The sequence below is a fragment of the Rhodococcus sp. ACPA4 genome, from assembly GCF_002300185.1.
Taxonomy (GTDB): Bacteria; Actinomycetota; Actinomycetes; order Mycobacteriales; family Mycobacteriaceae; genus Rhodococcus_F; species Rhodococcus_F globerula.
Genome location: NZ_NSDY01000001.1, coordinates 3,803,232 through 3,860,902, shown reverse-complemented (window position 1 = coordinate 3,860,902; position 57,671 = coordinate 3,803,232). Strand labels below are relative to the sequence as shown.

At 60.1% G+C, this 57,671-nt stretch carries 50 protein-coding genes and 3 pseudogenes (2 of these 53 cut by a window edge); 35 read left to right on the top strand and 18 right to left on the bottom strand.

Features of this window, described 5'->3' with window-relative positions:
* The 3 genes and pseudogenes from CJ178_RS17505 to CJ178_RS17495 form a co-directional block, all read right to left on the bottom strand.
* Window positions 1-785 (bottom strand): annotated as a pseudogene (locus CJ178_RS17505) (IS256 family transposase); its annotated part reaches 490 nt to the left of the window's first position; the annotation flags it as partial.
* Window positions 786-1,413: 628 nt separating this feature from the next.
* Window positions 1,414-2,166, bottom strand: a complete 753-nt coding sequence (locus CJ178_RS17500; RefSeq protein ID WP_095887230.1) for a TetR/AcrR family transcriptional regulator — start codon at window positions 2,164-2,166, stop codon at window positions 1,414-1,416.
* Window positions 2,167-2,335: 169 nt separating this feature from the next.
* On the bottom strand, window positions 2,336-5,545 hold the full coding sequence (locus CJ178_RS17495; RefSeq protein ID WP_095887229.1) for a protein kinase domain-containing protein: 3,210 nt from the start codon (window positions 5,543-5,545) through the stop codon (window positions 2,336-2,338).
* Between the two features lie 498 nt (window positions 5,546-6,043).
* Between CJ178_RS17495 and CJ178_RS17490 the strand changes: the two genes are divergently transcribed.
* The 4 genes and pseudogenes from CJ178_RS17490 (at window position 6,044) to CJ178_RS17475 (ending at window position 9,110) form a co-directional block, all read left to right on the top strand.
* Window positions 6,044-7,003 carry an alpha/beta hydrolase gene (locus CJ178_RS17490; RefSeq protein ID WP_095887228.1) on the top strand — a complete coding sequence of 320 codons (960 nt, stop codon included), beginning with the start codon at window positions 6,044-6,046 and terminating at the stop codon, window positions 7,001-7,003.
* 118 nt (window positions 7,004-7,121) lie between these two features.
* Window positions 7,122-7,411 (top strand): annotated as a pseudogene (locus CJ178_RS17485) (hypothetical protein); the annotation flags it as partial.
* A gap of 257 nt (window positions 7,412-7,668) precedes the next feature.
* Complete coding sequence (locus CJ178_RS17480) at window positions 7,669-8,469, top strand: enoyl-CoA hydratase/isomerase family protein (protein WP_095887227.1); 801 nt, start codon at window positions 7,669-7,671, stop codon at window positions 8,467-8,469.
* Window positions 8,470-8,642: 173 nt separating this feature from the next.
* On the top strand, window positions 8,643-9,110 hold the full coding sequence (locus tag CJ178_RS17475) for an ArsR/SmtB family transcription factor (RefSeq protein ID WP_179300771.1): 468 nt from the start codon (window positions 8,643-8,645) through the stop codon (window positions 9,108-9,110).
* 188 nt (window positions 9,111-9,298) lie between these two features.
* On the opposite strand, the gene CJ178_RS17470 is transcribed toward CJ178_RS17475, so the two are convergent.
* The gene (locus tag CJ178_RS17470; protein WP_095887225.1) at window positions 9,299-10,135 is read right to left on the bottom strand and encodes a mycofactocin-coupled SDR family oxidoreductase; all 837 of its coding nucleotides are present in this window, start codon (window positions 10,133-10,135) and stop codon (window positions 9,299-9,301) included.
* A gap of 543 nt (window positions 10,136-10,678) precedes the next feature.
* Between CJ178_RS17470 and CJ178_RS17465 the strand changes: the two genes are divergently transcribed.
* Entirely contained in the window at window positions 10,679-11,278 is a 600-nt protein-coding gene (locus CJ178_RS17465) for a TetR/AcrR family transcriptional regulator (RefSeq protein WP_179300770.1), read from the top strand.
* 250 nt (window positions 11,279-11,528) lie between these two features.
* Here the strand turns inward: CJ178_RS17465 and CJ178_RS17460 are convergent, their stop codons facing one another.
* The gene (locus tag CJ178_RS17460) at window positions 11,529-12,320 is read right to left on the bottom strand and encodes an enoyl-CoA hydratase/isomerase family protein (RefSeq protein WP_095887223.1); all 792 of its coding nucleotides are present in this window, start codon (window positions 12,318-12,320) and stop codon (window positions 11,529-11,531) included.
* A gap of 418 nt (window positions 12,321-12,738) precedes the next feature.
* Here CJ178_RS17460 and CJ178_RS17455 point away from each other — a divergent pair, with 418 nt between their 5' ends.
* The 10 genes from CJ178_RS17455 to CJ178_RS17410 all read left to right on the top strand — a co-directional run bounded on the left by CJ178_RS17455 (window position 12,739) and on the right by CJ178_RS17410 (window position 26,076).
* Complete coding sequence (locus CJ178_RS17455) at window positions 12,739-13,479, top strand: SDR family NAD(P)-dependent oxidoreductase (RefSeq protein WP_095887222.1); 741 nt, start codon at window positions 12,739-12,741, stop codon at window positions 13,477-13,479.
* 86 nt (window positions 13,480-13,565) lie between these two features.
* A complete protein-coding gene (locus CJ178_RS17450; RefSeq protein ID WP_095887221.1) occupies window positions 13,566-14,735 on the top strand; it encodes an LLM class flavin-dependent oxidoreductase in 1,170 nt (389 codons plus the stop codon).
* A 483-nt stretch (window positions 14,736-15,218) separates the two neighbouring features.
* The gene (locus tag CJ178_RS17445; protein WP_095887220.1) at window positions 15,219-15,692 is read left to right on the top strand and encodes a flavin reductase family protein; all 474 of its coding nucleotides are present in this window, start codon (window positions 15,219-15,221) and stop codon (window positions 15,690-15,692) included.
* On the top strand, window positions 15,692-16,816 hold the full coding sequence (locus CJ178_RS17440; RefSeq protein WP_095887219.1) for a 3,4-dihydroxy-2-butanone-4-phosphate synthase: 1,125 nt from the start codon (window positions 15,692-15,694) through the stop codon (window positions 16,814-16,816). The genes CJ178_RS17445 and CJ178_RS17440 overlap by 1 nt, the downstream gene beginning before the upstream one ends.
* 331 nt (window positions 16,817-17,147) lie before the next feature.
* Entirely contained in the window at window positions 17,148-18,476 is a 1,329-nt protein-coding gene (locus CJ178_RS17435) for an MFS transporter (RefSeq protein ID WP_095887218.1), read from the top strand.
* Between the two features lie 228 nt (window positions 18,477-18,704).
* The gene (locus CJ178_RS17430; RefSeq protein WP_095887217.1) at window positions 18,705-20,228 is read left to right on the top strand and encodes a carboxyl transferase domain-containing protein; all 1,524 of its coding nucleotides are present in this window, start codon (window positions 18,705-18,707) and stop codon (window positions 20,226-20,228) included.
* 414 nt (window positions 20,229-20,642) lie between these two features.
* Window positions 20,643-22,139 carry an NAD-dependent succinate-semialdehyde dehydrogenase gene (locus CJ178_RS17425; protein WP_245005845.1) on the top strand — a complete coding sequence of 499 codons (1,497 nt, stop codon included), beginning with the start codon at window positions 20,643-20,645 and terminating at the stop codon, window positions 22,137-22,139.
* 72 nt (window positions 22,140-22,211) lie between these two features.
* Entirely contained in the window at window positions 22,212-24,332 is a 2,121-nt protein-coding gene (locus CJ178_RS17420) for an acetate--CoA ligase family protein (protein ID WP_179300769.1), read from the top strand.
* 200 nt (window positions 24,333-24,532) lie between these two features.
* Window positions 24,533-25,660, top strand: a complete 1,128-nt coding sequence (locus CJ178_RS17415) for a thiolase C-terminal domain-containing protein (RefSeq protein ID WP_143547524.1) — start codon at window positions 24,533-24,535, stop codon at window positions 25,658-25,660.
* Window positions 25,661-25,665: 5 nt separating this feature from the next.
* Window positions 25,666-26,076: a Zn-ribbon domain-containing OB-fold protein gene (locus CJ178_RS17410; RefSeq protein ID WP_095887213.1), complete on the top strand. Its 411-nt coding sequence runs from the start codon at window positions 25,666-25,668 to the stop codon at window positions 26,074-26,076.
* 86 nt (window positions 26,077-26,162) lie between these two features.
* On the opposite strand, the gene CJ178_RS17405 is transcribed toward CJ178_RS17410, so the two are convergent.
* Together CJ178_RS17405 and CJ178_RS17400 are read right to left on the bottom strand one after the other, a co-directional pair.
* Complete coding sequence (locus tag CJ178_RS17405; RefSeq protein ID WP_095887212.1) at window positions 26,163-26,462, bottom strand: hypothetical protein; 300 nt, start codon at window positions 26,460-26,462, stop codon at window positions 26,163-26,165.
* Between the two features lie 82 nt (window positions 26,463-26,544).
* On the bottom strand, window positions 26,545-27,906 hold the full coding sequence (locus CJ178_RS17400; protein ID WP_095887211.1) for a VWA domain-containing protein: 1,362 nt from the start codon (window positions 27,904-27,906) through the stop codon (window positions 26,545-26,547).
* A 41-nt stretch (window positions 27,907-27,947) separates the two neighbouring features.
* Between CJ178_RS17400 and CJ178_RS17395 the strand changes: the two genes are divergently transcribed.
* Window positions 27,948-28,619 (top strand): alpha/beta fold hydrolase, encoded by a 672-nt coding sequence (locus CJ178_RS17395; RefSeq protein WP_095887210.1) that lies wholly within the window; start codon window positions 27,948-27,950, stop codon window positions 28,617-28,619.
* Between the two features lie 14 nt (window positions 28,620-28,633).
* Here CJ178_RS17395 and CJ178_RS17390 read toward each other — a convergent pair whose 3' ends face one another.
* A complete protein-coding gene (locus CJ178_RS17390; RefSeq protein WP_095887209.1) occupies window positions 28,634-29,533 on the bottom strand; it encodes an AAA family ATPase in 900 nt (299 codons plus the stop codon).
* Window positions 29,534-29,890: 357 nt separating this feature from the next.
* Between CJ178_RS17390 and CJ178_RS17385 the strand changes: the two genes are divergently transcribed.
* The 6 genes from CJ178_RS17385 to CJ178_RS17360 all read left to right on the top strand — a co-directional run bounded on the left by CJ178_RS17385 (window position 29,891) and on the right by CJ178_RS17360 (window position 35,947).
* Entirely contained in the window at window positions 29,891-31,018 is a 1,128-nt protein-coding gene (locus CJ178_RS17385) for an acyl-CoA dehydrogenase family protein (RefSeq protein WP_095887208.1), read from the top strand.
* 17 nt (window positions 31,019-31,035) lie between these two features.
* Complete coding sequence (locus CJ178_RS17380; RefSeq protein WP_095887207.1) at window positions 31,036-32,298, top strand: acyl-CoA dehydrogenase family protein; 1,263 nt, start codon at window positions 31,036-31,038, stop codon at window positions 32,296-32,298.
* A 200-nt stretch (window positions 32,299-32,498) separates the two neighbouring features.
* Window positions 32,499-32,885, top strand: a complete 387-nt coding sequence (locus tag CJ178_RS17375; RefSeq protein ID WP_095887206.1) for a nuclear transport factor 2 family protein — start codon at window positions 32,499-32,501, stop codon at window positions 32,883-32,885.
* Between the two features lie 380 nt (window positions 32,886-33,265).
* The gene (locus tag CJ178_RS17370; protein WP_179300768.1) at window positions 33,266-34,687 is read left to right on the top strand and encodes an MFS transporter; all 1,422 of its coding nucleotides are present in this window, start codon (window positions 33,266-33,268) and stop codon (window positions 34,685-34,687) included.
* A 143-nt stretch (window positions 34,688-34,830) separates the two neighbouring features.
* Window positions 34,831-35,364 (top strand): riboflavin kinase, encoded by a 534-nt coding sequence (locus tag CJ178_RS17365; protein WP_245005844.1) that lies wholly within the window; start codon window positions 34,831-34,833, stop codon window positions 35,362-35,364.
* A gap of 124 nt (window positions 35,365-35,488) precedes the next feature.
* Window positions 35,489-35,947: a 6,7-dimethyl-8-ribityllumazine synthase gene (locus CJ178_RS17360; RefSeq protein WP_095887203.1), complete on the top strand. Its 459-nt coding sequence runs from the start codon at window positions 35,489-35,491 to the stop codon at window positions 35,945-35,947.
* Window positions 35,948-36,221: 274 nt separating this feature from the next.
* Here CJ178_RS17360 and CJ178_RS17355 read toward each other — a convergent pair whose 3' ends face one another.
* On the bottom strand, window positions 36,222-36,995 hold the full coding sequence (locus CJ178_RS17355; protein ID WP_095887202.1) for an SDR family oxidoreductase: 774 nt from the start codon (window positions 36,993-36,995) through the stop codon (window positions 36,222-36,224).
* Between the two features lie 433 nt (window positions 36,996-37,428).
* On the opposite strand from CJ178_RS17355, the gene CJ178_RS17345 reads away from it, so the two are divergent.
* Window positions 37,429-38,391, top strand: coding sequence for an alpha/beta hydrolase (locus tag CJ178_RS17345; protein WP_245005843.1), 963 nt, complete (start codon window positions 37,429-37,431; stop codon window positions 38,389-38,391).
* 326 nt (window positions 38,392-38,717) lie between these two features.
* Here the strand turns inward: CJ178_RS17345 and CJ178_RS17340 are convergent, their stop codons facing one another.
* Both CJ178_RS17340 and CJ178_RS17335 read right to left on the bottom strand, forming a co-directional pair.
* Window positions 38,718-39,551, bottom strand: a complete 834-nt coding sequence (locus CJ178_RS17340; protein WP_095887200.1) for a mycofactocin-coupled SDR family oxidoreductase — start codon at window positions 39,549-39,551, stop codon at window positions 38,718-38,720.
* Between the two features lie 13 nt (window positions 39,552-39,564).
* Window positions 39,565-40,419 (bottom strand): amidohydrolase family protein, encoded by an 855-nt coding sequence (locus CJ178_RS17335; RefSeq protein WP_095887199.1) that lies wholly within the window; start codon window positions 40,417-40,419, stop codon window positions 39,565-39,567.
* A 150-nt stretch (window positions 40,420-40,569) separates the two neighbouring features.
* Between CJ178_RS17335 and CJ178_RS17330 the strand changes: the two genes are divergently transcribed.
* Window positions 40,570-41,442, top strand: a complete 873-nt coding sequence (locus CJ178_RS17330) for a LysR family transcriptional regulator (RefSeq protein ID WP_095887198.1) — start codon at window positions 40,570-40,572, stop codon at window positions 41,440-41,442.
* On the opposite strand, the gene CJ178_RS17325 is transcribed toward CJ178_RS17330, so the two are convergent.
* From CJ178_RS17325 to CJ178_RS17305, 5 genes are read right to left on the bottom strand one after another with little or no spacing between them, the layout of a single operon-like run.
* Window positions 41,400-42,326, bottom strand: coding sequence for a biotin-dependent carboxyltransferase family protein (locus CJ178_RS17325; protein WP_095887197.1), 927 nt, complete (start codon window positions 42,324-42,326; stop codon window positions 41,400-41,402). The two genes, CJ178_RS17330 and CJ178_RS17325, sit on opposite strands and share 43 nt — an antisense overlap.
* Window positions 42,323-42,961: a 5-oxoprolinase subunit B family protein gene (locus tag CJ178_RS17320; RefSeq protein ID WP_045065054.1), complete on the bottom strand. Its 639-nt coding sequence runs from the start codon at window positions 42,959-42,961 to the stop codon at window positions 42,323-42,325. Before CJ178_RS17320 ends, CJ178_RS17325 begins: the two co-directional genes overlap by 4 nt.
* Window positions 42,958-43,713: a LamB/YcsF family protein gene (locus tag CJ178_RS17315; RefSeq protein WP_095887196.1), complete on the bottom strand. Its 756-nt coding sequence runs from the start codon at window positions 43,711-43,713 to the stop codon at window positions 42,958-42,960. Before CJ178_RS17315 ends, CJ178_RS17320 begins: the two co-directional genes overlap by 4 nt.
* Window positions 43,710-44,504, bottom strand: coding sequence for a putative hydro-lyase (locus tag CJ178_RS17310; RefSeq protein ID WP_033233830.1), 795 nt, complete (start codon window positions 44,502-44,504; stop codon window positions 43,710-43,712). The genes CJ178_RS17315 and CJ178_RS17310 overlap by 4 nt, the downstream gene beginning before the upstream one ends.
* Before the next feature lie 34 nt (window positions 44,505-44,538).
* Window positions 44,539-45,804 (bottom strand): MFS transporter, encoded by a 1,266-nt coding sequence (locus CJ178_RS17305; RefSeq protein WP_033233390.1) that lies wholly within the window; start codon window positions 45,802-45,804, stop codon window positions 44,539-44,541.
* A gap of 170 nt (window positions 45,805-45,974) precedes the next feature.
* On the opposite strand from CJ178_RS17305, the gene CJ178_RS17300 reads away from it, so the two are divergent.
* The gene (locus tag CJ178_RS17300; RefSeq protein ID WP_045065048.1) at window positions 45,975-46,706 is read left to right on the top strand and encodes a GntR family transcriptional regulator; all 732 of its coding nucleotides are present in this window, start codon (window positions 45,975-45,977) and stop codon (window positions 46,704-46,706) included.
* Between the two features lie 5 nt (window positions 46,707-46,711).
* Here the strand turns inward: CJ178_RS17300 and CJ178_RS17295 are convergent, their stop codons facing one another.
* Window positions 46,712-48,088 carry an NAD-dependent succinate-semialdehyde dehydrogenase gene (locus CJ178_RS17295; protein WP_033233389.1) on the bottom strand — a complete coding sequence of 459 codons (1,377 nt, stop codon included), beginning with the start codon at window positions 48,086-48,088 and terminating at the stop codon, window positions 46,712-46,714.
* A 224-nt stretch (window positions 48,089-48,312) separates the two neighbouring features.
* Between CJ178_RS17295 and CJ178_RS17290 the strand changes: the two genes are divergently transcribed.
* The 10 genes and pseudogenes from CJ178_RS17290 (at window position 48,313) to CJ178_RS17250 (ending at window position 57,010) form a co-directional block, all read left to right on the top strand.
* Window positions 48,313-48,903, top strand: a complete 591-nt coding sequence (locus tag CJ178_RS17290) for a DUF4178 domain-containing protein (protein ID WP_033233388.1) — start codon at window positions 48,313-48,315, stop codon at window positions 48,901-48,903.
* Complete coding sequence (locus tag CJ178_RS17285; protein ID WP_092804161.1) at window positions 48,900-49,400, top strand: DUF2617 family protein; 501 nt, start codon at window positions 48,900-48,902, stop codon at window positions 49,398-49,400. Before CJ178_RS17290 ends, CJ178_RS17285 begins: the two co-directional genes overlap by 4 nt.
* Before the next feature lie 35 nt (window positions 49,401-49,435).
* Window positions 49,436-49,801, top strand: coding sequence for a DUF4247 domain-containing protein (locus CJ178_RS17280; protein ID WP_371851334.1), 366 nt, complete (start codon window positions 49,436-49,438; stop codon window positions 49,799-49,801).
* 40 nt (window positions 49,802-49,841) lie between these two features.
* Window positions 49,842-50,312, top strand: a complete 471-nt coding sequence (locus tag CJ178_RS17275; RefSeq protein ID WP_033233385.1) for a DUF350 domain-containing protein — start codon at window positions 49,842-49,844, stop codon at window positions 50,310-50,312.
* Window positions 50,312-51,865: a polyamine aminopropyltransferase gene (locus CJ178_RS17270; protein ID WP_095887195.1), complete on the top strand. Its 1,554-nt coding sequence runs from the start codon at window positions 50,312-50,314 to the stop codon at window positions 51,863-51,865. Before CJ178_RS17275 ends, CJ178_RS17270 begins: the two co-directional genes overlap by 1 nt.
* A gap of 18 nt (window positions 51,866-51,883) precedes the next feature.
* Entirely contained in the window at window positions 51,884-52,549 is a 666-nt protein-coding gene (locus tag CJ178_RS17265) for a GAP family protein (protein ID WP_033233383.1), read from the top strand.
* A 44-nt stretch (window positions 52,550-52,593) separates the two neighbouring features.
* On the top strand, window positions 52,594-54,438 hold the full coding sequence (locus CJ178_RS17260; protein ID WP_095888021.1) for an SEC-C metal-binding domain-containing protein: 1,845 nt from the start codon (window positions 52,594-52,596) through the stop codon (window positions 54,436-54,438).
* 62 nt (window positions 54,439-54,500) lie between these two features.
* Entirely contained in the window at window positions 54,501-56,429 is a 1,929-nt protein-coding gene (locus CJ178_RS17255) for an SEC-C domain-containing protein (protein ID WP_245005841.1), read from the top strand.
* A gap of 58 nt (window positions 56,430-56,487) precedes the next feature.
* Window positions 56,488-56,622 (top strand): hypothetical protein, encoded by a 135-nt coding sequence (locus CJ178_RS33310; RefSeq protein ID WP_257013245.1) that lies wholly within the window; start codon window positions 56,488-56,490, stop codon window positions 56,620-56,622.
* A pseudogene (locus CJ178_RS17250) lies at window positions 56,619-57,010 on the top strand (type II toxin-antitoxin system death-on-curing family toxin). The gene CJ178_RS33310 and the pseudogene CJ178_RS17250 overlap by 4 nt, the downstream one beginning before the upstream one ends.
* Before the next feature lie 26 nt (window positions 57,011-57,036).
* Here the strand turns inward: CJ178_RS17250 and CJ178_RS17245 are convergent.
* Window positions 57,037-57,671 carry the 3' portion of an aldehyde dehydrogenase family protein gene (locus tag CJ178_RS17245; protein WP_095887193.1) on the bottom strand. It continues 796 nt past the right edge of the window, so only the last 635 of its 1,431 coding nucleotides appear in the window; the start codon falls outside the window, past its right edge; its stop codon occupies window positions 57,037-57,039.

Genomic DNA, 57,671 nt, shown 5'->3' with positions numbered 1-57,671 from the left:
TCCGGGAGTCCCTTGAGGCTGTCACAGACAATGAAGAACACGTCCTCGATGCAGCGGTTCTTCAGTTCGGTCAGAACCTGCATCCAGAACTGCGCTGATTCCCCAGCTCCGGTACCCGCCCACAGGCCGAGGACGTCTTTGTGTCCGGCCAGGTCGACACCGATCGCAGCATAGAAGGGCTGGTTGGTGACCTGCCCATCGCGGACTTTGACGTAGACCGCATCGATGAACACCGCGGCGTAGACCTTCTCGAGGGGACGGGCGGCCCAGTCGGCCATCTCGATAAGGCCCCGGTCGGTAATCTTGGAGATGGTGTCCTTCGACAGCGACGCACCGTAGATCTCCTCGAAGTGGGCAGAGACCTCTCCGGCGGTCAGTCCCTTGGCGACCAACGACAGCACGATCGTGTCGACCCCGCCTAGGCGTCGTTGGCCTTTCTTGAGGATGGCCGGGTCGAAAGTGCCGTCGCGGTCCCGCGGGACGTCGATTTTGACGGGGCCGACGTTGTCGGTCAGTACCGTCTTGACGCGGGTGCCGTTGCGGGAGTTTCCGCTGTCGCGGCCGGTGGGGTCATGCTTGCTGTAGCCGAGGTGCTCGATCATCTCCTCGTCCAACGCGGTCTCGATCACCGTCTTGGTCAACGCCTTCAGTATCCCGTGCGGTCCGGTCATCGCGACGCCGCGGGCACGAGCGGAGCGGACGAGTTCCTGCGTGATCGCCAGCTCCTCGCCTGTCAGCTCGGCGTTGGTTGGATCGACCCGAACTTTCGGTTCGTCGGTGCTCACCATGCGATCCACCGCTGGACCTTGTTGAGGCACTGGGTAAGTGGCCGTCCTTCAGAAGCGACGCAATCGTCCGTGTTAACCATCTGATGAATGGCGACGTTACTGCGGGAGAGCGTGGAACGAGCTTTTGACTTGGGCATTTGACGCACCCTTCCTGGGCGGTCGCCATGAAGGCAACGCCCGATCAACCATGCCGTGTCAGAAAGACTGTACGACCTGTCTACCAAGAAGACAATGCGTTTTCGCAACTCATCGCAATGCTCGCATGGAGCGGACCTTTCGCCCCGATGCGGTTCGTTCCCATACCAATTGGGCTGACGGGACTCGGACGGAGGCGATGCACCGCGCGCAGTCGCACAACGAAGGATGCGGACGCTCAGGTATCACCGCTGCAAGCTGACGGTCGTCGGTGTCGACTACAAGGACATCAGTCAGTGAGCGTCGGTCAGTCCTTAGGCCCCGCCTCTGGGGCGCGTCGACGATCGTCGCACCGACAAATAAGTACGGGAAGGGCGTAAGCCGCCACCAAGGCCCTCAGTCTGGATTGCTCGTGCGCATCCGGTGATAAGTTGGTGAAACCGGTTGTGCCTGCATCTCGCAATGAAGTTCTAGGATTCTTGGGAAGAAATCAAGCCTCGTGACCTGCGGTCGTGGCCGGCGGCGAGGTAGGCGGACAGACAGCTTTCATACAGATATCGGCGAGCATTTTCACGAGTTGGTCGTTGGTTAGTCCGGATGAGGACAGCCATGTCCGATTGAGCATCAAGGCCATCAGGCGGATTCGTGCGCTCGCCTCGGATCGACGTTCGGACGGCCAGTTCGACATGAGCAACGGCATGCAGTCGCTGAACTCGACCGGGGTGTTGAACAAGGTTGCGTACTCGGCTCTCTCGGTCGCGAGGACCTCATCGAGTACGAACATCAAGGTTCGATTCTTCTCGAAGTACGACAATCCGTCGCGGACCCAGGCTTCGACGGCCGCTGTATCTCCGGTGGCGAACGCTGGATCGGCCCGCTCGAAGTATGACAAGATCTCGGGTGTCGCATCGGTCATGATCGCCTGCAGGAGATCAAGTTTGCTGCGAAAGTGAAGATAGAACGTCGCCCGACCGACACCCGCCGCGATCGCGATTTCGTCAACAGTCGCCGCGGGGTACGTCGTATGTGCAAAAACATCCATAGCGCCGGCCATCAACCGAGTCCGCGTTACCGCTCGCTGCGCATCGCGCAACGAGACTCGGGCGGGCCGGTTCGGCGTTGTCGTGAGTGGCGCAGCATCGGCTGGGGCGGACTTGGTTGGAAGCTTCGCCGATTCACCTTCGAGCAGTTCGATTGGTGCGGGAGCGCTGTCCGGCCTCCCGGCCGCAATTCGCTTCGCCATGCCAAGAAGCCTACCTTGGCCGGTGTCTGCCTCGAGGTCGTAGCGCAAACCGCGGTGGGTAGGGCGTTGCGCAGCAGCGGGTCTGAACCCTGGCTGGCACCGAGGTCGAAGCCGGTGGCGCGCAGCCGGATCGTGTTTCCTGCTGTGGAGTCCGCATAGCTACTTGTCGCTACCGATCGTTTTGTGTCTGCTCCACCACCCACGCCGCGATCTGGGCGCGGGATGTGAATCCGAGTTTGGTGAGCAGGTGCTCGACGTGTCCTTGTGCGGTTCGCGGTGAGATCACGAGTCGGTCGGCGATCTCCTTGTTGGTCATGCCCTCGGCCACCAGTTCCGCGACTTCCTGTTCTCGTCTCGTCGGAGTCGTCGACGCATGACCGGGCGGGGCCTCCGGGAGTTCCTCACGCAGTGCATACGCGATCGCGGCGTCGAATCCCAGCGACCGGCCCTTCCGATGGGCAGCGTCGAATTCGCGTTGTCCAAGTGCCTGGTGGCATGCTCGATCGGATTCCTCATGGTGGACGAAGAGGGCGGGAAACATGATCGTGACACTGCCGACTTCTCGTACCAGCTCCTCGCCCGCGGCCATCAGAATTACGGCACGACGTGGGTCGTTCTCACTGGCCGCGATCCAGGCCAGCGCCTCGAAACATGTCGGGGCCATGAGGCGGTCTTTCACCTGTCGGCACAGCTGCAGAGAATGCTCGAGCAGCTGTATTGTCCGGGAACGGTCGCCCTGACGCCACATCAAAACTGCCATGGACCACAGTACGTATGACCGGTATACGGACTCTCCGCGTGCCTCGGTGACAGCGAGCACGCGTTCGTAGCATTCGATTGCCTTCCGTATGTCGCCCCCTTGTTCATACGCGATTCCGAGCATGTGCAGAATGCCGATTTGTGGTGCGTCGTCTCCCGGCCCGAACAATTCAAGGGCCCGTTCCAGGCGTGCGCACGCCCGGGGGATGTCACCGTTGAACACCGCCAAGATCCCGTCGGAGTGTGCGATGAAGGCATGGGTCCGTGGGTCGGTGATCCGTGCCGCGAGCCCGCGCCCTTCCTCGGCCAGGTCGGCGCCCGCATCCATGTCGCCCTGCACCTCGGCCAGCACGCTGCTGGAGTACAACGCGATGGCTCGTTCGACCGTCACCTGCCCTGGCTGGCGCGCCAGGAGTCGGTCCAGCCAGTGCCGCGCCTCACTGAATGGCCCACGCGAACTCCAAAACGGCAAGAGAGCGGCGGAGATGCGCAGCCCTGCGTCCGGGCTGTCGGACATGCAGAATTCCAGTGCCTCACGGAAATTCGGCTGCTCTTGCTCGAGTCGCGCGATCCAGTCGAGCTGCCGTGCGCTGATCCACTCGGATTCGGCGTCAAGCGCGAGCTGCTGATACCAATCTCGATGCATGCGACGGAGTTCCAGAAACTCATCGCGCCGCTGCAGTTGTTCCCGGCCGTAGTCACGGAGGGTTTCGAGCAGTCGGAATCGAACCGCACCGTTCGATTCCTCCCGTACGAGGATTGACTTGTCGACCAGGGAAGTCAATGTGTCGAGCACGTCGTCAGGATTCATCCCTGTGCTGCAGACCGCTTCCGCAGCATCGAGTCCGACACTGCCGGCGAACACCGACAGCCGTGCCCACACCAACTGTTCTTGCGGCGTGCACAGGTCGTGGCTCCAGTCGATGCACAATCGAAGCGTTCGCTGCCTCGACGGCGCGCCCCGGTTGCCGCGGGTGAGCAGGGAGTACCGGTCGTCGAGTCGCTGCAGGATCTGCTCTGGCGACATGGCGCGTAGCCGAGCCGCCGCCAACTCGATCGGGAGGGGCAGTCCGTCCAATCGGTTGCAGATCTGTGTGATGACGCTGCGGTTGTCGTCGGTGAGCTCGAAGTGGGGGAGAGCAGTGGCTGCGCGTTCGACGAACAACGTGACCGCGTCGTAGCGGGGGAGTCCGCGAAGCGACGGTTCACAGTTGGGATCAGGAACTGTGAGGGGTGGAACTCGCATGACCGATTCAGCGCCGATCCCGAACGCTTCTCGGCTCGTCGCCAGAATGCGCACGCCCGGGCAGGACCGAAGCAGCGTCTCTGACAGGGAGGCCGCGGCGTCGACTACCTGTTCACAGTTGTCGAGGAGTAGCAGCACCTCGCGGTTGGCGAGGAAATCCAGGAGGACAGTGTTCGGAGACAGGGCCGACTGGTCCCGCAGCCCGAGCGCGGCCACGACTACGTCGACTAGCAGTGACTCGTCGGACAGTTCGCCGAGTTCTACGAGCCAGACGCCGTTTCCGAAGTTCGACTTCGCATTTGCCGCTGCCCGCAACGCGAGCCGTGTTTTCCCGACGCCGCCGATCCCTGTCAACGTCACCAGCCGCGATGAACTCAGCAAGGCTTTCAACTCTGAGAGTTCGCTGCGGCGCCCGACGAAGCTGGTTAGGTCGAGTGGCAGTGTCCCACTGGAGTTGTGCGAGGTGTGCGAGTGGATGTTCGGGCGAAGACGTCGCGGTCCCGAGGGTGGTTCAGGTTGTCCATGCGCGGCTATGTCGTCGGCCGGGATGTCGTGTCGCAGTAAGAGATCGCGAAGCTCCTCGCCGAGTGCGGCTGCCGTTCGGTGTCTGTCGTCCGGATTTGTGGACGTGGCGCGTTCGATCACCGCACATAAGGCGTCGGCGATGCCTTGATCGCGTAGGTCTGGAATGGGATGTGTCGTGATCTTGATGGACAATGGCTGATCGCTGCGGCGTTCGAATTCGGGATGACCTGTCACAGCGCAGTACAAGGTGGCAGCGAGACCGTAGATGTCCGAGGCGGGGCTTGGAGATTCGCCCGTGAGGATTTCGGGTGCAGTGAACGCGGACGGCACGGTCAGGACGTCGGTCGTGGTCTCGAAATTGCTTGCAATGTAGGCGATCTCGAAGTCGGTGAGCGCCGGCTCGCCGTATTCCGTGAATAGGATGTTCGCGGGTTTCACGTCGCGGTGCACGATTCCGAGTCGGTGCGCGGCTTCGAGTGCGCCGGCTAGTTTTACCCCTAACCTCAATGTGTCTTCCAGAGTCAGTGGGCCGTGCTGGCGGAGTTGAGCATCGAGGGAACTGCGCAACTGGTCTTGCGTCACGAGGAACGGGTGCCCGCTTTCGGTGGCGCCGGCCTGTAGGACGGTGACAATGTGGGGGTGTCCGGCGAGTCGGCCCATTGCCTGTTGTTTCCGGAGGAAGCGCTTCCGGTCGCCGACGTCCAGGTCGGAGAGGATGACGGTGACTGTCACGGTGCGGTTGAGCGAGGTTTGATCGCACCGATAGACCACACTGAAATCGCCACGTTCGATCTCGCGGGCGTTGTCGAATCCCGCGGCACTCAATTCAATGCTGACGTCGGGGACCATGTCACCCCGCGTCCCGAACGGATTTCTGGTCGGCCATCGGCTTCTGTGCACTTCACCCTCTTCGTGTCATCGAAGCAGGTGTGACGTATGCCACCTTGTCGACGATGTACTCAGGATATCGCTGCCGGGTGGCTGCCGGTAGTCGCCACTCGGAGGGCGAGATTATGTGTCGATGGCGCAAATCTGCGGAACAGCTCCGGGGGGGGGGGTTGGGTCGACGGGCTGCAGCTGTCGCTACTCGTAGCCCTCTTGCTGTCGTGCCGGCCGGGGTCGTGCCGAATTATGGATGTCGACTTCGTAACGACAACGGGCGCTACGGGTTCCATGCATCCAAGAATCGCGCACCGCTGTGCAGGTCGATGCGCTGGAGCTCCAGAGTTCGATCATAAACTGCCGTAATCAAACAACTGTCCATTAGTGGTGACAATCGTACAGTTGTCCGTTAGTGTCTCGGTGAGGGCGCTGATCCCAACCCAACACGAGCTTGATAGGACAACGATGTCAACGATCAACATGATGGATCCTGAACTGGCAGCAGCCTGCGCTGTTATCGCTTCCGACGCCATGGCGAATGGCGGGATCACAATCCCTGAGCGCGGCGACGCGTTAGGGCTTCGGGCCGTCCTCGAAGCCGGGATGGCAGGCGTTCCTTCTCCGCCCTCAACTGGCGTCTCCGTAAGTTCGCACTTCGCCCCGACGCCTGACGGCTCAGAAATTGGATTGCATTTCTACAGCACCGATACCGGGACGACCGACCGTCCAGCAGTCGTGTACTTGCACGGTGGAGGGATGATCTCCGGCAAACCCGACCACTACGACGGAATCGTTCGCTACTACGTGCAGGAGTCGAATGTTCCACTGCTGCTTGTTGATTACCGGCTCGCTCCCGAACAGACAGGCACCTCACTTGCGGAAGACGGATTCACCGGTCTTCAATGGCTTGTCGACCACGCCGATGAACTCGGAGTAGATCCAGCTCGCATTGCCGTCATGGGCGATAGCGGCGGCGGCGGTGTCGCTGCAGGAACTGTGATTCTTGCTCGCGACAGAGGCGTTCCGGTCTCGAAACAAATTCTCATTTACCCGATGCTGGACGACCGAAACACTGAACCGGACCCGATTCTCGAGGGTGCCGTCGCGTGGACCCATGATAACAACTGGACCTCCTGGAGAGCGGTGCTCGGAGCAGACTTCGGCAGCGACAGGGTCTCGCCGATCGCCGCGCCCGCGCGTCTCGAGGACTTTTCGGGTCTTCCTCCTACCTATATCGAAGTGGGTGAACTCGACATCTTCAGGGATGAATCGATTTCGTACGCTCGCAGACTGTACGAGGTGGGAATCTCATGTGAATTGCAGGTTCTTCCTGGTGTAATTCACGGACATGACCGCATGAGTCTGGATATCGGGGTCACCCGTCGCACACTGGCGGATCGCTGCAGGGTCATCGCAGACCTGTAACCGCACTGAGGATCCAACTCAGTCATCTGTTCGGAACCGGATTCTTCTTGCCGACATCGAGCATTCGACCGACTCTCGATGACGGTCCGCTTGACGATCTCTCGTAGGACGCCCGCCGGCGAATGATGCCGGCGGGATTCGAGTCGTGGCGGAAGGTGTCGAAAACACCGGCGACGTCCTGATCTCCGAACTCGAGGCTCAGGTGTCCACCGACATTAGACCCATCGCCAAACCCCGGCAGATCACCATCGTCCCCGAACTTCCGAACTTCCGAACTTCCGAACTTCCGAACTCCCGAAGACCCGATCCGGCAAGGTCATGCGCCGCATCCTAGGCGACATCGCCGAAGGCCCCGGCCTCGAAGACGCATCAATCCTGTTCGGCCCCAAGGTATTCGACGCAATCTAAGGTAAGTAGGGCCTGCAGCCCCGTGCGCCTTTCTGGTAGTGGGCGCTACCAAAAAGGCGCACAGGGGCGAAGCCCCTCTCGTCGGCGAATTTAGTACGAGCATCCTGTCCGGGGCTGTGTTCTGCAGCTGATTCTTCGATCCGTGACCACGGCAAAGCCGGTCCCATCGTGTGATAGTTTCTGAACAATCGCATCTCTATGCCTCATATTTTCAGGTTCACGTGAGACCCGCGCGACCTACGCACTAGGAGTAACCGATGACGCAATCGGATCCACAGCAGGCTGTGCTCCTGAGCGAGCCAGCCCCTCACGTTCGGTTGTTGACCCTCAATTTGCCTCATCTGCGAAACGCGATGACAGAAGAGATGACTTGGTCCTGGACCGAGGCGCTCGACGCCATTGAGAATGATCGTGATGTACGGGCGTTGGTGGTGACGGGGAGTGGTACGTCGTTCTGCTCGGGGGCGGACCTGTCTTGGCTGGACGACGCTCCTTCGGGCGAACGCACCCCCGATCGGCTGCAGCGAAAGATGGCACCCTTCTACCGCTCTTGGCTGGCGCCCCGGGAGATGCCATTCCCGGTGATCGCGGCGATCAATGGGCCAGCAGTCGGTGCCGGCGTTTGCCTTGCACTAGCCTGCGATCTGCGTTATGCGAGCAACGATGCACTGTTCAAGACCCCCTTCAACTTTTTGGGCACACACGGGGGCATGGGAATCACAGCACTTTTGCCTGAGGTAATCGGCTACGCCTGGGCGCGGGAGATGCTCTATACGGGCCGTGACGTCTTGGCCGACGAGGCTCTCAGATTGGGTTTGGTAACCGGCGTGCAGGACGATGTACTCAGCTATTCGATTGATGTGGCGCGGACAATTGCCTCGGCGGCACCCATTCCGACCAAGCTGACCAAGATGGGACTCGAGCAGGGGCGCGCAGGTCTGGCGGCTGCCGTGACTTGGGAGTCTCTGGCGCAACCGGTAACGATGGCTACGGCGGATTTGCATGAGGGGATCGCCGCCAGCCAAGAGCGCCGTCGACCGGTATTCACTGGTGACTGAGTGGTCACAGCACGCGCGGCGAATGTGCAGAGTCACTCGTGTGGAAGATAGTCCGGCCAACACGGTTGACTGAGGCGAAACAGTCGCCGGCGTCGAGTTACCGTTGTCACTATTGCTATCTGTTTGATAGTTAACGACATGTTGTGGTTTATGATGGACTCATGCAAGGTGCAATGGAGTGGTCACAAGATCGAACCGATTCCATGTCCGATGCGGGTGTGTCAGTTGGCTCACTGGCTGAGGTCGGTCCGATGGACCTTCTCCGCGCTCTCGGTGACCCGGTTCGTTGGAGCATCGTTCGCCAGCTGTGCGCCGTCTCGGAGTTGCCTTGTAGCACGCTCGAGCACACGTTGAACGTATCCAAACCCACGATTTCATACCACACGAAGATCCTTATACAAGCTGGTCTCATGTACCTCCGCAAAGAGGGTCGTAACAACTTCTACACGCTTCGTCCCGAAGCATTGCACGCACTGCTCGAGGCGATTTCGGTACTTGCTCCGGATATCGCGCCGGTTGATGATGGCGTGCTGAAATTTCCCGCGGCCACAGGCAGGGGACACGGGCAGGCAATGACAGATCATGTGGCTCATCCGGTAGCCGTTGGCGCGGAGCATGTTCCGGTGGTCACTACCTGGTGAGGGAAAGGTCGCGGGGAGCATCGCTCCCCGTGGTTGAGCTGGACGTGCGGTTCTTGTCGGAGGATGCACTCGTAGATTCCAGCCGACCGAGTCCTCCTGATTCTCCTCCAGTGAGTGCCGCAAATCTGTCGCATTCTGCGGCACTCACTTCGGCGTTCGGCTACTTGATGGTGAAGAGGTTGGTCGCGTTATTTCAGCATGCAACCAGCGTCGACCGGCATTGCGACGCCCGTGACGTAGCGCCCTTCATCTGAGGCAAGGAACAGAACGGCGTTGGAGATGTCCACGGATTCCAACCACGACAACGGAAGCGCGTGTGACATGCCGAACCTGTCGGCCATCGTCTCCTTGGTCCGTTCCTCCGGGGTCAAATCGGGCGCATATACCTCGTACATGTAGGGATTTTGAATGATCGGTGTGTCAACCATTGCCGGGTGAACGGTGTTGACGCGAATGTGATCCTGGGCAAGTTCGAGGGCGAGGCTGCGCATCAGACCGACCACGCCATGTTTGGATGCAACGTATGCGCCGGCGTTTTGTGCGCCCCTCAGGCCTGCAACCGAGCTGGTAATGACAATCGCGCCGCCGCCGGCCTCGCGGAGATGCGGGATCGTGGCTTTGGCTGTGTGCCACGCCCCTGTGAGATTGACGTCGATGATTTCCCGCCAGGCATTTTCCTCGAGATTCTCCATACGGGCAGCGCTGAAGATTCCGGAGTTTGCGGCGACGATATCCAGTCGTCCGAGTTGTGCAACACCATCGTTGACGGCCGCCTCCACCGCGCTGAAATCACGCACGTCGGCCTGAGTGGCAACGATGCGCTGGCCGAGGGCCTCAACCAATCGCACGGTTTCTGCCAAATCATCGGGCGTCGCCAACGGATAGTCGACCGAATCCATAGGACTGCAGATGTCGATTGCGATGATGTCTGCACCCTCTTCGGCCAGACGTACGGCGTGGCTACGTCCTTGCCCGCGAGCAGCGCCCGTGATGAATGCGACTTTGCCCTGAACTCTTCCAGTCATTTGAAACCTTCCGGCTTGGGATATGACGGCCATCACGATCTTCGTGGAAACCGCCGTGGGTGAAGTATGATTCGCATCTATATTTAGATACATTTGCAATGATCTAAGTATTCTCGGGGTCTGTCAAGCACCTGTAGTCACCCAACCTCGAAAAATGCAGGCCGTCAGTTCTGGGCGTGCCGCACGGGGATTGGGTGAAATCTTATGCCGATCAACGGCTTTCGGAATCTCCCTGGCTAGGAGTGTGACCGCTGCGTTCGCTTCGAGCCATCCGCGCCGAAAAGCGGTAATTTGAAAGGTCTTTCGCATCCAACGTGTATCCGAGGGTGGCAGAACACGAAGTTAGCCTGACGCTGGTGCGCTCGGAGACAAACGCATGAGTGGCCGTCGTTGGCATCTCATCGCCTTCGTTCTGCGGTGGTTCCGCGAAAACACTAACGGACACCTGTCCGATGTCAGCTGTTAGTGTTTATGAAAAATGGAGGTGACCTCATGGGCTTGACTGGCATTCCACCTGCAGTTTTCATGCGGGAGGGAGATCCGATGGATCCGCGCTCGATGCGGACTCGTCGACAACTATTGGAGGCTTTCGAACAGTTGCTGGAAGCAGACAAGATGCCAACCGTCGCCGAACTCGTTCGTGAGGCCGGAGTGAGTCGGAGTTCGTTCTACGCTCACTTCACGGGGATCGAAGAAGTGGGAGTCGCAGCGCTCCGGTCGATCTTGGACGAATTCGAGCCGGGAGAGGTTCGCAACGTAGATCGTCAGGACGGAGCATCTGCCTCGGTTACTTTCGAAGATTTGTTTGCCCATCTCGGGCAGCATCGCCGCCTGTGTTCTGCAGTTCTAGTCTCCGATACACAGTTGCCGGCGCTTGCCGAACTGAAGACAACGTTGGTAGACCAACTGACCGCGGCTATCCATCAGTCGCCTGGCAAGCCTGGCAGCCTGGACGCGGGGAAGGCGGCGTCGTTCTTGGTCGGGGGAATCCTTGCTATTTTGCTGGAATCGCTGCAGGAGGCCGATCGAGACGACGACCTGAGTGCCACATTGGCTGCGATGTTGCCGGAATGGCTTACGACGGCACGCGCACTTGCTGCACCGATCTTGTTCGCGCCCAAGTCGGAGGCTTCGCTGCAATGAGTTTGCGGTAAAGCACCTACCGCACTAGCAATGACGGTCGAATTCGCTTGCAGGAGAGAGACCCGCGCCGATGTAGCAGCAGCCATGTAGCAGCCACTAGGCCCGAGCGGCGACTATGGCTGCGGCCAGTATCCTGCACTTCCGGCGGCGCAGAACGCTGGTCGTCATAGAAAACGAATTGGCGTTCACACATCCCTGGTAACTATCGCGCAAGGCGCCGCCGGGTTCGAGTTCAGCCGTTACTGCATCTTCACCGGTTGCTGAACGGATCGGGCCAGCCGTTGGCGAAAGCAGGCTCGCGTTTCTCTGCAAAAGCGTGAGCGCCTTCGACGAAGTCGCCGGCGAGCAGTACGCGCTGCATGACCGACTCGTAGTACTTCTGCTGCTCGGCAAGTTGCACGTCGCGCCAGTAGCGTAGTACCTGCTTGGTGCCCCGCACTGCGACCTGCGAGTGTGATGCGATGGCCGCAGCTTTCTCGATTGCTGTGTCGAGGAGTTTCTCGGCAGGAACAACCTTCTGTACCAGTCCAAGACGAAGTGCGTCCTCGGCGGAAAGACGCTCGCCCGTCAACATCAGGTCCATCGCAGCTCCGAAGGGCATCAGACGCGGCAGAACGTTAGCAGCCACACCCGCGAGAAATCCTCGCTTGACTTCGAATACGCCGAACCATGCCGTATCAGCGGCGATTCTGATGTCCGCGCAAATCGCCAATTCGAGGCCGCCCGCAACGGCCAATCCATTGATCGCGGCAATCACTGGCTTCTCGCTTGCGGCGACACCCGCGATGTCCGGTTGGGGAGAGAGCGGAACAGCGTTCTTCGCCGGTCCTGAAGCCATGGCCTTGAGGTCTCCGCCAGCGCTGAATGCTCTTGCGCCGGCGCCGGTAATGATGGCCACCCGTTGGTTGTCGTCAGCGTTGAACTCCCGTAGACCCTCCTCGAGTTCCGACATGATCGCGCCGTTCAAGGCGTTCATCGCCTCTGGGCGGTTCAGCGTGAAGACTGTTACGTTCTCGAGTCTGTCCACCAGCAGATCGTTCATTGCACCATGCCTCTCGATAGTTTGATTGATGCAAAACTGTAGCACGATGGGGTGGGCAAAGTGGGGTGAAAGTAAGCATTCGGAACACTTTTCAGATTTTCATCAAACTAAAACCTTGACTTGTGATGAAAATCATTAGAGGCTTATCGAAGCTTCGAGGATGTGGGGTGGCGCCAATGGTAAGAAAGCCACCGAGTCTGCCAGTTGCGCTCGCGACAGACCCGGCTTCCCTGCATTGTTCTCGTCGCACAGCCATCGAATTCGACCGTGACGGTACGCACTTCGAGAATTCCGACTTGGCATCTGGTCATTCGGAGAACTCGGGAGCAGGGCCAGCGTGTCGTAACCGTCTTCGGCCGCGCGTTCTGTGCGGCCCACTGCTAACCCCTGCCAGCACAACAGTTACCTCGGAGGGCATATGAACCTAGAACTTGCGGGAAAAACGGTCATCGTGACCGGTGGCGCCCAGGGCATCGGCCTGGCGACTGCGCAACTCTTTGCATCGCGCGGAGCACAAGTTGTCGTCGCCGATCTGAACGGCGACGCAGCCAAGAGAGCTCTCGAAACCCTTGATTCGCAGGGAGTCTCTCACTTCGCTGTCGATGTCGACGTTTCGTTGTCGGCAAGCGTCGAGAGCATGAAGGAACGAGTTATCGAGTCCGTCGGCAAGGTCGATGTACTGGCCAATGTCGCTGGTATTTACCCGAACTCGTTGATGACGGAGACTTCGGATGATGTTTGGCGGCGCACTCTGGCCGTGAACCTCGATGGCACCTTCTTCATGTGCCGTGCCTGGGCGCCGGTGCTGAGCGAGCAAGAGGGTGCGGCGATTGTCAACGTTATTTCAGGCGCGGCACGCATCCCGTATCCCGGACTCTCTGCGTACTCGGCGAGTAAAGGTGGGGTCATTTCGTTCTCCCGCGTGATCGCGGCTGAACTCGGCCCTTCGGTGCGAGTGAACTGTATCGGCCCAGGTGGAACGCTCGCGGACGGCCAGGTCGATGCCGACTCGGATCCGCAGATGATGGCCTTGGTGCCGATGGGCCGTCTCGGACGTCCCGAGGAGATAGCAGAGGCGATAGTCTTCCTCGGTTCGGATCGCGCACGGTACATCACAGGGCAAATCCTTCATGTCAATGGTGGACGTTCGATGCACTGACATCGCCGCCACTGCCTAGGTTCGAGGCTCCCATGCCTCCATCCTCAGAACCCGTGATCATTCAATTCAAGGATAGGAAAACTCCAATGAAGTTCGGTATCTTCATGTCTCCGTACCATATTCCGGGGAAGAGCCCATCGGTATCGCTCGCGCACGACCTCGACATCATCGAGCACATGGACCGCCTCGGATACGACGAAGTGTGGATCGGTGAACATCACTCCGGTGGGTTCGAGATTGTTTCAGCTCCGGACCTTTTCATTGCGGCGGCAGCGCAGCGCACACGCGACATTCGGTTCGGCACCGGTGTCACCTCGGTCCCGTACCACCAGCCCTTGGTGGCTGCTGGTCGTATCACATTGTTGGACAACCTTACTCGTGGTCGTTTCACCTTTGGTGCGGGGCCAGGAGCGCTCGTGACCGATGCGCACATGATGGGCATTGAACCGAATAACCAGCGCCGCATGATGGAAGAAGGCTTGGACGCGATCACCCGGTTGCTCAGAGGTGAGACCGTCGACATGAAGACCGATTGGTTCACCCTCCAGGGCGCACGTCTGCAGGTCCTGCCGTACAAGGGCCGCGATCTCGAGATCGCAGTTGCTTCGGTCCGCTCACCGTCGGGTGTGAAGCTCGCTGGCCGTTACGGATTCGGCCTTCTGTCGATCGCTGCGACCGATCCGAACGGCGGCTTTTCCTTTGTCGGTGAGACCTGGCGTCTGATGGAGGAACGAGCGAAAGAATCGGGGCAGTCGGTGAGTCGCGACAACTGGCGGGTGATGGCCCCGATTCACCTCGCGGAAACGAAAGAGCAAGCATACGAGGATGTGCGCCACGGCCTGGTGCCGATGTCGAAGTTCGGTGCTACCGGCCCGTTCGCGGGTGAAGCCGTGGACATCGAACAGGTACTCGCTTCGACAACCCACGAGGAAATGGTCGATGGTCTGAACATGAGTGGCATGGGAGTGGTGGGTACACCCGAACAAGCCATTGAACTTGTCAGTCGCCTCGAGAAGCAGTCAGGCGGCTTCGGGACACTGCTGCTTGCCGGGAGCGACTGGGCTAATCAGGCGGCAACAAAGAAGTCGTTGGAACTGTTCGCCCAGTACGTCATTCCCGAATTTCAGGGCACTTCGGCACCGCTCGTATCGTCGTGGGATCGCCTGTACTCGGGTCGCCAAGCATTCGGTGCGGAATTCCGTGCCGCGCAGGACAAAGCAATCGCAGAGGACGCCGCGGAGCGCGCCTCCCGATAGAGGGGGTATCGGTCCGAGAGAACGACAAGATGCCAATTCCGGCCGAAGGCGGAGACGAAGTCCTTCGTCCGCGGTGCCATTCGCACCGGCGGGGACTTTCTCGACGAGTCGGTGCGAACTCGAGTCAGCCGGAGTTGCGATTGCGGTGTTTCGCAACCGGGCGGAAACCGTTGTGAGAGTTATCATCACGATGTTAGTGTGATGCCGCTGGGACCCCTACGAATGTAGGTCACGGTGGTCAGGCCTGCAGGCTTGGACATGATGCGGTCCGGCTCCAAGATCCCCGCTGGTCCGGCTTCAAGGTTCCCTGCCGGTCCGGCTCCGCGGTGTCCAATGCTCATCCGCTCGACTACCAATCGGACGTCGAGCGGGTGAGCGGCTGTGGCCCCAGTGGCGCGTCCAGCTCGCAGGCAGCTACGTGGCCGGCGAGATCCCTGAAATGCTGGAGGTTTTCCCTTGATTATCCCGAACCCTTCCGAACCGATGGCACTACGCGCCATCTATGGCACCTTCCCGAGCGGGGTGACAGCGGTATGTGCCTTGCGTGATGGTTCCCCAGTGGGTTTCGCAGCGAGCTCATTCGTTTCGGTTTCGGTAGACCCGCCTCTGGTGTCGGTGTGCGTGCAGGACACGTCGACGACCTGGCCGCTACTTGTCGACCGCCCACGACTCGGTCTGTCGGTGCTCGGAAGCGACCAAGGCGTCATGTGCCGTCGACTCGCGTCGAAGTCGGCGAACGACCGGTTCGCGGATACGTCCTATACGGTGACCGATGGTGGTGCGGTGCTGCTGCATGGGGCCGTTGCGTGGCTCGAGTGCACCATCCATGAGATCGTACGGGCCGGGGACCACGATGTGGTTCTGCTTCGGGTTGAAGCTATGCAAGACCATCCGGACGTTGCACCGCTGGTCTTCCATGGCAGTGGTTTCCGGACGCTGGCGTCCGAGGCAACCTGATGTCCCTGACACAAGCACTACCTCGGGGCGATTGGTGGCAAGGCCGATCCGCGATTCAATCCGCAGTGTCGGCATTGCAGGCCGGCCGACCGGTACTTGTGGGTGCAGAACCCGGTTCCGGCGGCGGTTACGACATGGTGATGTCCGCTGCGCTTGCGGACACAGCCTGGACAGCCTGGGCGGTCCGGTGGTCGTCGGGCTTTCTATATGCCCCGCTTCCATCGGATCTGGCTGAGGATCTCGACCTGCCGCTGATGGTGCGCAATGGAGACAGCCCACGAACGAGGACGCACACCGTGTCTGTCGATGCTGCCGTTGGGATAACGACGGGCATAAGCGCAATCGACAGGGCTCGGACCGCGCGGGTGCTGGCTGATCCAGGTTCCACGCCCGCCGACCTCACGCGCCCTGGGCACCTCATGCCTGTCGTCGCTTCCGACGGGGGTGTTGTTGTCAGTCCGGGGCGCATCGAAGCTGCGGTGGACCTTTGTCGCTTGGCAGGCCTGCCACCGGTCGCCCTTGCTGGGCAACTTGTACGAGACGACGGAGAAATTGTTCGTGAGGCAGACATAACGGATCTCGGTGACAGTCACGACCACCCGATCGTCGATATCGCTGATCTCGTGACGCACCGCCTGTTTGTCGGTGACGGTGCCCGAGGCCGGGTCACCCGCGCTGTCGGAACGCCATGGCATGCCATCCGCAGCGCCCTCGACGTCGTGGGCTTCGTCGATGAGATCACCGGCGCCGAGCACATTGTGGTGCGCGGTCCGGGTACACCTGTGCGCCCTGTTGTGTCAGTGCATGTGGAGTGCACGATGGGCGGCATCTTCGGGTCGGACTCATGTTTCTGCGGGCGTGAACTTGTCAAGGCTACCGAGCGAATCGCGGTGGACGGAGGTTTACTCGTCTACCTCAGGCGCCCCCATGGTCGCGGCGCTGTGCTACCGGTTGCACACGCTTGGACAGAGGCCGATGATGGTGCGCTCGCGGCTATTCTGCATAGTCTCGGTGCCACGTCCATAAGCCTGCTCGACGGGCCCGCCAGCCCGGATCGGCTTTCGTGGGCCGGTGTCACGTCACAGGATGCTACGCGAGTCGCAGCTGGGAATGACGAATTCTGAGATTTTCTGAACCATGATCGCACTGGTTGGCCGTTGGAATACTTTAATTACGTTGTGAAGCAACGGAACCGAGATTGTACGGGATGACGCACTCCGCAAAACCCGCCGCATCATCACGATGCAAGGTTGTCGAAAATTGTTTCGCAACTACAACATTCACGAGTATGTAGACGTGCTGTTCGAAGTGGTCGAGTATCCGATCGATCGGCATGCACATTTGCGTACCGGTGTGGAGAACACCCTGTCCGGGGCGATTCTGTGAACAGTTTTGCGGCGTACGGCCGAAAGTTGCGAATTACTCCTTCTTACTCCTGAATACGAGGCACCTCCTATGGCTGTTACTGCAACTCCGGCGCAGATCCGGGTCGGGCGTGCGCGCTGGTACCGAATTGGCTTGATGCTGTTCGTGATTTACCTCATCACGTTCGTGGACCAGACCAGTTTTCCGATTGCTACACCGCTTATCTCTACGGACTTGCAGCTCGCCGCGACAGCAACCGGGGTTCTGCTCAGCGCGTTCTTCTGGGGATACATCATCACCCAAATCCCGGGTGGCGTCCTGGCAGCGAGATTCGGACCGAAACGCGTAATGCTTGCGACCCTGGCGATCTGGGGGTTATGCGCCGTTCTCTGCGCCACTATCCCGAATTACGGTGCGCTCATAGCGATTCGTTTCGCCATGGGCCTTGCGGCAGGAGCCTTGTGGTCGACATTTGCCGTGATCGTTGCGAACTGGTATCCGACATGGGAGCGCGGACGGGCAGCCACGTTCACCGTGATCTCGATCCCGCTGGCCGCAGTCATAGCGAGCCTGTCCAGTGGATGGCTGACCCAGGCACTGACCTGGCACTGGGTGTTCATCAGCCTGGGACTGGCTGCATTCGTGATGGCAGCACTGTTCGCGGTTTTCGGAGCTGACTCACCCGACACCGATCGGCGACTCACCGAAGGGGAGCGCAACTACATTCTGGCGGGTAGGCGCTCCGAATCGACGCCAGGATCGTTCGCTCGGGGAGTTTTGCGGCGTCCGATGGCGTGGATACTCGGCGGCACCTTCCTCCTGTGGCAGTCCGCCTTCTACGGCATGGCTTTGTGGCTACCGAGCTTGGTCGCGCAGGCATTTGAAATCAGCGTCGCAACGGTCAGCCTTGTCTCCATCGTGCCTTTCGTAGTTGCCGTTCTTGTGATGCTGCTCAATTCTCTTCTGTCGGACAAGTCTCCGTGGAGTCGGGGATGGAACGCTGCAGTCCCACTGCTGATAGGCGGTGCAGCTCTGCTCGCGGGGGGATACGTCCACGGGGCATTCGGTGTCGAGTTACTTCTTCTCTACATCGCAGTTGCTGGGCTTTATGCCGGGCTCGGTCCCTGGTGGGCTTGGGTCATCGACAACTTCTCGCGAAGTTTGTCCGGCGGCGCCACGGGATTCGTCAACTTCTGCGGCAACCTAGGTCTCATTGTCGGACCGATCTTGGTCACTTCCGGGGGCGTCTCCGCCCAGCCTTCGTCAAGTCTGTCCATACTCGGCGGTTGTGCCCTGATATCGGCCATCGTGATCATCGTGCTGTCGACCAGGCGCAACATCAAACGAACAGCGGACGCGCCGGCGCGGAACGTACTCGCCGAACCTCGAGAGTCGGATCCCTCGGATGCCAACGCGTAGTGGGCAATGAGTGAACCACTGAGGCCGTGACCGAAGGCGCACAACTCTTCGCTCGAACACGTTGCTCAACGACGTGAACAACTAACCGAACCGGACCACAAACGATTGGAGTACACCGATGTGCGAGACGCATACGACCAGTACCCTGCCCGTCATCTGGCAATGCCCTTCTGCTGCTGGCGATCCCACCACGATCAGTGCGAAGCAGTGGCAAATCGAGGTCGGTCGATGACGCGCCGGAGCGCCGCAGAGATGAGGGATCTGGTCATCGATCAGGGATCGTGGCGGTGCTGGGACGAATCTCCGCGTGACGCTGTCGCCGATGACGAGTATTCAGCCGAATTGGGCCGTGCCCGTGCTACAACGGGAATGGACGAGGCCGTCACGACTGGTCAGGCTACCGTGCATGGCAGGTGCGTCGCTCTCGTATTCGGTGAGTTCGGATTCATGGGCGGCTCGATCGGTGTCGCGACGGGGGAGCGGATCGTCGCGGCAATCCGCCGCGCGACCGCCGCGCGACTTCCACTAGTCGCACTGCCGGCCTCGGGTGGCACCCGAATGCAAGAGGGCACAAGTGCTTTCCTTCAGATGATTCGGATTACCGCCGCTGTCAACCAACATAAGGCCGCGCATCTGCCCTATCTGGTGTACTTGCGTCACCCCACTACAGGTGGTGTCTTCGCCTCTTGGGCATCGCTCGGGCATATCACGTTCGCCGAACCTGGAGCGCTACTCGGATTCCTCGGACCCCGCGTGTACGAATCCCTCTACGGTGAGTCCTTTCCGGCGGATGTGCAGGTGGCCGAAAACTTGTTCCGGCATGGACTGGTCGATGCCGTTGTGCCACCGCAAGAGTTGAGTCAGCTCATCGCCCGCGCCTTGTCGATCATCTCGTTGCCGAGCCCTCCTCGGCTTGAACCTGCGGGCGGAGACGACATAGGTGCGCCCGTTTCGGATGAGGATGGTGACGCATGGGCGTCGGTGATTGCGTCGCGATCGACCAAGCGTCCCGGTGTGCGAGAACTACTCGAGCATGCCGCAACGGAGTCATTGGCGCTCAACGGCACCGGCCAAGGCGAGAATGATCCGGCACTGTTGCTAGCCCTAGTTCGCTTCGGTGACGTTTCGTGCGTGCTTCTGGGCCAGGATCGCCGCGGTCAAACAGTGTCGAATCCGTTGGGTCCGGCTGCCTTACGTGAGGCACGCCGGGGTATGAAACTCGCCAAGGAACTCCAGCTACCCTTGGTGTCCGTGATCGACACTTCGGGTGCGGCGCTGAGCAAGGCAGCCGAAGAGGGCGGACTCGCCGGCGAAATCGCCCGCTGTATCTCCGACCTGATTGCCTTGGATGTCCCGACGGTATCGGTATTACTCGGACAAGGTACCGGCGGTGCTGCTGTGGCGCTTCTTCCGGCCGATGCCGTCATTGCCGCACAACATGGATGGTTGTCTCCTCTACCTCCGGAGGGGGCGAGTGCGATTCTGTTCCACGACATCTCCCACGCACCGGAAATGGCAGTGCGCCAACGTATCGACTCCACCGACCTTCGCGCGGTCGGTTTGGTCGATGTGATCGTGCCGGAGTATCCGGATGCGGCTACCGAGCCGGATTTCTTCAGCGTTCGGATGGGCGCCGCGATTGCGGCAGAACTCCGCCGATTGAGCGCCATGGAAGACGGGTTGAGGTGTCAACTCAGGATGGAACGATTCGACACCATGGGAATCCCCAGCGAGAACGCAACACTCACCTGACCCTCATCTGAAGGCTCTGGGGCGCCGGAACATTCGATCTGACCTGCCTGGCGCCACCTGGAGGAATCGGGTGGCGTGCACAGTACGGCGCCGCCGTCTGGGCGAAATCAATTCGACGATCATGAATCTATTGGCAGGGAATTCCCGTTTCTCACCTTGACAGAACTGCACTGTCTTCGATTATTATAAAATCATCAAATTAATTTCGCTGGTTCTGCACCTCGACGAATCCGTAACGCTCAGAGTTTCGCGTTACCAACGGCCGCTGCGAGGATGCACAACTGCATCGGTTCACCGTGGCTGACGCTCACTTTGCGGCCCAGCCGAATTGAAGCCGCAGTTGGCGCCCGCAGTGGGCGAGTTGATCTTTCACGACCACGAAAATCCATCCATCAACTCTCCTAGGGGTCCACTTTGACCGAAGTACATGCCGTCGAATCCGCAATAACTCCCATGGCGACCGAAGTACCTGTGGTCACGTCGATCTTCATCAACGGAAATTGGAGTCCCGCTCGGACGGAGCGAACTTTCACGGTGACCGATCCCTCTAGTGGACGGTCGATCGCTAATGTCGGCGACGCGGGTGTCGAGGAGGTTCGCTCAGCGATCGACGCGGCTCATGATGCCCTGGACTCGTGGAGCGCGCGGACAGCTTACGAACGCTCCGCCATTCTCTATCGTGCGCACAAGCTGATGTTGGAGCGCGCGGACGAATTGGCGACGCTGATGACGACGGAACAGGGTAAACCGCTTCGTGCTGCGAGGACCGAAGTCCAGTATGCCGCAGACTTTCTCATCTGGTTCGCCGAGGAAGCCAAGCGAATCTACGGTCGAACGATCCCGTCGGCGCGACCCGATCAGCGTTTCGTGGTGCAGCACCAGCCCGTAGGCGTGGTTGGCGCGGTAACCCCGTGGAACTATCCGATCTCCATGATCACGCGCAAAGTCGCGCCCGCTCTCGCAGCGGGATGCACGGTCGTACTCAAGCCGGCCGAGGCTACGCCGCTCTGCGCGGTGGAGGTATTTCGGATCCTCGAAGAAGCCGGTGTTCCCCCGGGCGTGATGAATCTTGTGACGACATCCGACCCTCGGATGGTCGGCGAGGAGTTCACGAGCAACGAGAAAGTTGCGAAGGTGACATTCACGGGTTCGACGGCGGTCGGCCGGAAATTGGCTGAGGGCGCCGGTCGTTCGCTGAAGCGCATTTCGCTCGAGCTTGGCGGGCATGCACCGTTCATCGTGTTCAGCGATGCCGATCCGGTGCACGCAGCAAAGGGCGCAGCAGCAATCAAGATGCTCAACACCGGCCAAGCCTGCATCGTTCCCAACCGGTACTTCGTGCATTCGTCCATCGTCGACGAGTTCTGCGAAGTGCTGACGTCCCGGCTTGGCCGGATGAGTGTCGGTCACGGTCTCCAAGAGGGTGTTTCGGTCGGCCCCCTCATCAACGAGGCTGCGGTGGAGCGAATGGAACGGCACGTGTCGGACGCGGTGAACCACGGCGCGAAGGTGCGACTCGGCGGCCACCGTTTGACAGAGGGCGAGTTGGCCGCCGGCAATTTCTACGCGCCGACAGTGCTGTCCGGGGTGACACCCGACATGCTGATCTACCGCGAGGAAACCTTCGGACCGATTGCTCCGGTGATCGCCTTTGACGATGACGACGACGTGATCGCGATGGCTAACGACACCAGCTACGGACTCGCGTCGTACATCTATTCCCGTGACATCAGTCGGGCGATGCGGACGGCAGAGCGTCTGAAGTTCGGCATGGTCGGAGTCAACGACATCAATCCCACTTCGGCGGCAGCTCCCTTCGGCGGGGTCGGCGACAGCGGACTCGGTCGCGAAGGTGCGCAAGAGGGACTTCTCGAGTACCTGGAGACACGACTGCTCGGGATAAGCGTGTAACCAAACGTTTTGTGAAATTAGATGCAACAGAATGCAATTAGGCGATTTGCAGCAGATCAGAAAGGCACAGCGGTGACGCAGACCGATAATTACCTTACGGCCACTACCTCGGCGGACAAGACGCTTCACAGGGTCCTGAAGCCGCGCTCCGTTGCCTTCGTCGGGGTCTCCGAGACCTCGCCGTTCGCCCACAGCGTGCACCGGACGATGCAGGGCGAGGCAGAAGTCCTATTCGTTCATCCAAAACACGACACACTGTTCGGGCAGCCGTGCGTCCCCTCGGTTGCAGACCTCGGGCGCCCTGTTGACGCAGTCTTCAGCGCAGTGGCGGCGGCTCACTCGGTAGGCATCGTTGAGCAGGCCGCAACTATCGGCGCTGGAGGAGTGGTGCTTGTTGCCGGAGGGTTCGCCGAGGCAGGTGAGACCGGTGCCAAGCTTCAACAGCAAATAACGACCATCGCGAACGGTGCGGGGATGCATCTGGTGGGCCCCAACGGAATTGGCATGATCAACGTGCCGGACCAAGTCGACTTGACCGTGCTCGAAGCTTTCGGGCGTCGGCCGGGTGGACTTTCCGCTGTTACACACAGCGGCGCCATGATCGAGGCGATCGCAGCGTCGGCATGCCGCCCGGGCGGCGCCGGCCTGAATCTCCTCATCTCGGCGGGCAATGAGGCCGTCACGGATTTGGCTGACTACCTGGATTTCTTGGTCGACGACGAGCAAACCACGGTGATCGCGCTTGCTCTGGAAAAGATCCGCCGACCAGATGCATTCTTCGCCGCAGCCGCTCGCGCACAGGAAGCGGGCAAACCGATCGTTGCGATCAAGATGGGTAGGTCGGAGCGCGGGCAGCGGATGGCAGCGTCGCACACCGGCAGTCTTGTCGGTGACGCCTGGGTCTACGAAGTGGGCCTACGCCAGGCTGGAATCGAGCTTGCTCACGAGATCGACGAGCTCGTGGATCGGGTCCAGTTTCTCGAACAACTGAACCCGCAGCGTTGGACTGAGGTCCGTGGTCTGGCTGTACTTACGGCCACCGGCGGGTTTGCCCAGCTCGCAAGTGATTTGGCAGAAGACACAGGCGTCGATATCCCGGCGCTCGAGCAACTTCAGCCCTTCATCGACGAGAACATTCCCGGAAAGCCGTTGGCGAATCCGCTGGACGCTACCGGGTTCGTCGGTTCAGTTCCAGGGTTGTGGGAGTCCATTGTCGATCGATATGCCGCCGATCCGGATGTCGACGCGCTGCTCTATACGAGCCAGCATGCGGATTGGGATACGAATGGTCGACAGCGGGCCGAGGAATTCGCCGAGCGCGCGCAGCGTCAGCCGGGCAAACCGTTCCTACTCGCTCCTCTTGCGGGAATCGGGGGCCAGTGGTTGGGGGACCTGCGGAGAGACGGTGTCGGGGTCGGAAACGGGCTGTTGGGATGCCTGCGCGGGTTGCAGACCATGGGCAATTTTGTCAGGTCCCGCAACCAGGGGCCACGTGCGGTATCGGCCACTGATGTTCCTGTACTGCAGATACGAGATGAAGAAGTCCTGGAGGTCGCGGAAGGGCGCATGTTGTCCTTCGGTGCCACCATGCGACTGCTTACCGACGCCGGCATCCCGGTTGCGCGCTGGGCCGTTTTCGACGGAGCCGTCGAACCTGTTCCCTTTGCAGGCCCCTACGTCGTGAAGTTGGCTGATGTTGCGCACCGCACAGAACACAATGCGGTGCGGGTGAACGTGGCAGAGAAGGATCTGCAGGCTGTGACAGCCGAATTGCGGGAGATCGCGCGCCGCGACGATCTGCCGACAACCGTTGCGGTGCAGGAAATGGTCTCCGGTCACGGCGAGATCTTCATCGGCCTGCAAGGGGCGTCGGAGCTTGGACCATTGACCGTATTCGGTCTCGGCGGAGTGTTCGTGGAGATAATGAAGAAGGTCGGGGGGCGCCTGGCGCCCTTCGATCGCAGGGTTGCTCTCGAGCTTGTCGGTGAAGTTGACGACACCGGAATTATGGACGGATTCCGAGGTGCGCCGGCCTGGGACCGCGATCGTCTGGCAGAAATTCTCTGCGCTGCAGGCGATCTAGCCGCACGAGGTCGCGAATCGATCGAATCGCTCGATATCAATCCACTGATCATCACGGCCGACGGCCCAGTCGCCGTCGACGGCCTATGCCTGTTGCAGCGGCCGCAATAATCGCTTCTGGAAACCGGGTTCCATCTGCTCACGGATACAAAACTCGCGGTCGCGTGCCCACTACTTCAGCAGACCTAGCACTGGCACCTGGCGAGTAGGCACGCGGCCGACCTTTGATTTGTCATGAGAGGAAACAACAAGTGATTCAGCGGAATCGGCCAGCGGTGATAGCTGGCATTCACCTCACAGAACAAGGTGACTTGTCCGACCGAGTCCAGTCGGAAGTGTGGTGGGAAGCGGTAGCGGGAGCCTGCGCGGACGCAGGCCTCGAGGTAGGCGATATTGATGGTTTGGTGGGGGAGGCCCCGCAGGGTACCGGCATCCGTGCCGCACTTCCCGGCGCTACGCTCGGATACGACACGCTCGGAAAACCGTTGCGATTTCATGCAACCGCAGCAATTGGCGCGGCATCCGCTGCCGCCAACGTGCACCTGGCTGTTTACGCCGTGTCAGCTGGTTTGGCGGATGTAGTGGTGATCGCGACGGCCGCGGCCGGGAAGGCTCCCGGCTTGACAAGTGTGAACCGTGACGAAGCAGTCAAGACCATGGCGAAGCTCAGCGGCCCGTACGAGTACGTTTACGGAACGACGCGCGTGTCCGATTATTCGGTGTTGGCGATGCGACATATGCATGAATTCGGCACGACGCCTGAGCAACTCGCAGAGATCGCCGTCGCACAGCGCCAAGGCGCCGTCTTGCATCCGCTTTCCGTGTACGGGTCGCGAGGTGATCTGACAGTCGATGATGTCCTCAACTCGCGGATGATCGCGGATCCGCTGCACCTACTGGATTGCTGTGCGATCAACCAGGGTGGTGGTGCGATCGTGGTGACGAGTCTGGACCGTGCTCGCGACTTGAAGCATCGTCCAGTGCAGTTGATGGGCTACGGAGAAGGCCACAGTCACATCGATCCCAATGCCAGTCCGGATTTGGCCACCTTTCCCGCGGCGAAGTTGGCTGCCGACACGGCATTCGAAATGGCGGGCGTTGCGCGTACCGATATCGATGTTGCCGGGATTGCCGATCACTTCACGATCAACGTTGTGTTCGGCCTGGAGTCGGCAGGGTTTTGCGCTGTCGGTGAGGGCGGCACGTTCGCGGAATCTGGAGCACTGCGCTTGGACGGCTCATTGCCTACCAACACCGCGGGTGGCTTCCTGTCGTTCAGCCATGCGGGCTCCTGCAGTCTGTTTACCTTGATCGAGCTCGTCGAACAGCTCCGCGGCGACGCGGGAGGGCGCCAAGTGCAGAGTGCCGAGCTGGCGTATCTCAGCGGAGTCGGCGGCGCAATGCAGAACAATTTCTCCGCAATCTTAGGAAGGGCGTAGCGGCGATGAACACTTATGACAAGTTCCTACCCGACGATATCCCGGCCTGGCAGACACCGTTCTGGCAGTCACTCAGGTCGAACAAGGTTGCGGTGCAACGGTGTGAGGCGTGTGGTACCTACCGCTACGTGCCCAAAGAGCTATGCCCGTCATGCCAGTCCGTCGCGGCGGTCTGGGCGCCGGTAGTTGGCGAAGGCACCATCTATACGTACTCGGTGATCCGTCGTGGGCCCACCGAAGCGTTTCAAGCCGATGTGCCATATGTGATCGTTCACGTCGAGATGGCTGAAGGATTCCGCATGGTGGGCGGCTTGCTCGGTGTCGACCCAGAGGAAGTCAAGATCGGCGCCCCGGTCCGGGTGCGCTACGTCCACGCTACCGATGATTGGACGCTGCTGGCGTTCGAACCTGCCTGATTCGGTCTTGCCCTTGCCATGTTCTCTTCCCCCCTCACATGGGGAGGAAGAGGACATGGCAAGTCGTTTCGGATAGGGCTGGGACGCTACGGAGACTCGATGTGCGCGACGATGCCTCGTCCGTCGTCGCGAGTCCACCCCTTCTTGGTTGCGTAGTCCATCATTGCAGCCCAACGTCGTTCCCAATCCGGCGTCGAGTCGGTGCAGCGTGATCGTAGTGCTTCGGCATCGAGAACCACGTTGTTCTCTTCGCCCATGCGACCCAGCCCGGAGTTGCGTAGTGCGGTGTCGACAGCGGTGCGGTCGGAGTCGGATTCTACGTGCATGCGGTTGAGGTCGTCGCTCTCGTGAACTGTGACCTCTAGGTCTGAGATACGAATGATCATGTTGAACTCCTTTGTAATGGCGCCCTGTGTTGTCGTCGGGCGCCGATCTGTAAATTGCCGGAATTGTTGTGTAGTAAGAAGTTCAAGCGAGCTGGTCGACAAAGGCGCCTAGTTGTTTGATGTTTCGGCACTCGAAGACTCCGCTGCAATGCTCACGGTATTGGCCGATGATTGAATCACCGGTATCCCACATGGTGTTTGATTCCGGGTTGAGCCAGAATACATCGGCCGCCCGGCGACGTATGTCACCGACGATGCCCGTACGGGCAGCGTGATAGTTAGTCCGCGCGTCGCCCAGTATCAGCACGATAGAGCGCGAATTGATCTGATCCCCGAACCGTTGCCAGAACGTGTCGAGTGCGTTGCCGTAGTCACTGTGACCGTTGAGCCAAACGCCCAGTCCTTCTTCGTTTATTCGCTGGGTCGCACTCGAGATCGTGTCCGACTCCGCGAGGATCGAGGTTACTTCATCGAGTCCGTCCGTGAAGACGAAGCTTCGCACCCGACTGAACTCGGAGCGGAGGGCGTAGGTCAGTTGAAGTGCGAAGGCCGCGAACGTAGCGACTGAGCCGGAAATATCAGCGAGCACGTACAACTCGGGCTTGGCGAGTCGGGGGCGGCGAAATACGGGTTCGATCGGTGTCCCGCCAACCGACATCGACCGCCGGACGGTTCGCCGGATGTCCAGCGCGCCGCTGCGGCGACCGTGGCGCGCTAGCCGATCGGTGAGTTTTCTACTCATCGGAGTGATCACCGGTTGTAGCTCTTCGATGAGCTTGCTCGATGCGGTGAGGAACTCGACGTCCTCAGGCAGTGGCCGACGCAGAGTCTTGGCGATGGCGTCGGCACCTCGGTCGGCAACGAGGAAGTTGCGAATCTCCGCCTCGATTTCCTGCTCGAAGGTTGTCACTCTTTGTTGGAATGTGTCGCGGCGTAGCCGATTCAGCAACCGATCATCGATGTTTGCGCAGTCGCGCGCGATCAACTCGGCCAGCAGGCGATTCGGGTCGACCGCCCGAAGGGTTCGGAACACGTAGTACGTACCGGCAACTGCACGTCCGGGTTGGATGCCCGCATGCCGACCGATCATCTCTGCAGCAATCAACCGTAGTAGCAGTGTCGGCTGTGCCTCACGCTCGAGTGCGCCGAGTAGAAGTTGTCGGAGTTCCGCTTCCTCGACGTCCTCGAGCGGTGTACTTTTAGTGGCAGATTCGTTGGAGACTCCCGCGTGGCGCACGCCGAAGTATATATCGAAGACCGTCGAAAACGCGGACTCGTGCGCGTTGTTCTTGACGAGAACGCTTGCGAGCGCGAACTTTACAGCTGTCCGGTTCGCTAAATCGATGTGCCGTAGTACGCGCACCGCGTCGATGTGTTCGGACACAGAAACGGGTAGGCCAATGTTGCGCAACTCCCAGACTAGTCCTTCGACTGCCGTAATCATGAGATGCTCGCTACCGCATAGGTTTCGGCTACGCTGATTCTATGCCTCATGAACCGGTTTTGATGGTCCACGGTGTCGGATCGTCCTTCGATCACAACTGGCGGGCCACTGGCTGGGTCGACATCTTGGAAGGGGAGGGCCGCGACGTCATTGGTGTCACGCTGCCCGGGCACGGAGTTGACTCTGTTTCGCCGTCGGAAGATCCGGCGGATGCTGTACTGCGAGGCTGTCCATCCGGCGGCAAACAGGTTGACGCGGTGGGCTTCTCGGCTGGCGGACATGCACTGCTCAGAGCTGCTGCGCGGTGTCCTGCCGCGTTCCGGAGAATCGCTGTTCTGGGCGTCGGCGATCCGACTGAAGGCGACAACGGCGCGCAGCTCGGGGACATCGTAGATGGCCTCGAGGCAGACGAGGAGCCCTCGTCGGGGACCGCCCGGACTATTCGCCGACTTGCTGTGGGCGTGGGCAATGACCGCTTCGCAGTGGCGCGCTTTCTGCGCGCGGAACGTCCGCCACTGAGTGTCGAAGAGTTGGCCGAGATTAGATTGCCGGCGCTTGTTGTACTGGGCGAGAATGACTTTGCGGGGACTGCTGCAGGTCTGGTTGGTGCTCTGCCGGCCGCAACATTGGTGACGCTGCCTAGAACTGATCATTTCGCTACACCGACGAATTTTCACGCCATCGAAACGGTGGTGCGTTTTCTTGCAGAGTGAGCTGTGCGGGCGGTTCATCGAGGTGTCTCGGCGAGTTCTTTCGCCGCCAGCACGATGTCGGCCTGATTCTTCAGTAGCACAGGCAGAGTGTCGACGAGGATATCCGCGTTGACCTGGTCGACGTTGAGTATCGTCAAAGTGCGGGCCCAGTCGAGCGTCTCGGAAATTGATGGTTTCTTCGAGAGATTCATTGAGCGCAATGAACGGACCACCTCGGAGACGGCGTCAGCGAGCTCTAGCGAGATCCCCGGTACCCGAGCGGCGATGATATCTCTTTCTCGCTCAGCACTCGGGTAGTCAATGTTCAAGTACAGACAGCGTCGTTTGAGGGCGTCGGACAGATCGCGACTGTTGTTGGACGTCAGAAAGACCGCGGGGATCCGTGTTGCAGTGACCGTGCCCAGTTCGGGTATCGATACCTGGTAATCGGATAGCAGCTCGAGTAGAAGTGCCTCTGTCTGAACGTCGATGCGATCGACCTCGTCGATAAGCAAGACGACTGAATCGGTGCTCCTGATGGCTTCGAGTAGTGGTCGCGTCAGTAGGAATCGTTCGTCGAACAGGTTTCGCTCGGATTCGATGGGGATCGACTCCGATTCCTGCTGACCGTGGGATTGGAGGTGCAGTAGCTGTTTGCGATAGTCCCACTCGTAGAGAGCCTTGGACTCGTCAAGACCTTCATAGCACTGGAGTCGAATCAGTCGTGAATTAGTCGCCAGGGCAATAGATTTGGCTAGTTCTGTTTTGCCGGTTCCGGCTGGTCCTTCGACGAGAACCGGTTTTTGCAGCCGGTAGCCGAGATGAACGGCTTGTGCAATCCGAGGATCGGCGAGGTATCCGACAGTGCGCAGAGCATCGCTCACCTCTTCGGCGCTGTCGAACGCGTTGTCGGTATCAACCTCGGGTGCCTTCATTACTGACCTTTCAGTCCGCAGCTTTATCCAATAATTCAGGAAGTATCAAACTATGGGGCTCACGATCTCGGGTCAAGTGGCAGTTTTTGGGTCTTGACGGCAGTAGGCGCCCTCCATATATTGATGATATTCGAACATTCGATGCATCGTGTCGAGAGTGCTCGAATCGGTGTCACTTCACACGCCGCGCTCGATAAACCCCCGACAGTGCGGCTGAGCTACTGGCCTAGGTCCCACAGCGGAGACGAAGAGAATTCTGTCGCAACAGTTTTCAGGGGCTTTAGCGGCGGCAAGTGACAGGCGCTCGATGGCCGTACCGGCGAAGCCCGGACGGGTAGGCATTTAGGAGGAGACTCGGTGGAGTTCGAACTAACCCCGGATCAGGAACTGTTCCGCGGGACGACCAAGGACTTTCTGGAAAAGGAATCATCGCTGGAGAAGGTTCGTGAGCTGGCCGAAAACGGCAAAGGCTTCGATCGTGACTGGTGGCAGCGAGGTGCCAACCTCGGCTGGATGTCGATGTTGGTGAGCGAAAAGTCCGGAGGCGACAGCATCTCGGGCGCTGGTCTGCTCGACATGGCGATCGTTGCGGAAGAAATGGGCCGCCTTGTATCGCCCGGACCGCTCGTTGTGGCTAACGTGGTGGCTGCCGCGCTGTCGGAATCAAGCAACGTATCGGCACACGTGAAGACAATTGAACAGTTGATGGCCGGGGACGCGGTCGCTACGTATGCGATGTGCGAGATCGACCGAGGCTGGGATCCCGCTGGTACTCAGCTGGTAGCCACTTCGGACGGCGACGAAGTCGTGTTGACCGGCGTCAAAGATCGGGTCGAGTCTGCCGAGCAATCGGAGTTCATGCTCGTGACTGCGCGCCGCGACGACGGACTTGCCCAATATCTCGTGCCTGCTGACCTGCCGGGATTGACGATCACCCCTCTAACGGGTATCGATCTTGTTCGCCGGTACTCGCAGGTTAGCTTCGATGGTGTGCGGATCCCCAGTTCGGCACTGGTCTTTTCGGGTGATGAGACCGATCAGGCAATCGAAAGACAACTGCAAATCGCGGTTGTGCTTCAGTGCGCTGAACTGGTTGGCGTCATCGATCGCGTGCTCGAAGATACTCTTCAGTGGATGTTCGACCGGTATTCGTTCGGTCGTCCGCTCGCCTCGTATCAGGCGCTCAAGCATCGTGTCGCCGATATGAAGATGTGGCTCGAGGCTTCGCACGGTACTACTGCGGCCGCGGCGCGAGCGGTAGAAAACCGATCACCTGAGGCTGCCGAAATGGTGAGCATCGCGAAGTCCTACATCGGGCAGGTGGCAACCGACATCATCCAGGACTGCGTCCAGCTCCATGGCGGGATCGGAATTACCTGGGAACACGACATTCACCTATACCTGCGTCGCGCGACGGTGAATCGCGTCAGCTGGGGCACACCATCCGAGCATCGTGAGCGTCTTGCCACGATCATCGGCGTTTGACACAAAGGGGAGTTCTAATGGGATCACCGACTGAGATTGACGCTATCGAGGATGTGGAGTCCTTCCGATCGCGAGCCAGGACATGGATCGTCGCCAACCTACCTCTGGCAAAGCCGGTTACCGGCGACGAGCAGGAGAGCGAAGACTACGACGAAGCCGCGTGGGAACGTGCGCGCGAGCTGCAGAAGTTGTTGTACAGCGGTGGTTTTGCGGGTTTGTGCTATCCGAAGGAATACGGCGGTCAGGGGCTCACTCCGGAGCACCAGAATGCCTTCAACGAAGAGGTCGTCGGCTACGAGATGCCGCGGTTGCTCAACTCGCCGACGTTGAGCATTTGTGGCCCGACCATCCTCGATATGGGTACTGAAGAGCAGAAGAAAAAGCACTTGCCGGCGATGATCCGTGGAGAGGTAGCGCTGGTGCAGTTTCTCTCCGAGCCCAGTTGTGGATCTGACCTCGCCGGGGTGGCCACACGCGCTACTCGTGACGGTGACGTCTTTATTCTCAATGGTTCGAAGATCTGGAGTTCGTGGGCCTATGCTGCGGATTACGCACTCTGCCTGACTCGTACGGACTGGGATGCCCCTAAGCATCGAGGCTTGACGATGTTCCTCCTCAAGGTGCACCAGCCTGGCATCGAGATCCGTCGCATCAGGCAGGTGAACGGAAATGAGGAGTTCTGTCAGGAATTCTTCGAAAATGTCGAGATTCCTGTCGAGAACGTGGTTGGCGAAATCAACGGCGGTTGGGCCGTGGCATCGCGTCAGATGTTCCATGAGCGCAACTCCGTGGGCGGTGGCTCGCAGTACGTAAGCGGAGAGCAGGTAGGGCCGAAGCGGCGTCCGCCAACCGAAGGAATGATCGATATCGCTCGCCGAACGGGTCGCGCGGAGGACCGTCACGTGCGGGAGCTGATCGCAGAGGCGCATGCGATGGCCAAGGTGCAGCAGCATCTGGTCGAGCGCGTTGTCGCGGGCATGCGAACCGAGAACCTGCCGGCGTCGTCCGCTTCGATCATTCGTTTGTTCCACGGTATGGGGCACCTTCGCGAAACCGAGATCGCATTCGAGATCGGTGGCTCGCACGGGATCGTTTCCCCGGTGGGCACAATCGGTGACCGCGCGATCGGCGAAACGTTCATCACGCGACAGGCAGCCTGTATGGGTGGCGGCACCACCGAGATCGCCCGCAATATCATCGCGGAGCGAGTACTCGGGATGCCGCGTGAGTACTCGGCCGACCGGGATCTCCCGTACAAGGATGTCCGTCGCGGTCGCTGAGGGTGCAGACATCACGGGCATTTCGGGCTTCCCAGACCGAACGGCACGACCATCGCCGGTACTAACCTTGTCGGCGAACTCTTGTAAAACGTTAGCCCCCAGTGGATCTGCCAATTTCTCATCGATATTGGGCAAGTTTCCCAGAGCGACTCTGTTCAGCCGGACACAGTCGGCCAATTTTTGACCCATGAGGAGTGAACATGAGCAATCAAACCATCGACCCGACAGCGGACGCTGAGAAGTTCATCGATGCCTACAACAGCGGAGATCTTGGCCGCCTCGAAGCAGTGTTCGGTGAGGATGCTGAGCTGACCCACCACAATCGCGGGGGGACGTTGGCGGGACGACCGGCGATCATGGCGATGTTTGAGGCGTCCGGGCAGATGATGCCGGGCAAGACCTTCGTAGACCGCCAATCACTGGACGTCCTCGGTCCCGACCGGGTCGTCGTTCGTCACACCTGGACAGTCACCCCGACAGTGGACGTTCCCGGCATGGCTGCTGCGGGCGAAAAAATCAGCCTCGATTTGGCCACATTTCTGACTTTCCGTGACGGTGTGGTCGTGGACTACCACGACTTCGGATGATCTGTTCGGTTCAGGGCCCGGCGCACGGCGTCCCGGGCCCTGAACCGGTTTTTCGTAGAAGATGGACCGGTAACGCCGTACGCTCGAATGATCCTGCAGCGCAGAAACTCCCGTAGAGTGTGCCGTGGATATACTTCCAGGACGGCAAAGCCGATCACATCAACGCCGATGTGTTCATCAATACCGAGATACCCCGCGCGCCACCGGATGAACTCGAGATCGTTCCGTAGCCGCCAAATCAGCGCTGTAAGGGGCCCTATTCAATACTGTCCCCCTGCAGATCTCGAGACTTTTTGTGGCTCGACAGGAAAAGGACAAGCAGAAAAATGGATGGATCACCGGTGCCGACTACTTCGTCTGAGTCCCGTAGAAAGCCGTACTTGCTTGTTCTCATGGCGATGGTTGCCGCAGAGTCGACCGGCGCGTTCGAGGCAGGCATGCTTATCGCAGTAGTGCCGAAATTGATCGCAGACTTCAACGTCACGACAGCTGATATCGGATGGGCGTTTACCGGATTCTATTTGATGGTCGGAGCTTCCGCCGCGATCGGGGGCAGGCTTGGCGACCTCTTCGGTCGTAAGAAGGTTCTGATTATCGTCCTGCTGCTGTCCATTGTCGGCTCGGTCGTGAGCGTCGCCGTAGGAACCTTCGCGGCAGTTGTTGTCGGTCGCACACTTCAAGGAGTTTCTGGCGCGGTGCTTCCGCTCGTCCTCGGGATAGCGCGTGAGGCTGTCCTCCCCAGGCGTGTGCCGGTGACTCTTTCAGTTGTTGCCGGCGTTCAGACTTTGGCCGGCGCGGCTGGCTTTTACGTCTCTGGTCTACTGATCGAGCACGTCGGTTGGCAAGCGATCTTCATCGTGGCGGCGGCACTAGCCGCTTTCGCTGCCCTGATGTGCGCTGTCGGTATAGAACGTTCACCCGTTACCCGAGTAAGCGGAGAACGGATCGACTTCGTCGGCGGTGCCCTCTTTGTTCCTGCTCTTGCCCTAATTCTTTACGGCGCAACGTCTTCGCAGACCAAAGGGTGGGGGAACGTGACTGTGCTCGGCGGTATCGGACTCGGCGTCGTCATCGGAATCATCTGGGTCCTGTGGGAATTGCGCGTCGAGAACCCGCTGCTGAACCTTCGTCTACTTGCCAAGTCGCAGTACGCGCTGACTCTCGGCATCTTCGCGTTCGTCACATTCGGAGCGCTGGGTGGAATGCAATTGCTGCAACCGATTCTGTTTCAGGGGCCCACCTCTGCGCCGGTGGGTCTTGGGCTCACACCGTCTCAGTTCGGCCAAATAGCGCTTGTGCTTTCCATCGTAGGTTTCCTATTCACTCCACTGTCCGGCTGGCTCGCCCGGATATCGGGGGCGCGGACGCCCATCGGTATCGGAATTGTGATCCAGTTGGTAACACTGCCAGGCTTCTATTTCCTACGAGAAGACTTGCCAGTGATGATCGCGCTGTTGATTCTCGGCGGTGTCGGTGTCACCTTTATCCTGTCGGCGATTCCCAACTTGCTCGCAGAATTCCTTCCACAGGAGAACATGGGTGAAGGGATGGGTGTCGTCGTCGTCGTTGGAGCCATTTGCAAGAGCGTGGGCATCTCGGCGTTCGCAGTCGTGTTGTCGAGCGCGGTCGTTCCTGGCACACAGTTTCCACAAGTCAGCGCCTACGGCATTGCGATCGGTCTTGCGATCACTGGAGTCATCATCTCGATGATCCTTGCCTTCCTGATACCTCGCCGCGCACCCACGCAGCGCACTTTCGCTACCGGCGACGGCGTCGGGACAAGTGCCCTGACCTCCGAATAGCTCGAATGTTGTTGCACAACAGCGGTAATGAGGAAATTCTGAATCCCGTTGCCAGGATTACGAGGGCGTCGGGTCGCTCGACACTGTCCGCGCAACCACGCACGAAGTCCCACCAGCACTCACACCTTCCGGAGGAATCGAAAATGGCAACGGAATCTGCGACACCCCTGGAGCTTCTCGCCCACCGAGTCACCGAGTCATGCTCAACGCCGGACACGCATGGTCTCCCTCTCCGCGGTGGCATCTTCAATACAACAAAGGATTTGGTCTTCTCGCGCCCTGTACACGGCGTCGTGATCTACGGCGACCAGCGTGGTCGTCAGCTTGGTTTCCCTACCGCCAACGTACCGGTGGACGATCGGCAAGCTGTACCCGCGGATGGTGTTTACGCCGGCTGGTTGCGTCGGACGGATACTCGGGACATCTACCCTGCTGCGATCAGCGTCGGCACAAATCCGACATTCGAAGGCGTACGCGATCGGCGTATCGAAAGTTACGTGCTGGACCGCACCGATCTCGAATTGTACGGCGTCGCGGTTGAGATCGCCTTTGTTGCACATGTGCGTGATGTGAAGTCTTTCGACTCGATAGATGCCCTGATAGTGCAAATGAGCTGCGATGTCGAGACGATACGCAGGATTTTGGTCCGTGCCGACTACGTCACGCAGGACGCTTGACCGCAGGTGAGAATCGGGAACCGCTACGTCGAAAAGTTAGCGGCCGAAAAGGATTCGGAGATTCCGTTCGGCTGTGTGATTCTGCCGCGTCGTAGCGCCATGCCATAAACAGGAGAGAGTCATCATGAATAACATCAAGGGTCAGATCGCCTTCATTCAGGCCACCTGGCACCGCAACATTGTCGAACGTGCACGTAAAGGCTTTCTCGACGAGGTGACGACGCTGGGATACGGCCGGGAACATGTGGAGTTCTTCGAGGTACCTGGAGCGTTCGAGATTCCTTTGCATGCCCAGCGGTTGGCTCGTAGTGGCCGATACGATGCGGTCGTGGCCGCGGCCTTGGTAGTCGACGGCGGCATCTATCGGCACGAATTCGTTTCGACTGCTGTCATTGACGGGCTGATGCGAGTTCAACTAGATTCTGGTGTGCCGGTTTTTTCAATCGTGTTGACTCCGCACCACTTTCATGAGCACAACGACCACACCACGTACTTTACGGAGCACTTCGAGAAGAAGGGGGCCGAGGCGGCCAAAGCCTGCACCGCCACCCTTACGTCCTTGCGGTCTCTTCCCAGCTTGTAGGTGTTCACAGAAAACGCTCGACTGGGATGCCCCAGTCGAGCGTCAGTGCGATGTACTGAAACCAAGCAAACCTATCGTCGATGTTGTAAGAGCCTCTCGAATTCGCCGTTTCGGGTTCAATCGGGGTTGATCTCAGGTGATGGGTGCGAGTTCTGCAAAGACAAGGGGACGGTTACAGGCTCGCGTGGAAAGTGCTTCGTCACAGTCTATTCGAGCGATTCCACAAAGCGCGGATTGTGCTGGGCCATCTAGATCGAAGAACGTGAACTGAGGTCTACTGCTGTCGAGCAAAGATGGCATCGCCGCGGACAGTGGCATCAGCTCCGCCGTCGAGGAAGATAACTTGCCCGGTGACATGTGAGTTCTCTTCGCTGGCAAGCCAAGCCACCAGCTTTGCCGGGACGTGGGCGTCTGCTGGACCATTGAGGGGCATCGGAACCATGTCGAGAAGCGATTGACGACTGTCCTCATTCTCGAGGATTGAGAACGTCATCGGTGTTCGAATGATGCCGGGTGCCACACCGTTGAGGGGAATGCCGTTTCCTGCCCAATCGGGTGTGATGGACTCACGTCGAAGCCACTGAGACAGAGCACGTTTCGAGGAAGGGTAGAGCAGATCAGTCCTTCCCGACGCGGTGATTCGTTCGGTTTCTGCTGCTGCTTTGCGTTCGTCTCCTTCGAGGTAGGCCGCGAGAAGACGGTCGTCGATCTCATTGAGTGCCGCGAACGAGGTGACGGCGACGGCTCGCGGCGCGGATGAACCTGCAAGGAGGGGGCGAAGTCCGTTCAGGGTAGCGATTGCCCCGAAGTAGTTGACATTCGGCGGGCCGCCGGCAATCGCAAGGATGGCGTCAAGGCCGTCTGGGGCTAGCTCAGCCACCAAATCTGGGAGTGCGTTGCGGTCCGTGGGGTCGGACAAATCTATGTTGATGTCAGCGTCACGAAGATCGATCCCGATGATTCGGTGGCCTGACTCGACGAGAAGATCGGCGGTCGCCTTGCCGATTCCTGATGCTGCACCGGTGATCGCGTAGGTCCTGCTACTCATGCGTTTTGCTCCGTTCGATGGACTGGTGATAGGTGATGGGTGTGGGGGTCTGGGGCGGGCAAGTGAAAGCCCTTCGGGGCGTTCAGAGTTTCGGCGTTCTTGTGCTGGCCCAGGTAGATGTTTGCCATTGATGAGAGCAGATCGAGGGGGCTCTGCACTTCCCTGTGGTAGCGGCACATGGCTCGCTTCGGGGTGCTGTTCGAATGCGGAGGATAATTCGTGATGTGATCCTGTCAACCGAGGGTCAATCGGGTCTTCTTTACGTATAACTGGTAGGGGAGGTATCCCGGTGTTACCCGCTGACGCCTCCTTGACTCTCGGTGACACGACGACAAACCTACAGTTGTCCGTTAACGAAAACAATCGTACAGTTGTTCGTTAGTTCCACTCATACGTTTCTCGGAGACCGGCCGAATCCTGAACAGGACAGAAGATGGTATCGATGGACATGATCGATCCGGAACTCGCTGCGGTAGTCGTAGCGATGACCGAGGAAGTGATGGCTAACGGCATCCCGACGCTCCCCGAGCGCGGCGATGCACTCGGCCTTCGAGAGTTGCTCGACCTCGGAATGGCCGGGATACTCTCACCTCCGTCGACTAGCGTCTTTGTGAGTTCGCATCTTGCCTCGACTCCCGATGGCAAGGAGCTTGAATTACGCTGGTATTTCATCGATTCCGCCAGATCGACTAGTTGTCCTGCGGTCGTGTACTTGCATGGCGGAGGGATGATCGGCGGCAAACTCGACTATTATGACGGGCTCGCGAGGCACTACGTACAGGAATCGACTGTCCCTATGCTGCTCGTGGGCTACCGGCTAGCTCCGGAGCGAACGGGAACCGGTTTGGCAGAAGATGGGTTCAGCGCCCTTCAGTGGCTTCTCGAGCATGCTGATGACCTTGGGGTAGACGGTACTCGCGTGGCTGTGATGGGCGACAGCGGTGGTGGGGGCGTGGCCGCCGGAACTGCGATCCTTGCGCGCGATCGAGGAGTGCGACTGGCGAAACAGATCCTCATCTATCCGATGCTCGATGACCGCACTATCGAGCCGGATCCGGGGTTGGAAGACGTGGTCGCGTGGACTTATGACAACAACTGGACCTGCTGGAAAGCTTTGTTGGGGGATGCTTTCGGAAGCGATGCGGTTTCCCCGGTTGCCGCGCCTGCTCGTCTCGCGGATTTCTCGGGGCTTCCTGCCTCGTACATCGAGGTGGGCGAACTCGACATCTTCAGGGATGAGTGCATCGCCTACGCGCAAAGTCTGCACAAGGCGGGAGTCTCTTGCGAACTGCACGTTCTCCCCGGAGTCCTGCACGGGTATGACCGTATGAGTTTCGAGATCGGGGTGTCCCGGCGAATGCTTGCTGATCGTTGCAGAGTTATCGGCAGCTTGTGAGACGGGCGTCGCCGTGGGCTTCTTTGTCACAAAATGAGTGGTCGAAAACCTGTGTACCAGATGGGGTATGGTCGAGAGTAATGCGCAGTCTGCGTGGAGTCGATGAGGGCATGGCATCCTGTGGTCGATCGGAATTGTACTCCGGGGCTTGTTCTTTCGGTATTCAATTGTGCCTGATAGTTGCTAACTCGATTCGTGTCATCGGTCGGGAGTTCGCTGCTAAGTCCGGGAGAGCTTCTACCAATTTTCCATCCGACCAAAGAAGCGATTGTGGTCCGCTACGGTGGTCATCTCACCCGAATTCCCTTGCCGGACGCACCGCTGTCTCACGGGAGACGCGCAGAAACACCAGCGCTGATTTCGAGGGTTGTTCCGGAGACGTGCCGGGCCTGATCTGAGGCGAGGTACAAGACTGCCGCGGTAACGTCGGATGTATCACTCCAGGGCACTCGCATGGGATTGAGGCCGGCGTATCGACTGGCCACCTGTTCTTTGGTCGGGTTGTCGATGTCAGGTGCGAACAGGGAGTACATCGCCTGGTTGTGAACCATATCCGTGGAGACGGTTCCCGGGCATACGGTGTTCGCGGTAATTCCGCTCCCCGACGTCTCGAGTGCCAGGGTTTTCGTCAGCCCGATCACTCCCCACTTGGCGGCGGAGTAGTGCCCGAGATTCGGTGTGCCCGCTCTACCTCCCATCGATGCGACGGTGATGATGCGGCCGAAACCTTGCTCGATCATCGGGGGTGCAGCGGCCCGAAGGGTATTGAATACTCCGGTGAGGTTGATGTCGATCATAGTGGACCATTGTGCGTCGGTCAGGTCGGTGATCTTCCCGAAACTCACAACGCCCGCGTTCGCGATGCAGATGTCCAGTCGCCCGAATTCTGCGATACTTCTGCTGACAGCAGCTCGCATGCCGGTGCTGTCGCGGGTATCAACTTCGATTGTGATGCAACGAGATCCGGCTTCTTCGACTAGAAATTTCGTTTCGTTCAAGTCTTCCGTTCGGGCGAGTGGGTACGGGATCGTCTCCACGTCCGAGCAGCAGTCGAGCGCGATGATCGTCGCGCCGCCTTCGGCAAGGGCAAGGGCATGAGCGCGTCCTTGTCCTCGTGCCGCGCCGGTGATGAGCGCAACTTTCCCTTCGAATTGGGGCATGTGCACTCCATTCTCAAATTTTGTAGTAGCGGCGGGCATTCTCGGAGTAGAACGACTGAAGTTCCTGGTCCGATGATTCGCCGATAATCGAGCGCAGTGATTCGATGAGCTGGCCGTAGGAACCGGCGATTGTTTCGATCGGCATGTTCGATCCGAAAGCGACTCGTTCCCAACCGAATACCTCGATCGTGCCTTCGACCCATGGTCGGAGTGCCGACGCTGAAATGTCGGCGGTCGCCATCCCTAGCCCGGAGATCTTGCACAGTGCGTTGGTCCGCTCAGCGCAGGCGCGTATCGCCACTTCCCATTGGTCTCGATCAGCGTTCGTGGTCGATGAGGGCCAACCGCAGTGTTCCAAGACCACCACCACGTCTGGGTACCTCTCGAGAGTTTTCAGCCACGCCGACATGCCCGACGGCTGCGTAACCAAGTCGAATACATAGTTCCGGTCGTTGAGCCACTGCAACACAGTGTGTGCCGCAGTGCTGTCGGGGTGGAAGTCGTAGAGCACACGCACTCCACGGAATCGGTCACTGCGGGCCTGATGCTCGAGGTCGGCAATGATCTCGGACTCCGGCAGTGCGGGGTCGATGGTGCCGATCGTCACCATGTTCAGTGATGCGCGATCAGCGAGTTCTTCGACCCACGATTGCTCATCGAGGTATGTGCGGGCTGCCGTGGTGGCGGACACGTGCACGAAAGCGTCCACCTTGAACTCTCCGGCCGCATCGAGATAGTTGGCAGGCAGAAAGTCGCTGTACAACTCGGGTAGTTCAAGCTGACCAGCCATACGTTGCAGCGCCGGGTACCACGCATTGTCGGTGACAGACCATAGATGCACATGCGCATCGACTACGTCATACGTCAATTGCTGGGTTCCTGTTCACGAAGAGTGGGTAGGCACTCGACGTGAGCGCTCGGTGGGCGCGTGTCGTCGGTGAGCCTTTGGGCACCACAATTCTCAGCCCATTCTGACGAGATAACCAACGCTTAATCCGACTGGATCTAGCATGTGAGCATGCTAGATGTCAGCGTGCGCGATCTCGAGTACATTGCTGCGTTGGAGGCGGAACGCAACTTCACCCGGGCAGCGGAGCGAGTGCACATCGCGCAGCCCGCTTTCAGCCAAGCGATTCTGCGAATCGAACGCCGCGTCGGCGTGAAACTGTTCGATCGGACCAGTCGTACGGTCGCTCCTACGCCGGCCGGGACCCTGCTGGCCACGCGCGCACGCCACATACTTGTCGACATCGCGGACGCCATTGACGCCACCCGCCGAATCAGCGCCGCTAATCCGGCAGTGTATGTGCACGTCTCTGAGCCCTCGCTCACTGTCCCGCGCCGAGCGCTCTCGGCCCTCCGCCGATCATGCCCGGACCATGCCATCAACCAGACAACCCTGCCGCACAATCAGGTTCGTGACCGACTCGTCAGCGGATCCCTCACCCTCGCAATAGGCGAGGCTATTCACGGACCGGGATTGCAAACCCGGTTGCTCACCAATGAACCCGTGATCGTGGTGATGTCCGAGGATCACCCACTGGCGGCATTCGACGCCGTGGATCGCGCAGAGTTCGTCCGGTACCCGATCGTGTCTATCGACAGCGCCCTCAGCCGCTGGAACAGCTTCGTCGAGAGCATTCTGGTGATGACCGGCGTAGCACCAAAATGGAGTCGCACCACCACGTTCGGCGCAGCCACCGGTGCAGACCTCGTCGACGACTCCGACACAGTCCTGATCTGCGTGGAGTCTATGGGTCATCAACCCCCGGGACGAACGTGGCGACCGATCTTGCCGGCATGCGTGACGGAGTGGTACGTGACCTGGCGAACCGATCTCGGCACACGTCAGATCATCGATGCCCTAGCAGCAGAGTTTCCCAACAGTTGAATGGAGGACTGTCTGATGCCACTGCTGCCGATGAATCGAATCTGTTGACCCGGGCGGGCTTGGCCGAGTCGGTCGATGTCGGCGTCGGCCACAACACCGACAACGGGATATCCGCCGGTGATGGGGTGATCGGCCAGGAAGATCACGGGTTGGCCGCTGGGCGGCACTTGGATCGAACCGAGCGCAACGCCTTCGGTGGGCAATTCGAGTCCGTCTGCCCGCTGCAGGAGTTCATGATTGCCGACGCGGTCGAGTCGGGCACCGATGCGGTCGGAGTCGGTCGACACTGCCCATCGTCCCTGCGTCAGGGTTTCCGGATTGGCAAAACGATCCGCGCGCGGCCCGAAGATCACCCGAATGTCGAGTGTTCCGTTTGTAACCGGCTGAACAGGTGCCACGTCCAGGAGCGGAAATGCGACTGGAGTGGGCCCGACCTCAAGCACGTCGTTGGGTTTGAGGGGCGCCGGACCGATTCCGGAAAGCGTGTCGGTACTGCGTGATCCGAGAATCTTGGGCACCGCGATTCCGCCCCGGACGGTCAGGTACGTCCGTAGGCCGGTGGGCGCGTACTCCAAGCGGACTACCTGACCGGGGTCCGCGACGATGACGCTCGAATGTCCGACGGGGATGCCGTCGAGGTACGCCTGTGCGGGGGCTCCGGTGAAGGCCAGGGTGATCTGCTCTTGCGCGCGAAGACTCAGGCCACCCATCAGAATTTCCACTCCGGCAGCGTCTTCGGAGTTGCCGACAAGTCGATTGCCGAGTCGCAAGGATCGTCTGTCGGCAGCCCCGGACACGCCGACGCCGGAGCGCAGATGACCGGTTCGACCGAGGTCCTGAACCAAGCTCAGCGGACCGGTTTCGAGTATCTCCACCCCGGTCATCGCTTGTCCTCATTGACGAATCGCACCCGACGCCCGGGCTGTACGGCGGCAGGCGGTGTTTCGTCCAAGTCCCACATCACGGCGTCGGTGCTGCCGATGATCTGCCAGCCACCCGGGGAGGCTCGCGGGTACACCGCGCTGTATCCGCCGGCCAGGGCTACGGCGCCGGCGGGCACCGCGGTGCGTGATTGGGCTCGACGCGGGACGTCGAGCCGAGCGTCGCCGGACGTCAGGTAGGCAAATCCCGGCGCAAATCCGATGAAGGCGCAGCGCCACTCCGCTGAGGTGTGAGCTGAAATGACCTCGGCGCGGCTCATTTTCAGGATCCTTGCTACGTCGTCGAGGTCGGGTCCGTCGTAGCGGACATTGACGGTGAAGGGAGTATCGTCGCCGCGCTCGTCCGGGATTGCCTCGGACATGGTGCGTGCCAGTTCGTTCAGTTCATGGAGCACCGCAGTGACATGTGCCGTGGGCTTGCAGATCACGAGAACCGTGCGTGCGGCGGGCAGGAAATCCTCCACTCCAGCCGGAGTGTTGCGCGTGAGCGCATGGGTGAATGCCAGAACGTCGGCCTCGGTGTCGAGGTCCACCAGGAGCCCGTGTTCACCGGCCGGGAGGATAGTCGGGCGACTCATGTGAACGACTCCACCCGAATGCGGGAGTTGATCAGGCCGGCCTTGATGGCATTGGCCATGGCAACGGCGCCAGGCGAATCGCCGTGAACACAAATGCTTTTCACCGACATCGGGATGGCGATCCCGTCGGAGGTGAGAACAGTTCCGCTGCTGGCCAAGTCGATCGCCTGCGCCGTCGCGGCGTTCGGATCGGAGATGACGGCACCAGGTTCACTGCGCGGGGTCAGCGTCCCGAACCGGGTGTACGTGCGATCCGCGAATCCCTCGGCGACAAAGTCGACGCCGTGTGCTTCCGCAGCTTTCTGCAGATGAGACTGTGGTGGTCCCAGCAGCGCAAGGCGATTCGAGAATTCGGTCATGGCGGTCACGATAGCGTCGGCGAGTTCGGGACTCTTCGATGCGGAGTGGTAGAGCGCGCCGTGGGGCTTGACGTAGGTGACAGAAGACCCCGCGGAGTGAGCGAATCCTGCCAGTGCGCCGACCTGGTAGAGAGTTTCGTCCAACAGATCACCTGGTGTGATGTCGATGTGCCGTCGGCCGAATCCGACCAGATCCCGAAAACCGATGTGCGCTCCGATGGCTACCGAATGTTCGACCGCCATCTCACAGGTTCGTCGCATGGTGGCCGCATCGCCGGCATGGAATCCGCACGCGATATTGGCGCTCGTCACGATGTCGAGGAGCGCCGCGTCGTCGCCCATACGCCAGTCTCCGAAGCTTTCTCCGAGATCACAATTGAGGTCGATGTTCATGCCAGATCCAGGGTGTAATCGCTGTCCGGGGCGTCTGTGACCAGCATATGCCCGGGAGCATGAGTGATGGCGAACGGGAGTTTCGACGCCATGACCGCAGCTTGCGGAGTGACGCCGCAGGCCCAGAACATCGGTACGTCGCCCGGTTGGAGTTCCACGGCGTCGCCGAAGTCGGGACGGCTCAGGTCGGAGATGCCGAGTTCGGCTGGATCGCCGATGTGGATGGGTGCACCGTGAACCGCGGGCATACGCGCGGTGATGGAGCGGGCCTGTTCGACCTGGTCTGCGGGGACGGGACGCATCGACACCACTGTCGGCCCGCTGACCCGTCCGGCGGATCGGCATTCACGATTTGTGATGTACATCGGGACGTTTCGGTTCTGCTCGACGTGTCGAAGCGGGATCCCGGCGGCCATCAGAGGGTGTTCGAAGGTGAAGCTGCAGCCGATGTGAAATGCCACCAGATCGTCGCGCCAGTATGGCGTCGCATCCGGAATCTCCGCGGTCAGTTCGCCGTCGACCCACACGCGGTAGAGCGGGAAATCCGTCCTGATGTCTGCTCCGGGAGCGAGAATCGTCGTGAAATCCCCGGCGTCGGTGACGTCGAGTACCGGGCAGGGCTTGGGGTTCCGCTGCGTGAAGAGCAGAACGTCGTATGCCCAGTCCTTGGGGACCGCAATGAGATTGGTCTGGGCGAAGCCCGGTGCGATTCCCGACGTGGGGAACACGTCTCCGGCTCTGAATCCCGCGCGAGCCGAGCGTGGATCCGGGTTGGTGCGATTCTCGATCATGGTGAAGTCCAATCCTCTTTCCTGAAGACACCGATCAGTTGAGTTGGCGTCCCAGGGTTTCGGGTAGTCCGAAGAGTGCCAGGACAGCGATGCCGTAGCCGATGGCGCCGAAGATCATGGCGCCGCCGATACCGAGACTGCTGGCTGCGAGGAAACCGACGATGGCGGGGAACACCGCACCGACTGCGCGACCGAAGTTGTAGGTGAAGCCCTGACCGGTACCGCGGTGCGCGGTGGGGTAGAGCTCCGAGAGGAACGAACCGAATCCGCTGAAGATCGCCGACGTGCAGAAGCCCAGCGGGAATCCGAGAATCATGATGAGGGTGTTGGCGCCGTCGGGAACCTGTGTGTAGAGAACCATGAACACGGCAGACAAGGTGGCGAACAACTGCATGGTCCGCTTACGGCCGAGCTTGTCGGTGAGGATGCCGCCGCTGACGTAGCCGAGGAATGCGCCACTGATGAGGATCGCGAGATAGCCGCCGGTGCCCACGACGTCGAGGCCGCGTGAGTTCTTCAGGTAAGTCGGAAGCCACGACGCGAGTGTGTAGTAACCGCCCTGGACTCCGGTGGCCAGAAGTGAAGCAAACAGCGTGGTCTTGAGCATCGGGCCGCGGAAGATGGCGAGGAAAGAACCCTTGTCGGCCTTCTTCTCACGCTTCTCGGTGATTTCTTCCGGGTCCTTGAGGTTGCGGCGCACCCAGATGATGAGGAAGGCGGGGATGACTCCGGTCCAGAACAGAACGCGCCACGCGATGTCGGGATCGAAGAGTTGGAAGACGATCGTGTAGATGATGACCGACAAACCCCAGCCCACCGCCCAGGCGCTCTGGACGAAGGCGACCGCTCGGCCGCGGTACTCGGGCTTTGCGTATTCGGCCACCAGAATTGCGCCGGCAGCCCATTCGCCGCCGAAGCCGAGACCCTGGAACGCGCGGAAGATGAGCAGCGTCTCGAAGTTGGGTGCAAATCCGCACAGGACCGTGAAGATCGTGTAGGTCGCTACCGTCACCTGCAGGGTGCGGACACGTCCGATGCGGTCGACCAGGATGCCGGCGAGGACACCGCCGAGCGCGGAAACCACCAACGTGACGGTGGTCAGCAGACCGGCCTGTCCCGTCGTGATCGAGAAGTACGCGGCAATCGCGGCCAACCCGAGAGGGAGAACCTGGAAGTCGTAGGAGTCGAGGCCGTAGCCGCCGAAAGCGCCGACGAATGCCTTCTTGCCCTTCGGTCCAAGCGTGCGGAACCAGTCGAACGGGCGCGGAGGGGCACCTGCGGTTTGAATCGGAGCGGTCATCGGTACCTCGCGTGAAGATGGAATGTCAGGACTCCCAACGTACAAAATCGTTCAACGATCCTGCAATCCCATGAAGGGATAATTAATGTGCTGGAAACTTTTGGGGGCAGCCGTAGGCCGTCCGGACGCCCCGCTCTCACTATGATGAGGGCAGCAACAAACCACTAGGAGTGCACTTGACCAGCCTGAATCCTCCGAAAGAGGATGCTAACGCCGCGTTGGCCGCCCATCGAGGGCTCCTCGAGCGCACCAGTCGAACAGCGCGGGTCGCCGGGATTCTGCGCGAGCTGATCATCGACGGAAGCTTTCGTCCGGGCGCACGACTGTCCGAGCCCGACATCTGCGCGGCGTTGGATGTCTCCCGAAATACCGTGCGCGAGGCGTTCCAGATCCTCATCGAAGACCGGTTGGTTTCACACGAACTCAACCGTGGCGTATTCGTTCGAGTCCCGTCGGCTGAGGACATCGCCGAGTTGTACATCTGCCGTCGGGTGGTCGAGTCGGCGGGAGTACGAGATTTCGATCCGGAAACAGGCAATCTCGGTGACGTCGCCGCCGCACTCGAGCTCGCGGAAGAACGTCTAGCCGCCGATGACTGGACCGGAGTCGGAACAGCCGACATCCATTTCCATCGCGCTATCGCTGGTTTGAGTAACAGCAGCAGAATCGACGAACTGATGGGCGGTGTGTGGAACGAACTGCGTCTGGTCTTTCACGTCATGGACGACGCACACCGATTCCACTCGCCGTATCTCGCCCGGAATCACGAGATACACAGCGCGTTGAAAGCCGGTGACAATGCGACGGCGGTCGAATTGCTGCAGCGGTATCTGTACGACGCACGCGATCAGATCCTGGCCGACTATCCGGCCGCCGTCGAAAAGTTGTCAGGTCGAACGTAAAGCTCCTATTTCTTGGACACGCGGATCAACTTCTTGTTGGCAAATTCGTCCATCCCCCAAGGGCCAAGCTCGCGACCCACTCCGGAGCGTTTGACTCCGCCGAAGGGAAGGCCGGGCAGAGTGGTTCCGTGTTCGTTGACGAAGGCCATTCCGACGTCGAGATCGGCGGCGACCGCACGAGCAGCGTCCAGGTCGGTACTCCAGACGGATCCGCTCAACCCGTACACCGACGAATTGGCAAGGTCAACGGCATCTTTCGCTGACTTCACTTTGTACACCACGCCCGCCGGCCCGAAGAGTTCTTCGCTGTAGGCGCGCATGTCCGGGGTGACATCGGTGAGCAATGTCGGTTGGACGTAGGCGCCGGGTCGGTCGATCTTCGCTCCACCGGTCAGAAGCGTTGCGCCCTTGTCGACGGCGTCTTGAACCTGCTCGAGCAATGTATCTGCTGCGGTTTGGGACGACAGCGGACCGAGGACCGTATCCGCTTCCAGTGGATCGCCGGCCGTGACGGACTGGAACGATGCGGTCAGTTTCCGAGTGAAATCGTCGTAGAAGTCCTCGACGACGATGAATCGTTTGGCGGCGTTGCACGCCTGACCAGCGTTGGACAATCGTGCTTTGGCTGCCGCCTTGACTGTGGCGTCCATGTCGTCGGAGTCGAGGACGATGAACACATCCGAACCACCGAGCTCGAGTACCACCTTCTTGAGGTTGCGCCCCGCCGTTTCCGCAACACTGGTCCCGGCGCGTTCGCTTCCGGTCAACGAGACACCTTGCACACGGGGGTCAGCGATCATGTCTGCGATCTGCTCGTTGCTCGCAAAAACGTTTACGTATGCATCCTCTGGCAGGCCTGCCTGCTGCAGAATCTCCTCCATCAGCAGCGCCGACTGAGGGCAGTTGGACGCGTGCTTCAGGATGACGGTGTTTCCGAGCATGAGATTGGGCGCCGCAAACCGGGCGACCTGATAGTAGGGATAGTTCCAGGGCATGACGCCGACGAGCGCCCCGATCGGGCGTCGGTACACCACAGACTCTTCGGCACCGGGAACATCGAGTCGTTCTTCTGCGAGCAACGCCGGTCCGTGATCGGCGTACCACTGGTAGATCGCCGCGGACAGTTGTACCTCACCCTTGGCTTCGCGAACGGGCTTGCCCATTTCCAGGGCGATCATGCGTGCCAGTTCGTCGGCACGTTCGTTGTACAGTTCGGCGGTTCTGGTCAGTATCTGCGCGCGTTGCGTCGGCGCGCTCTTTCGCCAGTTCAGATAGCCGTTATGAGCCTTTTCCAGTGCGGCTTCCACTCCGGCGTCATCCAAAGTATCGAATTCCCTGACGGTTTCACCTGTCGCGGGATTGACTGTTTTGTAATTGGCCATAGTTGTTCAACGCCCGAGGGCCCTCGAGGATTCCGAGATATCCACATCGAAAGTTAATCCGTCCAACGGGTTTCAGGGAAACGTGACCGGGTATACACGGCCGTTTGTCCGAAATCGGCATCGAACGGGATCGGGTGCAGCGACGTACGGACGCTCGGGCGAGTAGCGATCGGTAGGGTATTGCCCCGGCGCCCTTGCCGAGCCCGACGATTTCGGAGTGACCGTTGACGAACGTGCTGATAGTTGTACTGATACTTGTTGTGATCGCGGCAGTGGCCTTCGTGGTTCTGCGTGGTCGTAAGAGCGCTCCGGTGGGGCGCGTAGACCCGCTTGCGGACTATCCGGAGGTATACGACCCCCACAAGATCGGTGTCGGAGACATCGTCACCTACGCGGGGATCGATCACGTGGTTCGCGGGACCATCACCCTCGACGAGGAGGGGTACATCTGGCGCGAGCACCTTCTCGACGGTTCGACCGGCCGCCGCTGGCTGACGGTTGAAGATGACGAGGGTGAACTCGAGATGACGCTGTGGATGCGGCGTGAGGGCACCAACCTCGAGCCGAGTGGCGACGTCATTCTCGACGACAAGGTGCACCGCAGGATCGAAAGCGGAACCGCACGATTCACAGCCGAGGGCACGACAGGAACCGCGCCGTCGGGCGTGATGGACTACGCAGACTATGCAACTGCTGACAAAACCGGGCTCATTGCATTCGAGAAGTGGGCGCGCGGCCAGTCGTGGGAGGTTTCCACCGGCCGCGCAGTCACCCGAGCAGAGTTGACCGTCATACATTCCGGCCCTCCGCAGTGAGTGTGCATCTCCTCGACGTGGAGCCCACCGACGTGGATGCGTCTGCGCTCGGCCTTGTGGTGGACGCACCGGCGCCACCGGCCTTGGCTCAGGTTGTTATCGAAACAGTCGACGGTGCTTTGACTTTGGGAGTGCTGGGGGCATCGCATGTGGTGACGGCACGCTCGGGTGGTGAGACCTTGACCGAGCAGGTGTCCTGCGATGCGGTCACAGCTGGTGGCGATCCACTGCCGGGTGCTGAAGTTCTGGGACCGTATCGTTTCGAATCTTCCACGCAGACTCTCGATCGAACCGAGTTCGTTGCCGAGGCTGCCCGCCTGAAAGTGCAGGCAGCGGCAGATGGTTGGATTTGCGGTTCGTTTCCCGGAGACGACACCGCTGTCACGGTGTTGTTCGGCAGCAGCCTGGGGCATGGATGGGCTTGGCAGAGTTGGCATTTGTACCCAGGGGAGGGGACCGGAGTGATTGTGAAGACCAGAAGTAGGTGGCATCCGTGATCGGCAGGAAATGGGTTGTTCCCGTCATGATCGCCATGGCATGTGTGCTGTCGTCGTGTGGCAACGCGGTCAAGGACTTCATTGCGGACAATTATTCCAAGAGTTCGCAAACCGGCGACGTCGCTGTGTATTCGTCGAAAGATCCTGTCGGTACGACGGTGTCGCGGATCGTCGATGCGGAAGAACCTGCGGCCCGCAGCGCCGACGGCGGCAACGAGTACCTGCGTTACGACGACGACATCGTTACCGTCAGCGCAGCAGCGGGGGGAAGCACCATCAAGGTCGAAGACATCAACGGCACATACCGCAGCGGCGGATATGCCTATCTGGGACCAGGATTCAATCCGGGATCACCGGCCGGTGGCGGCAGCGGCAGCGGTGGATCGGGAAGTGCGAAATGACCACATCAAGTGACAATCGGACCAAACTCAGGAGAGCTTCGTGAACGCCAACCTTGCTGCTGAAACTGTGGAAATCGGCACTGTTGACCCAGCTCTGCTGGTCGGTGGTGTTCTGGGGACGCTGGCGTACTTCGTAGTCGGAGTTGCAGTTCTGGCCACCGGATTTCTGGTTCTCGATCTTATGACGCCGGGCAATCTCCGCCACCAGGTGTACGTCGACAAGAATCCGAATGCGGCAATTCTTCTGGGTGCCAACCATCTGGCGCTTGCCATTATCGTCGTGACCGCCATTCTCACCAGTTCCGACGGATTTGCCCAGGGACTTGCGGATTCAGCCGTGTACGGTCTGTTCGCAATTGTTCTCCAGGCCATTGCGCTGCGACTGATGAATGCATTCCTGCCGGGTAAGTTGGTTGCGCTGGTACAGGATCCGAAGATGTGCGGTGCGGCCTGGGCGGTGGGCGTGACCCTGCTGTCCATCGGCTTGGTGAACGCCGCTGCTCTCACCTGATGACTGTCACCGATTCACACGCTGTGCTCACTGCTCGGGCGCGGGTGCTGCTCCTTGCCGCCGTCGCTGCCTGCGCTGCCTGCGGACTGATCTACGAGTTGGCACTGCTCACTCTGTCGGTCAGTCTCACCGGCGGCGGAATCACACAGACGTCACTGATTGTCGCCGGATTTGTTGCGGCGCTCGGTATCGGTGCCCTCGCCGCCAAACCGTTGTTGGGGCACGCGGCTATTTCCTTTGTCACAGTGGAGATTCTGCTCGGCATCATCGGGGGATTCAGCGCGGTCACGCTCTACGTCACGTTCACGTTCTTTGGTTCCAGCGGGGCAGTTCTTGTTGCTGCCACGGCACTGATCGGCATTCTCGTGGGTGCGGAAGTGCCACTGCTGATGACGTTGCTGCAATCCGGACGCACCGACAACGACGCACAAAGTGCCGGAAAAGTGCTCGCCAATCTGAATGCAGCGGACTACTTGGGTGCGCTGATCGGCGGGTTGCTCTGGCCGTTTGTCTTGTTGCCGTGGGTCGGGATGATCCGGGGCGCAGCAATTACCGGCATGATCAACCTCGTCGCTGCGGCAGTCGTTGCCTTGATTCTGCTGCGGTGGCAGCTCAGCTTGCGCGCCCGACTGATTGCCGTCGTGGCAATGTTGTTGGCCGCGAGCCTGATCGGATGGTTGTTGATCGCCGCTTCCGACATCGAAACCACGGCCCGTCAGCGCTTGTACACCGACCCTGTGGTCGCGGCATCGCGATCGCAGTATCAAGAAATTGTTGTCACGGAACGTAAGAACGACGTCCGGCTCTTCCTCGACGGAGATCTCCAATTCTCGAGCGTCGACGAGCACCGCTACACGGAGTCTCTGGTGTATCCGGCGCTCTCGAACAATCCGCAACGGGTACTGATCTTGGGCGGCGGAGACGGACTTGCGGCACGGGAAGTGTTGCGGATGCCCAGCGTTCAGGAAATTGTGCAGGTGGAGCTCGATCCTGCCGTCATCGAACTGGCGAACACCCGACTGCGATCCTTGAACGGCGGCGCACTCGAAGACTCACGGGTACACGTTGTGCTCGATGATGCTTTTCGGTGGTTGCGCGAGGCTCCTCAACCCGGATTCGACTCGGTGATCGTCGATCTGCCCGATCCTGATACCCCGGCATTGGGCAGGCTCTATTCGATGGAGTTCTACGGTCTGGCCGCGGCAGCGCTCAATCCGGGCGGATTGATGGTCGTCCAGTCGGGCAGTCCGTATTCGACGCCCGATGCCTATTGGCGAACAGTGTCTACGGTATCCGCAGTTGGTCTCGGAGTCTCCCCGTACCACGTGTTCGTTCCCAGTTTTGGTGACTGGGGATACGTACTTGCTCAGTCCGGGGGAGTGCCACCGGAATTGCGTCTGCCTGAAAGCGCTCCGGAATTACGCTTCCTCGACGAACCTACTTTGGCGTCGGCTTCGGTCTTTCCGCGGGACCGTCCACGCCGCGACATGGAACCGTCGACGCTCGACCAGCCTCGGATAGTAGATGATATGCGCAAGGGCTATGAGCGCTAACTAACCGAGAGGACCCACGTGCTTGATGCGCTAGGTCAATCATTGCCCGTTGCAGTCGGCTTGGCGATTGTGTCCGTGCCAATGGCAGTTGTGGTTCTCATGCTGGTCACTGCAGACGCACGACGCTCGGTTGCAGCCTTCATTCTCGGCTGGGTCGTGGGCATCGGAGCTGTGGTGGCACTGACTATCGCTTTTGTCGACACCGCCGTACCCGAATCCGAGACCACGCGGTGGGCAAGTGTCGTCCGGATAGTGCTGGGGTTAGCCTTGTTCGCGCTCGCATTCAGGCAATGGCGATCCCGGCCACGGGGCGACGCAGAAGCCACTCAGCCGAAGTGGATGTCGAGTGTCAGTTCGCTCAGCCCGCTGAAATCCCTGGGGATCGCGTTGCTCTCAGCGGCCAATCCCAAGAATGCTGCACTGGCCGTCGCGGGAGGCGCGGCCATAGCCGCCGGAACCTACGTTGTGGCTGAGCAAGCCATCGCCGCTGTTGTGTTCACGATTGTTGCGAGCGCCGCAGTCGCCGCACCGGTTGTGGTCAACCTCGTATTCGGCGAGCGTGCCGCGTCGATGCTCGACTCGGCAAAATCGTGGATGGCCGCTAACAACGCCGTCATGATGACGGTGATCCTGGCTCTGCTCGGCGCGATGGTGTTGGGTGAAGGGGTCAGTGGACTCGGCTAGTCGAGGCAGATTGGCGAGCCTGCGCGCTCGCCTACTATTGGGTGGTGAACGAAGTCGACGACAATGCCCTCGCTACTGCTGCGATGACCGCTCTGCGTGAGCGCGGTCCGCTCAGTCTCGAAGAATGGGCGCAGTGTGTCAGTGAGTTCGGCTCGCCGTCCGACATTGCCGAAGTGCTCGAGTACCTTGATGATCCGATGATCGGGTACCTCCCCGGCGGCAAGTATGTCGCTCTGGACGAGTTGCTCGAAGGGTTGGTGTTCACGCACAGGCTCAGCGAAATCGAGATCGCGTCGGAGGTGCTCGAGGCGACGCCTGACCTCGAACCGGTGTTGCGTTTCGCGTCGAGTATCGACGGCGAAGTTCGGGTTGTCGAGGCAGAGTTCGAACAAGACTTGTTGCGAGAGCGCGGAATCGACGCTGCTGTCAGTCGCCGTGTTGTTGCCTTGCCCCGCGGGACTTTGGCCAACTTCGCAGCTGGTGATCTGATCGCGATTGCCATCGAAGACGGTGAACTGACGGTGTGGCAGGCGGATGTCGAAGACGAGCCGGATCTGGCGCCGGCACTCGAGAAGATATTCGCCGAAAACGGTGTGGAAGCGCTCGAGGCGGTGGGTTGGCAACTTGCTGTCGACGACTCGTCGTTGTTCACTGTTCCCAGCACTCCGTTGGGCGAAATGTTTGCCGCGGCAGGATACGAGCATCAACGAGAACTCCTTGCACGCAATGGATTCGACTTTGCTGCCTACGCAGTTCAGATTCAGACCGCAGAGATTGCGTCGACCTACGATCTCACGCACGACGAAGCCGTAGCTGTTGTAGCTTTTGTCGACCTGGCTCAGCGCGGATATGTCGACGCCGAGATCGAGAATCTCGACCTTCGTGACTGGGCACGTCGACATGTCGGTGTTGTTCCGGATTCGTTTGCCGCCCTTGCGGATGCGGGCGCAGCTGTGGCGGCGTTCGATCTGGGATTCCGGAACCAGGACCCCACCGCAGACATGATCCTCGAAGCGCTTGGCGGCGAGCTGGCCGAACGCGGTCCGAAGGCCGTCAAGCCGGCGGCACACTGGTTGGCAGGTAAGGCGGCTGATCGTCTCGGACGCGTTCTCGACGCGGAAGCGCACTACGAGAAGGCACTGGAATGGGAAGCTGACTGGGGTCCGGCACTTTTCGAATTGGCTCAGTTCGCCGCCGACCGGAGCGACGCGACCCGAGCACTGTCTTTGCTGGGCAGGATCGACGGTGGATCCGAGGAAACCCTGTACGAAGTACTGCAGGAGTTCATTCCGGTAGAGCATCCCGAGCTGGGACGAAACGACAAGTGCTGGTGTGGATCCGGCCGAAAATACAAGGTCTGCCATCTGGGGAAGGTTGACGAGTCGGTTCGAGAAGACGGCCGCTGGCTCTACAAGAAGGCGTGCATGTTCGCGTTTTCCTCCGAATTTGCCGACATGGTGGTTCAGTTCGACGATCTTGTCGCCGCCGGCAGCGATGACGACGATCGGAGTATCTTCGACGGGCCGGCCTTGGACATCGCGCTGTTCGAGGGTGGAATCTTCGCGCAGTTCATCACCCGCCGCGGAAATTTACTCACCGAACATGAGGTGGCGACGGCACGTCAATGGCTCGATGTCGAGCGTTCCGTGTTCGAGGTGACCGAGATGAACACGCTGCTGGATCGCCGGACCGGCGACACCGTGACTGTCAGTGGTGCCGCAGATCTCGAGCCCGGTGATCTGGTGTGTGCTCGCGTTCTGCCTGCAGGTTCGAGCGCCCAGGTTGTCGGCAGCGTCATCGTGTCTTCCGAGTTGCAGGCCGCAAATGTGCTCCAGGTTCTAGGGCGGGATCATCACGATGTCGCTGAGCTGATCAGAGTGCTGAGCTGAGGGCGTCGACGCTGGTCGATGCGGAATACTCGTGCCGGGGCCTACCGGATAAAGTTGGATAGGTGAGCGAACCTATGGACCCCAATGACTTGATCGCCGAAGCTGCGATGGAGTTGTTGCGCGAACATGGCCCCCAGACCGCTGCTGACTGGGGAAACTTGCTGGCTGACGCCGGGCATGGAACGCCGGACGACATGACGGAGTTCGTGGAGTACGTCGAGGATCCGCTGTTGGGCTATCTGACCGGGGCCCGCTACGCCGCGCTCGACACACTGTTCGAGCACCGGATACTCACGCATCGCCTCACCGACGCCGAGATCAGCTCTGGCGTTCTCGACGCAAACCCCGATCTCATGGTCTTGCGTGTTTTTCTCGACAGCTTCGATGACACCGAGGATCGGGAGATTCGCGTCGTACATCGTGGGCTCGACGACGCCGCCCTGGCCGAACGCGGAATCGACGACCCGACGTTCCCGGCTGACGAAGGTTTTCTGCTTGCCCCCGACGCATTGTCGGAATGCGCGGCAGGCGATCTGATCGGGCTGTTTGTCGCAGATCGTGAGTTGACGCTCTGTACCGTTGCCGACGTAGTCGATCCGACACCCGGTTTTGCGGACGCCCTAGCGAACATCCTCACCGATACCGGCGCTGAAACACTCGACGCGATTGTCTGGCAGTTGATGCTCGAGGAGCCGACACTGTTCCGTCAGCCCGCCGCTCCGCTGGGGGAACTGCTCGAATCGGCCGGCTATGTTCGCGACGGCGATTACGTCGCGATCGAAGGGTTCGATTTCGAGGCGTTCCATTTGGCGAACCGCGCGCGGATGCTCGAGATTCGCGACAACCTGCACCCCGACGAAGCAGCTGCGGTTATCGCGCTGGTCGATCTCGTGTCGGCTGCGCATCTCGAATTCCCGGAAGACACGTCGGAAATCGGCGACTGGGCGCGTGCGCAGATCACGGAGAACCCGCAGATCTATGTGGCCGTTGCCGAACCGCCGGCAGCTGCTGCGGCACTTGAATTGTTGTCCGAACTCGACGACCACGACGAGATCCTGCACGCGGTGGCTACGGCGCTGGCCGACAAGGGGCCGCGCCGGGTAAAGCCCGCCGCGTACTGGCTCGCAGGTAAGGCAGCAGATCGTCTCGGCAAGATCATTGTGGCCGAGGCCTACTACGAGAGCGCGCTCGATCGCGATCCAGATTGGGTGCCGGCGATTTTCGAGCTTGCGTTGCTCGCGGCGGATCGGAGCGACGCAACGCGGGCGCTTGCGTTGTTGGGTCGGATCGAAGGCGGAGAGTCGGAGATTCTGCACGACGTTCTCGCGCGCTATGCGCCGGCCGAACATCCTGAGCTGGGCCGTAATGACAAGTGCTGGTGTGGATCCGGACGCAAGTACAAGGTCTGCCATCTGGGTAAGTCGGAGATCACCTTCGACGACCGGGCAAATTGGTTGTACATCAAGGCGCAACTCTTCTCCCGCAGTCCCGAGTACTTCGATGTTGTCTTCGACCTCGCCGAGGTTCGCGCCCAGCATTGGGATGACGACGACGCGTTGACTCGTGCGCTCGAGGGTGGATTGGCTGTCGACACAGCACTTTTCGACAGCAACATCTTCGGAGTGTTTGTCGAGCGACGCGGTGAACTGCTGCCGGCCGACGAACTGGAACTGGCGCAGCAGTGGTTGCAGGTACCGCAGTCGGTGTACGAGGTTGCGTCGACGGTGCCGGGTACATCGCTGACGTTGCGCGATGTCCGAACCGATGTGGCGTACGACGTCGCCGACGAGTGGGGAAGCCTGAACCTCGAAGCTGGTTCGTTGGTCTGTGCGCGGGTGTTGCCCGCCGGCAGCGCTATGCGAACCTTCGGGGGAATCGAACCGATCGCTGCTGCCGACAAGGACGGACTGATTGCCTTGCTCGATTCGCCGGACACGGAGCCATGGCAGTTGGTCGAGTTTTTGAGCGCTCGGTTCGCTGCACTTCGGTAGCGCTTAACTGGTAACTTTGCCGCTTTCGGTGCTGGTATCAGAGCGGCATCATTCGAATATGAGCAAGCAGGAAGCCGTGATCAGGGCAATTGCTGATCGAGCGGCACGTCTGCGTCAAGATACCGAAGTTCGACGAGCTGCCCGCGCCGCCATTTCCGAGTACGGCCCGTTGCTCGACCGTCTCTCACAGTGATTCGGTATCTGACGGTCGACGATCTTTTAGTGCTTTGTGATGAGCTCGGCGGTCTGCAGGTTCGGGATGTCGGCTTGCTCGAATCAGCCGCGCATCGACCGAGTGCAACGGTCTTCGGTGACGAGGCTTATCCGGACATTCATGTCAAAGCAGCTGCGCTGCTGCAGTCCCTCGTCCGGAATCATGCATTGGTCGACGGAACAAGCGATTGTCGTGGGTTGCTGCTTTTGTCTTCTATTCGATCAACGGGCTACATCTCGATGCGCCCGAAGATGATGCGTACGACGTGGTTATCGACGCAGCGACTGGTGTCGCCGACATAGCGCAGATCGCGCCTCTACTCGGCAGTTGGGCTGCGCCCGTGCGCCTTTCCGGTCGCGGCGACTAGCGGAAAGGCGCACAGGGGCTGTGCCCCTAAGGTGTGACCTGAGCCAGCATCATCTGCTCGAAGCTGTCACCGTACGGCGGCAACATGCCCCACTCGCCGCGCGGATCATATTCTGCTGCTTCGAGAACCGTCCGTGCGTGGCTGAACTCGAGGAATCCTTCGCGGCCGTGGTAGTGGCCGATTCCGGACGCGCCGACGCCGCCGAACGGTGCGTCGGAGAGACCTGGGTGCGCCATCGCGTCGTTGATCGTGACGCCACCGGAATTGGTGCGCTCGAGCACCGATTCCTTCTCGTCGAGATCGGTGCCGAAGTAGTACAGAGCCAAGGGCTTCGGGCGCGAGTTGATATCGGCGACAACGGCATCCATCTCGTCGTAAGGCAAGATCACGACGGCCGGCCCGAAGATTTCTTCCTTCATGATCTCGGCATCGGCCGGGGGATCGACGACCATCCGCAGTGGGCGTCGACGCGTGTCGGCCGAAAGTTCTTCGTCGGGAACCGTGATGATGCGTGCCCCACGATCCGCGGCATCGGCGATGTATCCCTCGATGCGGGCGAGATGGCGGTCGTTGACGATGGAGACCATGTCGGTGTTGTCGGCAACGGTGGGGAAGAGGCCGGTGAACGAATTTGCGAACGCGGTGATGAATCGTTCGATGC

Excerpts from the sequence above, each read along its gene's own strand:
- CJ178_RS17345 (WP_245005843.1), top strand. The coding sequence starts at position 37,429 with ATGGTATCGATGGACATGATCGATCCGGAACTCGCTGCGGTAGTCGTA.
- CJ178_RS17405 (WP_095887212.1), bottom strand. The coding sequence starts at position 26,462 with ATGATCATTCGTATCTCAGACCTAGAGGTCACAGTTCACGAGAGCGAC.
- CJ178_RS17445 (WP_095887220.1), top strand. The coding sequence starts at position 15,219 with ATGGCACTACGCGCCATCTATGGCACCTTCCCGAGCGGGGTGACAGCG.
- CJ178_RS17355 (WP_095887202.1), bottom strand. The coding sequence starts at position 36,995 with ATGAGTAGCAGGACCTACGCGATCACCGGTGCAGCATCAGGAATCGGC.
- CJ178_RS17365 (WP_245005844.1), top strand. The coding sequence starts at position 34,831 with ATGGCAACGGAATCTGCGACACCCCTGGAGCTTCTCGCCCACCGAGTC.
- CJ178_RS17475 (WP_179300771.1), top strand. The coding sequence starts at position 8,643 with ATGGAGTGGTCACAAGATCGAACCGATTCCATGTCCGATGCGGGTGTG.
- CJ178_RS17390 (WP_095887209.1), bottom strand. The coding sequence starts at position 29,533 with ATGAAGGCACCCGAGGTTGATACCGACAACGCGTTCGACAGCGCCGAA.
- CJ178_RS17490 (WP_095887228.1), top strand. The coding sequence starts at position 6,044 with ATGTCAACGATCAACATGATGGATCCTGAACTGGCAGCAGCCTGCGCT.
- CJ178_RS17465 (WP_179300770.1), top strand. The coding sequence starts at position 10,679 with ATGGATCCGCGCTCGATGCGGACTCGTCGACAACTATTGGAGGCTTTC.
- CJ178_RS17340 (WP_095887200.1), bottom strand. The coding sequence starts at position 39,551 with ATGCCCCAATTCGAAGGGAAAGTTGCGCTCATCACCGGCGCGGCACGA.
- CJ178_RS17305 (WP_033233390.1), bottom strand. The coding sequence starts at position 45,804 with ATGACCGCTCCGATTCAAACCGCAGGTGCCCCTCCGCGCCCGTTCGAC.
- CJ178_RS17295 (WP_033233389.1), bottom strand. The coding sequence starts at position 48,088 with ATGGCCAATTACAAAACAGTCAATCCCGCGACAGGTGAAACCGTCAGG.
- CJ178_RS17480 (WP_095887227.1), top strand. The coding sequence starts at position 7,669 with ATGACGCAATCGGATCCACAGCAGGCTGTGCTCCTGAGCGAGCCAGCC.
- CJ178_RS17495 (WP_095887229.1), bottom strand. The coding sequence starts at position 5,545 with ATGGTCCCCGACGTCAGCATTGAATTGAGTGCCGCGGGATTCGACAAC.
- CJ178_RS17325 (WP_095887197.1), bottom strand. The coding sequence starts at position 42,326 with ATGACCGGGGTGGAGATACTCGAAACCGGTCCGCTGAGCTTGGTTCAG.
- CJ178_RS17440 (WP_095887219.1), top strand. The coding sequence starts at position 15,692 with ATGTCCCTGACACAAGCACTACCTCGGGGCGATTGGTGGCAAGGCCGA.
- CJ178_RS33310 (WP_257013245.1), top strand. The coding sequence starts at position 56,488 with ATGAGCAAGCAGGAAGCCGTGATCAGGGCAATTGCTGATCGAGCGGCA.
- CJ178_RS17310 (WP_033233830.1), bottom strand. The coding sequence starts at position 44,504 with ATGATCGAGAATCGCACCAACCCGGATCCACGCTCGGCTCGCGCGGGA.
- CJ178_RS17430 (WP_095887217.1), top strand. The coding sequence starts at position 18,705 with ATGACGCGCCGGAGCGCCGCAGAGATGAGGGATCTGGTCATCGATCAG.
- CJ178_RS17450 (WP_095887221.1), top strand. The coding sequence starts at position 13,566 with ATGAAGTTCGGTATCTTCATGTCTCCGTACCATATTCCGGGGAAGAGC.
- CJ178_RS17270 (WP_095887195.1), top strand. The coding sequence starts at position 50,312 with ATGACTGTCACCGATTCACACGCTGTGCTCACTGCTCGGGCGCGGGTG.
- CJ178_RS17360 (WP_095887203.1), top strand. The coding sequence starts at position 35,489 with ATGAATAACATCAAGGGTCAGATCGCCTTCATTCAGGCCACCTGGCAC.
- CJ178_RS17330 (WP_095887198.1), top strand. The coding sequence starts at position 40,570 with ATGCTAGATGTCAGCGTGCGCGATCTCGAGTACATTGCTGCGTTGGAG.
- CJ178_RS17320 (WP_045065054.1), bottom strand. The coding sequence starts at position 42,961 with ATGAGTCGCCCGACTATCCTCCCGGCCGGTGAACACGGGCTCCTGGTG.
- CJ178_RS17500 (WP_095887230.1), bottom strand. The coding sequence starts at position 2,166 with ATGGCGAAGCGAATTGCGGCCGGGAGGCCGGACAGCGCTCCCGCACCA.
- CJ178_RS17470 (WP_095887225.1), bottom strand. The coding sequence starts at position 10,135 with ATGACTGGAAGAGTTCAGGGCAAAGTCGCATTCATCACGGGCGCTGCT.
- CJ178_RS17460 (WP_095887223.1), bottom strand. The coding sequence starts at position 12,320 with ATGAACGATCTGCTGGTGGACAGACTCGAGAACGTAACAGTCTTCACG.
- CJ178_RS17410 (WP_095887213.1), top strand. The coding sequence starts at position 25,666 with ATGAACACTTATGACAAGTTCCTACCCGACGATATCCCGGCCTGGCAG.
- CJ178_RS17400 (WP_095887211.1), bottom strand. The coding sequence starts at position 27,906 with ATGATTACGGCAGTCGAAGGACTAGTCTGGGAGTTGCGCAACATTGGC.
- CJ178_RS17455 (WP_095887222.1), top strand. The coding sequence starts at position 12,739 with ATGAACCTAGAACTTGCGGGAAAAACGGTCATCGTGACCGGTGGCGCC.
- CJ178_RS17435 (WP_095887218.1), top strand. The coding sequence starts at position 17,148 with ATGGCTGTTACTGCAACTCCGGCGCAGATCCGGGTCGGGCGTGCGCGC.
- CJ178_RS17315 (WP_095887196.1), bottom strand. The coding sequence starts at position 43,713 with ATGAACATCGACCTCAATTGTGATCTCGGAGAAAGCTTCGGAGACTGG.
- CJ178_RS17380 (WP_095887207.1), top strand. The coding sequence starts at position 31,036 with ATGGGATCACCGACTGAGATTGACGCTATCGAGGATGTGGAGTCCTTC.
- CJ178_RS17395 (WP_095887210.1), top strand. The coding sequence starts at position 27,948 with ATGCCTCATGAACCGGTTTTGATGGTCCACGGTGTCGGATCGTCCTTC.
- CJ178_RS17375 (WP_095887206.1), top strand. The coding sequence starts at position 32,499 with ATGAGCAATCAAACCATCGACCCGACAGCGGACGCTGAGAAGTTCATC.
- CJ178_RS17280 (WP_371851334.1), top strand. The coding sequence starts at position 49,436 with ATGGCATGTGTGCTGTCGTCGTGTGGCAACGCGGTCAAGGACTTCATT.